This is a genomic window from Rhizobium sp. 25PS6 (assembly GCF_032464655.1).
In the GTDB taxonomy this organism is placed as follows: domain Bacteria; phylum Pseudomonadota; class Alphaproteobacteria; order Rhizobiales; family Rhizobiaceae; genus Rhizobium; species Rhizobium laguerreae.
The window spans coordinates 1-57,671 of the sequence record NZ_JAWDIV010000007.1; the positions used below are offsets into that span (position 1 = coordinate 1).

Below are 57,671 nucleotides of genomic sequence, written 5' to 3' on the forward strand. Positions count from 1 at the left end.
CGAGGCCGACGGATTGAACATCACATCGACCCAGTAATTCGTCTCAGCGAAGGTGGCCGTAGGGTACAGGCTGGTGCTGCCGTATCTGTATACGCCATTACCGCTCGCTGGTGCCGTCAGCGGACCGCTGGTTACGTTCGAGACGAAATAGTTGGTGGTTGTCGAGTAACGACCGGCATTGGTGTGGTACGACGCCGTATAGGTCTGTCCGGGCGTCAACGCCACAGGACTGGAAAAATTTGCGGCCTGCCAGCCGCTGGCGGTCTCGTTCGAAAAGGTGAGGGTTGCGATCCGCGTGCCGGTGCTCGACCAGAGTGAACCGGTATGCGTACCGGTGTCCTGGCTGCCCTTGTAGAAACGAATACCGCTGACAGTCCCTGCCACAGAGGTTTGGAAGCGGACTCCGAGTTCGACGGCTGACGCATCGTTTGTATTGACGACGGCCGGAGTCGCCGCGCCGAAGAGGGACGTGTAGCTCGGCCCACTGACGGTGACCGTACGTCCGGCCGAGGGTGTTTCGAGATTGATGTTATCGTCTACGGCGCGGGACCGGATCGTGTAGCTTCCGACGACCTGCGGCGACCAGCTATAGGTCCAGTTCTCATCGCCTGTCGCTGGATGCCAGCTTGCCCCGTTGTCGGTGGAAACCTCGACGCCGGCGATGACTCCGCCGCCCGTGTCTGCAGCAGTGCCCGTAATCGTCACGGTGGATCCGACGGTCGCCGTCGCGGGCACCGAAATGACGGAGGTCGGGGCAACCTGGTCCGACGAAGCAGTCGCGGCGACGAGTCCGGATTGCAGCGTCCCGGGCTGAATGCCCATATCGGCAAGCAAGTTGATCATTGCCTGCTGCACGCGCGGGTCCGTCGGAGTCGCCGTGAGGTCGTGATTGTCGCTCAGACCCCATGTCCAGTAGACGGTACCGGCGCCGAACACCAGTGCACCGCTCGGCGCACGATAGAGCGTCAGATTATGGGTCGCGGTCCCGTTGCCGGTCGTATTTCCGTAATCGAGCAAGTAGGTGCTGACCGGAAGCGTCGTCGACGACAGCTTGACAAGGCCAGCCGGATCGAAGCCGTTATCGACCGCTTCGTCCCATTCGTAACCAAGATAGTTCTTGGTGAGCGTTGCCGTCTGGCCAGGCTGAAGATTGGCAACGCTCGTATTGCGCCAGAAGCGCAGGTTGGCATCGTCATATCCGATTTTGATCGCCTGGAGATTGCTCCCGACATCATCGACCTGGAACAGCTGCCCGGTCAATGAGTTTTCCGGATTGCCGCCGCCGACAGCGGGTGGACTGAGGCGCGGATCACGGAATGTGCCCGTCCATTCGTTGGAAGGGTCGATGCTGGCGCTCGGCGACCAGGTCTCCTTGTAGGAGATCAGCGTGCGATAAGGCGTGCCGTCGGCGCTATAGGCATTGCCCCAGCGGGTGCGCCAATAAACCTCGTTACCGCTCCAGAACATCAGGTTGACGCCGGCATCGCGCGCGGCTTCGACATTGGTCCGCTGCTGTCCAGACCAGTATTCATCATGCCCGGCATCAATATAGGTCTTGTGATTGAGCAACAGGCTGCCATAACGGTCGACGTCGACACCTGACAGGTAGGAGACGTCATAGCCGTTCTGTTCCAGCCAGTAGATACCCGCATATTCGGCGCCGAACAGGTAATCCTGCGGGCCGGCAACGGTTCCCACGCCCCCGCGGGTCGCAATCGGCCGGTTATAGCTGACCGCATAAGCGCGACCCGCACCCTGCCCCGTCGCCGGACCGTTGCCGCCATAGAAGTTTGCGCCGCCCCAGCCGTTGTAAGCTTGCCAGGTCTGGTCTGCAGTCTGGAAGACGATGTCGCTGCGGCTGTCGTCGTCGCGCACGATGAACGGGATATGATTTTGGCCGGAGGTGCCATCTTGGCGCACGAGCTTAGCGATATAGACGCCCGAGACGGAGTCCTCCGGTACGGTCCACGAGGCTGACACGGCCCAGTTGCCGGCATCCACCGTGCCGGTCGAGGCGTTGCGCAACGGATTTGGCTGATTCTGCAATCCGGTATGCTGAATGGTGTCGACCTTGCGAGCCCCCATGCCGCCATAATAGCCGAGCCGGTATATGTCGATCCGGTAGTTGGTGGAATTGGTATTGATCTTGAAGCTGATCGTCTTGCCATTGTCGACGCTGATATCTGTCGCAAATCCCTCGATGTTGGAGCTACCGGCACCGTCGATGCCCCACTCGCTCTCCGGGTTACCCTGCTTCTGGTTTTCCAACACGATCAGGTTGCTGGCCGCAGCCGCGGCCGCCAGATTTTGCGTCGTCAACGACCGCTGCGTTGTAGGTGGCGTCGTCACCGAGCCGGAAAGGATGCCGATGCCCTTGGATGTGGCGGTGCCCGTTCCGGTCTCTCCGCCGCCTGGCAATGATCCGTTCAAGATCGTCGAATCCGTCCACGTTGCGGTTCCGCGCCAGCCCGAGAGAGGGGACAGAGTCCGATCGAGAAGCGGGTCGCTGGTCGAGGCGCCGATCGCCCGCTTGATCGTCGATACAAAGTCCGGCCCCTCGGTCAGCCTGGTCCCCGGCAATTGGCCGTCCTGTTGAAGCATGGCGCCGCCATGGGCCCAATCGAGAATCCGCGTGGGGGAGGTAAAGTAGCCGCATCCGCACACACCAAAGGGCATGCCAAACGCCAGTGAATCCGCGCCCGTCTGATGCGCAGTCGCCTGCGCTGACGGGCTCGATTCGAGAATGACGACATTGCCGGAGTGAGCACGCTCGCCCGTCACCGCAGGAGAACCTTGTCCCGAAACTCTCGGTGCAGGGCTTTGCGGCAAATACGGAGCCAAAGGATCGTCGCCTATGAGGCTCATTCCAGCGTAGGTGCGATAAAGGGACGATTGAGCCCCGAATGCAACTCCGTGCGCGTCCCGCTCGAAACCTGCAAAACCAGGCGTGTGGGCGAACAACCGAGACGCGGCAGTGTCCCCGCTTCGACCCCCTGTCTGGCGATTTGCTGCGAAAGCGTTAGGCAGGGCAGGCAAGAGCGGCGCTGGGTGGTTGCTATCGGCCCGACCATCTGTGTCGCCGATCAGGCCCGCTCTCTGTCCAATATCATGCTCATTGAGCGCCGCGTTGCTGTAGGGATTGTCGACAAGCGTACCATCATGCTTGTTTCCATCCGCCGTTTGCACGGTTGTCGCAAGTTGAGCACTATCCTCGCGCTTATCGGCAGGCTTGCGAGGCCTTTCCTTTCCGCCGACGGTCAACCATCGGGGAACCAAGGAATCCAGCAGGAGTGAGCGTGATGTCCACCGGCGAGCGTTGCGATACATGGCAGGCCCTCTCTCGCGAGATTATCGGGATCGAATCTACGGGGATCGTTTGCTACGAAGCTCTGAATGATAGCCCAAAAATAAGCGAGTAGGTCCTACGCCTTTTGCTCTACAGGCGGCATCCTTTGGGCAAGCGGCCGTGTTGGCATGGACCACGTGATGGGAAAGACACGCAAGTTGTTCGTTTGGAGGCCTTTTCTTTGCGCCGACCGTTAAGGCGACGCCGCCGGTCAATATCATCATCGCAAAATAAACGATCCAAACACGACGGCTCTGCCGCGAGGGATCGCTGGCCTTCGCGGCTCAAGCGCGTCGCGCTTTAGAACTTTGTTTTTACGCATGTCGTTAGCGCAAAATCGCTGCACACTTTTGCTCGACATGCTCTGGCGCGCCTCTTCCTGCGCGCATGACGTCCTGGTTTCCCGGGGCCGATGCCTCTGTGCCGCGCCGAAGGTATATGTTCCTACTCGGTTTAGGCTAAGCCCCCTCCCCCGCCTCATCAATAGTGATAAGGCGAAGCAAACAACCGCCACCTTCCTCAAGGCTTCGTCAGATTGCACACTGGCATTGCGGCTTCGGACCTGGCGCCCGATGCTCGCGTAGCGCCTAAGGCATTGACCCGGTGTCCGTTTAAGGACGCTTTTGCAGGCTGGACATGTAAATGAAGCTATCGTATCGCGTTCTTAACGTGTTCTTTCGGGCGACGCTTGTCATCAGTACACTCGTCTTTCTTGCCGGAGCTGTGCCGCCGGCTCTCGCCGATGACACTGCTTTTGCTCCGCAGACGAAAATCCGTCTGACGATTGTCCAATGGATGCAGTCGAAAGGCCAATATGAAAGATGGGATGCGCTTGGCGGTGAATATACCGTCTCGGATGAAGGCGCTGTCTTTTTGCCCTTTCTTGGATCCGTTTCCGTCGGCAATCGCGATAACACCAGCCTCACGAACGAGATTGCCAAGCGTTTGCAAGAAAAAATCGGATTGGTTCAGCCACCCGCGGTCACCATCGAAATTCTCGAATACCCGCCAATCTATGTCGTCGGAGACGTAACCACGCCTGGGCAGTACAAATTCCGCTCAGGACTTACCGTCCTGCAATCCCTGGCAATGAGCGGCGGCCCGTTCCGCGCCACAAGTCTGCAGCAATCGCAGACGATCAAACTCGCGGGCGAGCTGCGGGAAATCGACCACTCCCTGCTGCGCAGCACTGCCAAATTAGCACGGCTCCAAGCAGAGATGACCGGGGCAAAGGAGATAATTTTCGATCAGAGGCTCGGCGTCAATCAGCAATACGCCGCGGGAATATACAACGAGGAACGGGTCATTTTTCAGGCTCGCGCAAATGCGCTGGACAGGCAGTCGAAGGCGCTCACGGAATTGCGTGATCTTTTGAATAGTGAAGTCGGCATGCTGGGCGAGAAGGTGCAGGGCTCGGAGGACAATATCAAATCGATCGAGGACCAGCTGACCAGCGTCAAAACACTGGTTTCGAAAGGCCTCACCGTTTCGTCGCGTCAATTGGATCTGGAACGGTTGCTCACCACCTACCGCTCCGATCGGCTCGACCTTGTCACCGCCATCATGCGGGGCCGTCAGGCGATCAGTGAGACAACGCGAAATCTTGAGGGGCTTTATGATACGCGGCGAAGCGAAGTCGCTTCCGAATTGCAGTCGGAACAGGCAAGTCTCGACCAGCTCAAATTGAAGCGCGAGATGACGCAAAAACTGCTTCTCGATGACCTCGCGGCAGGGGGAAGCTCGAATATTACCGACGAGGCGCTCCCGCTGACGTTTACGGTGAGCCGGCGAAGCGAAGGCCAAATCAGGCAGTTCCAGGCCTCCGAGACAACGGCACTGATCCCGGGTGATGTTGTGAGGGTCGTTCGACCCCCCATAGTGGATCGCGTGTCTCAGGCCGCGCCCGCCGACCTGCCGCGTGAAACTGAAACACGCGCCAGTCAGGCAAGCCAGTGACCCGCGAAAAGCATGTATTGCAAACGATCTCGCAGCGGACGATTGACCAGCGCCAAGGCGCTCCGACTACCTGCGCGAGAGAAATTGCTCTTGATACAAGCTGCCATAAACCCGACCGGGTCTTGAATTCGCTTCCTGCCTCAACAGCAATGCCTGTGCCGCGTATCTCCGAAGCGGCGTTGGGCAACATGTCGGCGACATTGCGCCGGAGATCCCGCCCCACAGCATAGCGGCCAAGGACAATTGATGACTTTGCGCATGATCCCAGCCAGTGGGCAGACTTATACCCAGATCCTCAAGTCGACGATGCTGATGGGCGGTTCCTCGCTCGTGAACGTCGCTCTAAGCGTCATTCGTAACAAGGCGCTGGCCGTTCTGCTTGGGCCAGAAGGCGTGGGGCTCATGGGCCTCTACCAGTCAATCGTCGATATCGCGCAAACGGCCGCTGGTCTGGGACTGGGCGGCAGCGGGGTGCGCCAGGTCGCCGAGGCCGCCGGTACCGGCGACGAAGCGAGGATCGCACAGTCGGCCAAAGCGCTGAGACGCATATCGATGATACTCGGCCTGCTTGGCGCGCTCCTTCTTGCGGCGCTGGCATTTCCGGTCTCGGATTTCACCTTCGGCGACTACCAGCACGCCGGTGGCATCGCGCTGCTCTCGCTCGCCGTATTCTTCCGGATAGTGTCGTCCGGGCAGACGGCGTTGATCCAGGGCTTACGTGGCATCGCAAATCTTGCCCGCATCAATGTGCTCGTTGGTTTTTTCGGCACGGTGATCACGGTCCCACTGATTTACCTGTTCGGCGCGCAGGCGATCGCACCCTCGGTCGTAGCGATTGCGGCTGTCACAACACTCTCCACCTGGTGGTACAGCAGACGGATAGGCGCACACTCGCCGCGAATGTCGGCTCGCCAATTTGGTCAAGAGTGGGCACCTCTGCTGAGATTCGGCGCCGTGTTCATGGCGAGCGGACTTCTGACCTTCGGCGCGGCCTATGCCATCCGCATCATCGTATTGAAGGACGGGGGCGTGATGGCCGCAGGATTGTATCAGGCGGCCTGGGGGTTGGGCGGTCTCTATGCCGGCTTCATTTTGCAGGCGATGGGAACGGACTTCTATCCGCGCCTGACCACGACTGCGGACAATCACGCCGAATGCAACCGCCTGGTCAATGAACAGATGGAAATCAGCATCCTTCTTGCCGGCCCCGGTCTGCTCGCCACGTTGACGCTGGCGCCGCTCATGATGAGCCTGTTCTATTCTTCGGAGTTTCATGGGGCGGTGGATCTCTTGCGCTGGATCTGCCTTGGCATGATGCTCAGGATCATCGCCTGGCCGATGGGTTTCATCATCTTGGCGAAGCGTGCCCAAGCCATTTTCTTCTGGACGGAGGTGGCGGCCACGCTCGTGCATGTGGGCCTGGCATGGCACTTCGTATCGAAGTTCGGTACGCCAGGAGCCGGCATGGCGTTTTTCGGCCTCTACGTCTGGCATAGCATCCTCATTTACGTGATCGTGCGGCGGCTTACCAGCTTCCGCGGGTCCGCAGCCAACCGCAGGCACGTGCTGCTTTTCCTGCCTGCATCGGTGTTGGTATTTTCGGCATTTTGGGTCTTGCCGTTATGGCCGGCGATCGGGATCGGCGCCTTGGCCGTAGCTCTGACGGGGATCTACTCGCTGCGCATGCTGATCCAGCTTCTTCCGCCCGAGATGATGCCCGCAGTGATCAGAGGATGGATCGCGAAATTTGCCTAATAAAAAATGCGCATCGAGGCGATGCGCATTAGGCCCTGCGGCACAACGAGAATTGCATCACGCAGTCAGGAAATCATACAAGCGCGATGTCCCGATCGTGCTGTACGGCGGCGGGTATGCTGGCCGCCTCAGCCAACGAGCTTCGAAGTGCTTCGACAACCCTGACGATGTCGAGATCCGTCATCTGAGCATAAAGCGGCAGGATTATCGTTTGCCGCTGCGCTGCCACGCTTCGCTTCAGACTTGCGGCAGCACGATGGGAACTTTGGCCCGAATAGGCCCCCTCCAGATGGATGTTCATCACACCGCGCCGGGTGGATATCCCCTGATCGAGCATCGCTTGCATGACCGCTCTTTGGTCGACAGCATCAGGCAATCTCACACAAAAGCTCTGCCAGTTGCTGCGAGCCCAGTCGGGCTCGATTGGCAGCGTTAGCCCAGGGATCGTGGACAGGCGCTCTATATACTTCTCGGCAAGCCGCCGGCGCTGCGCAATCAGCTCCGGCAGCCGCCGCAGTTGCACCCGTCCGACCGCCGCCTGAAGGTCAGTCATGCGGTAGTTGTAGCCTAGTTCATCATAGTCTTCAAAGATCACCTGCCTCGAGCCGTGACGGACGGCGTCGGTGACGCTCATGCCATGTTGGCGCCAGAGGCGAAATTTTCGGTCATACTCGGGATTGGCCGTAGTCAACATGCCACCATCACCGGTCGTGACGACCTTACGGGGGTGGAAGGAAAAGCAGGCAATGTCGCCATGCGACCTGCCAATTTTTTCCCAATTTCCATCCCAAAGGATTTCGCTTCCCGTTGCGCACGCTGCATCCTCGATGACCGGTATCGAGAGGCGCTTCCCGATCTCAACGACAGGGCGAAGATCGCAAGGCATGCCAAGCTGATGAACGCACAGGATTGCCTTGGTCCGGGACGTGATTGCCCTTTCAATCAGGCTAGGGTCGATGTTGTAACCGTCCGCCTCGATGTCGATAAAGACAGGCACGCCATCGCAGTATCTGATGGCGTTCGCGGTTGCGATGAACGAGTGACTGACCGTAATGACTTCATCACCGGCACCGATACCTACCGCCATCAAGGCTAGATGCAGTGCGGTCGTGCAGTTTGAAACGGCGCAGGCATGTGCTGCGCCGACAAAGGCAGCGAATTCACTCTCGAAAGCGGCAACTTCCGGCCCCTGCGTCACCCATCCTGATAGAATAACGCGACGGACAGCCTCCGCCTCCTCCTCTCCGAGAACGGGCTTGGCAACTGGAACTACAGGTAGCGACGGGCTCATGCAGCTTGGCCTCCTGCCGCATCGGTCTTCATCTTCCACCAGGCGACAAGGTCGCGAAGCCCTTGTTCCATCGATATTTCCGCTTTGAAGCCCAGGAGTTTCTCGGCCTTGCTGATATCGGCAAGACGACGGGTTACGCCGTTTACCGTGCGGGCTTCTTTGTGCTGCGGTTCGAGTGAGACCCCCATGATGCTGCTCAGCATCTGCGCGAGTTCCAGGAGGCTTATTTCTCTGCCGCTCGCGACGTTGAACACTTCATCCGTGACATCGCTCTTCGCAGCGAGCAGGTTTGCCCGGGCGATGTCACGTGCATCGACGAAGTCCATCGTCTGGCTGCCGTCTCCATAGATGAGGGGTGGCATTCCGGTCGCCAGACGCTCCATCCAGCGGATCAGCACTTCGGTATAGGCGCCGTAAACGTCCATTCGCGGCCCGTATACGTTGAAATAGCGCAGCGCCACATAGCGCAGACCGTACATCTCCGCAAAGCTGCGAAGCAGCCCCTCGTTAAACGTCTTGGCCGCGCCGTAGATCGTCCTGTTATTATAGGGATGATGCGCTTCGGTGGTCGGAAAGCTTTCGGCCAAACCCAGCACAGAGGCAGAAGAGGCAGCGACGACTTTCGACACGCCCGCCTTTACGGCAGCTTCGAGAACATTGAACGTGCCTTCGGCCAGCACATCGAAGGCAAGCCGTGGGTCTTCCGCGCATTGCGTGATGCGGATGGCCGCCTGGTGAAAGACGATGTCCACGCCCTCGAAGGTTCTCGCCAACAAGGCTCTGTCACGGATATCTCCCTCAATGATGTTGACCGACCCGCCACCTATTGCCGTGCTGAGATTGTCCCGGCGTCCGCGCACGAAGTTATCGAGGATGATAATCTCCCGCGGCTTCTCCAATGCGACGAGATCGGCGATATGCGACCCGATCAGGCCGGCTCCGCCGGTAATGAGTACCCGTTGATTTCTCACGATCTTCCTCCATGCGATAAATCCAGCACAGGATCGGCTTCCGTGCGCCAGCGTATGAACTTCGCCGGCACGCCCGCCACGACTGAAAACGGTTCGACATCGGAGACAACGACTGCACCCGCTCCGACGATCGCCCCTTTTCCGATGCTCACGCCGGGAAGAATCGTTGCGTTCGTTCCAATATCGGCCCATGCGCCGATGCGGACCGGCTTGATTTCGAGATCGGTGCGAATGATCGGCACATCCACCGGCTGTGCTGTGTGGGTCGAGCCAAGCACCTTGGCGCCAGGGCCCCAGCCGACACAATCCTCGATAACCAGGTCGCGTGCGTCGAAATAAGCCATCGGGCCGATCCAGACATTGTCGCCGATCACGCAAGTGCCGTCGAAGCGGCCCTGGATATAGGCCTGAGCGCCGATGAACACGCCATTGCCGATTTCAAACGTTTCCGGATGTTTGAAACCGGCGCCGCCCGCAACCTGCAGTCCCGTGCCGCAGCTCCGCGCGATCGCTTGCCAAATGGCTTTCCGCATCAGAGTGTCGACGACCCCGTCGCCTGTGGCGAAACGACCATAGAGGTCTATCAGGCCAGCGCGCCCGTATGATTGTCTGAGTTCTTCGACCAACCCAGTTTGGTAGCCAGGATCTGCCGGCCTTTCATGGCGACCATGGACCGCCTGCACCAGTCGAGCCTCGCCGGCGCGGTTAACTGACATAGGCGTACTCCAGCGCGGCGACCACCAGGTCAACGTGTCGTACAGGCATCTCTGGATAGATCGGCAGCGAGAGGACCTCCCGTGCCGCGGCTTCCGAGAGTGGGAAATCCCCGGCCTGGTAACCAAGGTCGGCATGGGCTTTCTGCAGATGAACAGGGATGGGATAATGGAGCCCGGACGGAATGCCTTCCGCGCTGAGCAGCCGTTGAAGCCCATCGCGATCACGGCTTCTTATGGCATAGACATGATAGACGTGACGCCGGTCGGATGCTTCGACAGGGGTCGTCAAAACCGTCGACCCGGCAAGCAGCGAAGAGTAGCGGCGCGCATGCGTGCGACGCGCCTCGGTCCAGGCTTCAAGGTGCCGGAGCTTGACACGCAGGATCGCGCCTTGAATGGCGTCCATGCGATAGTTAAAGCCCTTCAGCAGATGGTGATAGCGCTGCTCCTGACCCCAGTCTCGCAGCATGCGCATCGTCTTGGCCTGATCATCGTCATTGGTAACGACCATACCCCCCTCGCCGCAGGCGCCGAGGTTTTTGCCCGGATAGAAGCTGAAGCAGCCGGATAGGCCGATACTGCCGGCGCGGTGGCCTTTGTATTGCGCGCCATGGGCCTGGCAGGCGTCTTCGATGACGGGTATCCCGTGGCGCTCGGCAATTGCCTTGATCGCGTCCATATCGGCCATTTGACCGTAGAGATGGACGGGAACAATGGCCTTGGTCCGGGGAGTAATCTTTGCCTCGACTTCCGCCGGATCCATCGTGAGTGTCACGGGCTCAACATCGACGAACACGGGTCGTGCGCCCGTGTAGCAGATCGCCGACACGGTTGCGACGAACGTGAATGGCACGGTAATGACCTCATCGCCGGGACCAACGCCCGCCGCAAGCAGGGCAAGATGCAAGGCACTCGTTCCGGTGTTGACGGCTATCGCATGCTTGACGTTGCAATAGTCTGCGAATTCCTGCTCGAAATGCGCGACCTCGTCGCCCAATACGTACTGCCCCGAGGCGAGGACGCCGAGCACGGCGGCGTCGATCTCACCCTTGATTGATTGATATTGTGCCTTAATGTCCAGGAACGGGATCATGCGATGCGCCTTGCCTCTTCGAGCTCGATGATGCGACCGCGCTGGGCCAACGACCGGCTTGCTGCCTCCAGAATCCGAACGACGCGCAGGCCGGCATGGCCGTCCGTAATGGGCCGCGAATTCTGCTCGATGCATTCGACGAACTGATCCAGTTCGCGTTTCAGTGCTTCGGTCATATCGAGCTTGGGCGCCCACATGTCGCCGCTGCGGTAGCCGACCATCATCTGATGCACCTTCTCGCCGTAAGCCTGAGAATTGGGGTTCAACGTGATGCCCTTGTCATAGATCTTGATTTTTTCGCTGGGCTCCAGATCGTCGTAAACGATCATCTTGTTGCTGCCACCGATCAGCGTGCGGCGCACCTTGACCGGCGCCAGCCAATTGACGTGGATGTGTGCGATGAGCTTGCTTTCGAAGAAGAGCGTCAGGTAGGCGATGTTTTCCGGCTCGCCGAGTACATGGCTCATGCCTGTCGCTGAAACAGCCACCGGCCTTTCCTGCACAACATGGTCCAGGATGGAGAGATCATGCACCGCGAGGTCCCAGATGACGCTGACATCATGCTGAAAGAGCCCCAGATTGACCCGAACCGAGTCATAATAATACATGTCCCCCAAGCCGTTCTCGACCAGTTCACGCATCTTGCGGACGGCGCCGGTATGGACGAAGGTGTGATCCACCGCCAGCACGAGGCGTCGACGTGTGGCCTCTTCGACCATCCGCGAAGCTTCCTCCGTCGTCGATGCCATCGGCTTTTCGACGAAGACATGCTTTCCGGCCATCATAGCCTGCATTGCAAGCTTGAAATGGGTGAAGACCGGGGTCGCGATAGCGATGGCATCCACTCTTGGATCACGCAGCACTTCCTCGAAATCATCGGTGATCGTCACGGCGGGGTAGCGGCTTTTGACAGCCGCCAACCGGTCAACATTGAGATCACAGACAGAAACGAGGTGCGCTCCGGCTGCCTCCGAGATGTTGCGAACCAGGTTCGGCCCCCAATATCCATACCCAACAACAGCGATGCCGATCATCACATTCCCTCCAACGCGTGCATGTCGACTGGCCCGTCATTGACACGGCCGATAACCCTGGCTGGAACGCCCGCGACGATGGCGCCATCCGGCACATCCTTTGTTACAACCGCTCCCGCTCCGACCTGGGCAGCCTCTCCGATCGTCACGCCGGGCAGAATTGTGGCGTTGCTGCCGATCGATGCGAGGCGCTTGACAAGCGTGGGGATGAGAATCCAGTCGGCCTCCGTCTGCAGGCTGCCATCCCGATTGACGGCGCGCGGGTAGGTGTCGTTCGTAAACATGACCCCGTGGCCTATGAACACGCCATCTTCCAGGGTCACGCCCTCACAGAGGAAGGAATGGCTGGAGATCTTACAGTCTTCTCCGACGATGACGTTCTTCTGAATCTCGACGAAGGTGCCGATGCGGGTTCCTGCTCCGATCGTGCAGCCGTAGAGATTCACAAGATCTCGATGGTGGATGACGCTGCCTTCACCCAGCTTGACGTTTGATGCAATCATCCCTGCAAACTCCCTACTCCTAACAGGCCCGATTTTCAGTCAAACAAATAATCGTTCGATTGCGTCCAAGGCTTCACACCAACAGGAGAAATACTTCTCTCCATTCCAAAGAGAATTGTTTTCTTCATCTGAGTAAAGAAACAAAACGTTTAAGCTTATCCGCCGAAAGGCGTATCTACTTAAGACGACTTACGCCCTGGTTTATGCCCCTGACCATCATTGGTGGTGGGGTTACCCCCCGCACTCGTCGGCTGCTTACGTCGGAGACAGCGATGGTTTCCATGCATTTAGGGGTTCATCGCCAAACGGCGACGCAACAACAGAGACTATCCCGCAAGCTCTCTAGTAAGACCTAGGTCTATACTCAGGCTTATCTTCAACATCTTATCCATTTATGGAATCTGTGTAGTACTTAGCCTATATTAGCTACTGTAACGCTCGGCGAATTGTGGTATTCGATTCCTACTTTAGAGTTTCCTAAACCCCCGTATTGAGAGGGGTTGGTACTCGGGTCTTAGTTGAGCGTAACGTGTTAGGGGAGGGTAAGCTGTGAATTCAGCACTTATACCGAATTTGGACCTCAGGCAGGAGAACGTAGCTCTTCCCCTCAGGATAGATAATCCGAACACATCTGCCGCGCCGGGAAGACACACGCATTCGCTTGTCATTCTCGATAATCGTGAGCTCGATCGTCAATGCCTGGCGCAATGCATGGCTGCCCAAAAAGCGGATTTGCAGATTTTGGCCTTTGGATCAATTGAGGAGTGGAAGCAGAAGCGCGACGAATATCCCCCGCTTTCGGCAATCCTTTTGAACGTCGGCGGCAAAAAGATCGATGAACCGGCCGTTTCGGAGCAAATCCGGAAGCTTTCGTCGGAATTCGCATCGACGCCACTCATCGTATTGGCCGATAGCGACGATTTCGGTCAAATCGTTAGGGCACTTGAGTACGGAGCCAAAGGGTTCATACCCGCCTCAGTCAGCGTCAGTGTCTGTATGGAGCTGATCGCGCTGTCGGTGGCAGGAGGAATTTTTGTGCCTGCAAGCGCTCTGTTCGCCATGCGTCACTTGCTGGACTCGAGCAATTCGACCGCACGCCCGCTAGCCGGCATATTCACGGATCGTCAAGTCGAAGTCGTGGAGGCGCTCCGACGCGGAAAGGCAAACAAAATTATCGCTTATGAGCTCAACCTGCGAGAAAGCACTGTAAAGGTGCATGTTCGCAATATTATGAAAAAGGTCAAAGCGACGAACAGAACGGAAGTCGTGTTCAAGCTCAACGATCTTTTTCTTTCGGGCGGCTCTGCGACAAACAGCCTGTGCTGATGCGTCGGCCGATCAGATCTTGCATCGCATCACGAGCGCATTCTCGCTCTAAACATGCTCGGTGGCTGCGCGACAAATACGCCACCGAGTCCCCGATTGCATCTTCAGCCTCACCGGAGAAGTTTGTCATGCACGCCTCTCCAGGTGAGGCTGTCTGCATGTGCGTTCACAGCTAATTGCCGGTGCCCATTGGAAGCCTGGAAAGCGCCGTTCGGATCCTGCGCAACGGGCCTCTCCGCGAATGGGGGACCAGACGCCGCGCAAGATGCCAGAAGTATCGGAACTCAGGCAGCGGCGGTACATTCGGCCTCAGGCCATTCAGGCGCAGTCTGACCATCAGGCCATCGGCGCCTGAATATAGTCGCAGACGCCAACCAGCATCACGTTTGAAGTGTAGAAATGTTACTTTCTCGCCGGCGCCGCTTCGGCCGACGGGAGCGTGACGAAGAACATTTGCAAGATCTGGCTGCTGACACCGCTCAAGAATATCGGAGAACCATGCAAGCCAATCGGAATCGCTCCGATCGGAAAGCTGATGAATGCTTTTTCGATCGCTGCCATACCGTCCCGAGACGACCCCATCGCCTGAGCGACCGAGTTGCGCGATGACGAGGCGCGCGCGCCTGAATTCGTCGTGGGATAGAGATGGATAGAAATCTTGCAGCCTCCGCGCCCGCTCAAACTGGCCTCTGCAGATCAAAGCGAGAAGGAAGTACGCCCACTCGACCGGATCCGGGTTGAGTGCCCCATATTCGGTCATGGTCACCTTGACTAGGTCCACCAGAAGGTCATAGGCGCGCTCGGCGTCGCCCTCCTGCAACGCGCAAATGGCAAGGCGGAATTTAGCTTCGGGGAGGTACGATACATAATCCAGGCAGCGTGCGTAGCAGTGCTTCGCCTCCTCCACCCTGCCCTGCTCGAGAAGCAGGTCGCCCTGCTTCAGTAAAGCGCGATCGCTCGCTTCCCCCACGATATGGATGCTCTCTTGCTTGGAGATCCGCGGGACCTTTGTAAGATCGCCGAACGGGCCGGACTGGATGATCTTTTCGCCGAACTGCAGGCCCTTGTTCAGCATGAACCACTGATATATTTGCGGCCTGTGGATCAGTGTATGACGCGCATGGATCAAACTGTAACCTGCTGTCGTGATACGCCGTATTTCGTCGGGATGGGCAAAAAGGTAATCCAGTCGCTCGACGACGTTGCGCCCGTCAACAAAGACACAGTTCTCCATGTCGACAAAGCCGGCTGCCTCCACGGCTGCCGTGCGTTCCGTCACGAGACAGGCCTTTGCCCCGGGAATCTCAAAATGCTTGCGCACGACCTCGCCGCCCATAGTGCCGCATGTGGGGACGATGAGGCTCGCGTTGAGCGCGCGCGCATAAGCCTCTCCAGACAGGAGCTGGGAAGCTAGCTTGCTCTCATAGGCGTGTTGCGGCGAGACCAGGCAGGGGTAACGGTCGCGGATTATCGGAAAGACCGTCTGTCGCCAGGGATAAAGGCCGTAGGCCTGACCTGTGAGCATGGCCGGGATGACCTTTTGCTGGCCATAGTCGTGGTAGACTTCGGGATCGATGAAATTTGGCCAGACGAACAGATTCTCCTTCACCGCCGGCATATATTCCGGAGCCATCGTTGCGATCGCGAAATACGCCTCGATTCCCCACTGCTCCATATCGGAAAGGAAGCCCGCGCGTCGATCGCACCATGCGTCAGCGTTATGAAGGCCAAGCTTGGGAACGGCGATATGGGCATTGGTGTTGGTGATTTTTATCCGACGCGAGCCATGCGACCGATAACCGCTTTCAAACAGCGTCAGATCCGGCTCGTACCTGTCGCATATCTCCGCATAATCGCAGTCGCGGTTAATGACGACGACATCGAAATGTGTTGCGAGGCATTTGACCTGCTGCTGCATGTGCAGCAGCAGGTAACCGGCCGCGTTCGCATTGGGCTGATGGTCCCATTGAAAAAAAACGAGCCGCGGCTTTCGATCATCAACGGTGCTATTCATGTCCCTATCGAATGGCTTCAGGAGCAGTGAGTTCGACGTTGGCAGACGCCAGATGCGGATAAGCCTCTTGCGAGGACTTGACGCTAAGCCTGTTCTTCACGCCGCCGGAAAGCTTCCACTCGAAATAGGCGATCGTTCTCTCAAGCCCCTCACGAAGGTTCACCTTCGGCTGCCAGCCCAGTTGTTGCGTTGCGCGGCTGATATCGGGCTTGCGCTGTGTCGGATCGTCAACTGGCAGATCCTTGAAGACGATGCCGGACTTCGATCCGGTCATTTCGATCACCATTTCTGCCAATTCACGGACCTGGAATTCTCCGGGGTTGCCGAGATTGATGGGGCCTGTGACCCCAGCGGGCGCCGCCATCAGACGGATAAAGCCATCGATCAGGTCGTCCACATAGCAGAACGATCGTGTTTGCCTGCCGTTGCCAAAGATGGTGATCGGCTCGTTTCGAAGCGCCTGAACGATGAAATTGGAGACGACACGGCCGTCATTGGTCTGCATGCGCGGACCATAGGTATTGAAAATCCGCGCCACCCGAATTTCCACGCCATATTGGCGATGATAATCGAAGAACAGCGTCTCTGCGCACCGCTTGCCTTCGTCATAACATGCCCGCGGGCCTATGGGACTGACGCTGCCTCGATACTCCTCGGGTTGAGGGTGGACTGCCGGATCGCCATAAACTTCGCTTGTGGATGCCTGGAAGATCTTCGCCTTGGTGCGTTTTGCCAAGCCGAGCATATTGATGGCCCCGTGCACATTGGTCTTCACGGTCTGCACGGGGTCGTGCTGATAGTGGACCGGAGATGCCGGGCAGGCGAGGTTGTAGATCTCGTCGACCTCCACATAAAGCGGGAAGGTAATGTCATGGCGGAGCACCTCAAAGCGAGGATCGTCAAGAAGATGCAGCACATTGTCGCGCGAACCGGTGTAGTAATTGTCCACGCAGAGGACGTCATTGCCCTCTCGCAAAAGCCTTTCGCACAGGAATGATCCCAGAAACCCGGTGCCGCCGGTTACCATAATTCGCTTTTGTCCGTGCATTGGTATGCTCCGTTGTTGATGGTTGCCTCGCGGAAGCGAGGATGGTCAGTAGGCTCCCCCGCGCTTGAACACCGCGGGGATTGTGCTGAGAAGAATTTGGCAGTCGAGCCACAGGGACCGGTTGTCGATGTAGAACTCGTCAAGTTGCTGCTGCAGTTCGATGTCCGCATTGCTTCGTTCGGATATCTGCCAGAGGCCCGTCAGCCCCGGTGTTACCGAACGCCGCTTGTCACGAAATTCGCTATCCATCGCTGAGAGGTGATATTCTGGAAACGGACGCGGTCCGACGATGGCCATCTGCCCCGCAATGATGTTTGCCAATTGCGGCAGCTCGTCGATGCTCGAAGAGCGCAGCATATGTCCTATAACCGGAAGGACGCGCGGATCGTCCTTGAGCTTGAAGTGGCTCAACCACTCGGCGCGCATGTTAGGGTCATCTCGGAAGACTGCTTCGAGGCGCTGCTCTGCATCCTGATACATCGTCCTCAATTTGAGGACGTGCACCGGCTTGCCGGACCGCCCCTCCCTGGTGTGCCAGAAGAAGACGGGGCCTGGATCAATGGCATAGATTGCAGCCGCTGCAAACGCGATGAATGGGGCGACGACAATCGATGCAGGGATGGCGATTGCGAGATCGAGGATCCGGCGAACCAAGTCCGAGTTGATTGAACTCCCACTGTTGATAAGGCGAATACCGATCTCTCCGCCGACATCCGCAGGTCGCAATCCGCTTACCTTGAGGCTCGGCGTATCGGACAGCAAAATAACTTCGGCGAACTTCCGACGCATCGCCGCCAAATCGGATGCAAGCGCGCCTGTGGCGCCCGCAATCACGGCAATGGATGGCCCGCCATCGGGCAATGCCTCCAAACTATCGAGGGAGATGGCCTCCGGCCTGATGCCATACTGCCAGTGGCTCTTGAAATGCGCCACGAGAGCGGGAGTAAGGTCGCCTCCCCCCATGACAACCGCGCGCTCCCCCCAGATTCCAAGTTCCCAGCACAGGCTCCGTGCAAGCCAATGCCCAAATGGCTGAACAATCAGCCCGAGAGCGAGGAACCCAGTGACGGCAAGCAGCAGTCGTTCCCCCTCCGGCAGGATAATTGCTCCAAACGCCGCCAGGACAGCCACCTTGACGCCAGCGACAGTGCGCCGCCGCAGATGTTCATGGTCATGCAACCGATACCCAGGATAGAGGCCGGCCGATGTGTAAAGAATAATCGCGGCGAATGCTGCGATCGTGAACGTACGCTCCGCCAGCGTGCCCTCCAAACCACTGGGGAAAAAGGACAGGACAACAAAGTAGGCAACCAAATAGCTTGCAATGTCGCCGGCGACCAGGAAGGACGAGGTTGCAAGCCGAGGAAGCCGACTCCGTAGTGCGACGGGCATATACAGCCCTGCCCGGTCAAAGGGATCGGCGGTCTTAGCTGCTATGGGCGGCACGGAACCTGCCGCAATCGCCCGCGACGTCATGTCATTTGAGGTGGCTGCCTTCGGCGGCCTCGGTGTCATTGCTGGCGACGCAAATAAGGACATGATGGCTTTACACCTTTGCAGCTGCTTCTTTTGGCGCGCTTGGTCCAAAAACCGCGTCTTCGATCGGAAACTTTCGAAGCCCCAGTCTCTGGAATGCCGTCAGTGAGATGAACGTCGGCACGACGACCGCATAGCGCCGCCACAGCCGTCGCGGCTCGCATAAAAGACGAAACGCCCATTCGAAGCCGCTTCTTTGAATGATCCTTGGAGCCTGCCGCTTGAGGCCGGCGTGGAAATCGAATGCGGCTCCGACACCGATGAGCATCGATGCTTCCAGACGATCGCGCATGCGCGCCATCCAGAGTTCCTGCTTTGGACTGCTCAGCCCGACCCAGATGATATCGGCGCCCGATCGATTGAGCTGGTCAGCAATCTCCGTTTCCTCCCGCGTCGACAGTTTGCGAAAAGGTGGCGCATAGGAGCCGACGATCCGAGCTTGCGGAAATTTTGCGAGAAGGCGCGCCTGCAGCTGTTCGAGCGTTTCGGCCGTTGCGCCATAAAGGAAGTGGCGCAAGCCCTTGGAGCTGCCGGCATCGAAAACGGATAACATCAGGTCAGGTCCATAGACCCTGTCGCTTTCCGCATGACCGGCACGCTTCAATGCCCATACCAACGGCATGCCGTCGGGTGTTACGAGGAAAGCCCGGTTATGTATCGACCGGAGCTCGGGATCATCTTGACACCGGACCACGCCGTGCGCGTCGCGAACGCACACATATTCCTTCCTGCCGTCTTCGATCGCTTTTTGAATAAATCCGGTGGCACTCTTGAGATTAACTGCCGAAATTCGAACACCAAGGACATTAATACATTCCAAAGAACTCGTTTGGTTGAGAACTGAATCTTGGCTTCTGTCTGCTGATTGCTTTCTCATGACCTACGCTTTCGCGATCTAAACTGTCATCAGAATATGCTGCCAAGACGATTGCCTCCATACTTGCGTCTCTAACTATTGGACGTAGAAGAGACTTCATGTTTCTACGTCTTACGCCGAGATAGGTTACATATTCGAAGTAAGGCGATGTACCCCAGCTGCTTGCCAGGCTGCTCTTTTTGATGAGCGCTGTCCCGAAAGAACGGTTTGACCTCGGCAAAGCCGAACGCGGCTCGCCATCGCGCCAAAGCGCAACCGAAAGTGCAGCGCGCCCGCGACGCAGACCTCTACAAGGAGCGCAAGCGCATCGAGCGCTTCTTCAGCAAGCTCAAACAGTTTCGACGCGCCGCAACCCGATACGACAAACTGCTCGTGAACGTCATGGGATTGGCCAAGCTCGCCGCCATCACCGTTGCCATCCGAGTTAAACAGTTGTCCCCTGTCCGTTTACTGCGACCGCGGCAACTCATAGTCTGCGGCAGAACCGTCGATATGCTTCTTTACAACGCGGCGAGAAAAACCAGGGACCCTGCGGGGCGGCACGCTTATGAGATGAATATGGTGCATGCATCTTGCACACCGGATCGATCCAAGCCGGGTCAGCCGACGGAGCAAGCTGGATTTCATAAAGAGGACTTCCCCGCCACCGTTCCGAGGTCTCGCACCAGCGGCCGAACTTGGTCGCCCACTCAGACACGGCCTGGAACGAGACATCGATATCACGCTCGGCAAGCAGATTGTCGACATCAGCGGAAACGGAAAGTGTAGTCACACCGCATGCCAGACGATCTCGGCGGGAAAGCGGTGACGCTTGAAATGCTGGGCAATGGGTTGGCCGAATCGATACGGTCGACCTCCCCATTACCATCTCGATCAGCATCAATCGTAAGGCGATGCTGCCCAAAATTGCCGAATTCAGAAAAAAATGTCGATTCCGCATTTGGCGGGAGCAATCCCGCCACGCCCATCAGATTTTTCTAAAGTTTTCAATGGATGCATATCGCTCTGGTTGCAGAAAGAATAACTCCCGGCACGCGAGATATTAATACTGCCACATTTTGAGCGACTCCAAATTCACCAAATATTTCAAAACGTAACTTTGGATCGATTCGGATATTGTGGCAGCAATAAGGCTATGCTTCTCAAGCACTTACTGTTGCGTTGCTGTTGCGCCCTCAAAAATGTCACCCTATAACCTGCCGCCGTAACGCTGGATTAACCACAAATATTAACGGGCGGGGGTTGAGGAACAAGACCATGACAACATATTACGTAGCGACAACTGGCAGCAGCGGCGGTAACGGCAGTACCTCCTCTCCCTTCCGCACGATCAGCGAGGCGATGTCGGCGAACCTTAGACCCGGCGACGAGGTCGTGGTGAAGGCGGGGACCTACAACGAAGCTATTAACATCGACACGGACGGCTCGGCGGCAGCCGACATCACGCTGCGCTCGGAAGTGCCCGGCGGGGCGCTGATCCGGCCGCCCGCGGGCTCGTGGAACGCGATCAGTGTCAACGCCAACTACGTGACAATCGACGGCTTTGACATCGGCGGCGCCAAAGGCGACGGCATCGAAGCGAACAATGCCCACCACGTCCAGATCCTCAACAACAAGGTCCACGGCAGCGGCGAGTCGGGCATCCAGTTCAACCAGTCGGACTTCATTCGCATCGAAGGCAACGAGACCTACAACAACGCGTCGACGGGCTGGTTCTCGGGCATCTCGATCTACCAGAACCGGAACATCACCGGCGATACCTCGACCGACGGCTACCGGACGATCGTGCGGGACAACATCTCGCACGATAACGTCACCAAGTCGGGTGAGCACACCGACGGCAACGGCATCATCATCGACGATTTCCAGAGCACGCAGACGAGCGGTCATCCGAACTACACGTTCAAGACCCTGGTCGACAATAACCTCGTCTACGAGAACGGCGGCAAAGGCATCCAGGTTACCTGGAGCGACTCCGTCACGGTGAAAAACAACACCGCATACCACAACAATCAGGACCCGGCGAACAGCGGCACCTGGCGCGGTGAGCTCAGCAACTCGGCGTCGAGCAACAACATCTGGGCCAACAACATCGCCGTAGCGGACCCATCGGTGAACAAGAACAACACTGCGATCGATAACACGTCGACCGACAGCTACACCAACAACAACGTCGTCTGGGCCAACAACATCACCTACAACGGCACGGCCGGCCAGGCATCGGTCAAGACCGACGGCGGCAACGCGATGCCGAGCGCGGCGAACGGCAACAAGCTCGGCGTCGACCCCAAATTTTCGGGGGCAGCGAGCGACAACTTCCACCTCGGCTCCGGCTCGGCGGCAATCGACAGCGGAACCGCCAAGTACGGCGTCGGGTCGGTCGATCTGGACGGCCACGCTCGCGTCGTTGGAACTGTCGACATGGGTGCCTACGAATCGGGCTCCAGCTCGACACCGGGAACGCCAACCACGCCAACACAACCGGGTACGCCAACCGCGCCGACGCAACCAGAAACGCCAACCGCGCCGACGCAACCAGAAACGCCAACCACGCCAACGCAACCGGAAACGCCGACCACACCGACCACGCCGACGAAGGTATTCACCGGCACCAACGGCAATGACATCCTGCCACATACCGGTCAGTCCAACGGCGGCAACGAAACCTTCAAGGGTCTCGGCGGTAGTGACGTGTTGAAGGGCGGCGCCGGCGCGGATGTGCTCGACGGCGGTTATGGCACCGACACGGCCAGCTATGCGGGCTCCGGTGCGGTCAGCGTCAATTTGGCGACCAAGGCCGCAGCGGGCGGGCAGGCCACCGGTGACAAGATCGCCAGCATCGAAAACTTGACTGGCTCCAGCTACAGCGACGTGCTGACCGGCGGCAATGGCGGCAGCAACGTTCTCAATGGCGGGGCTGGGGCGGACAAGCTGGATGGCGGCGCCGGCGGGGACGTCATCATCGGTGGCGCCGGAAAAGACATCATGACCGGTGGCGTCAGCACCGGTGGCGTCAGCGCGGATACGTTTGTCTTCAAAGCACCGACGGAAGCCGGGTCTGGCTCGAACCGCGACGTCATCACCGACTTCCTACATGGCGTCGATAAGATCGACATCGCGGCGATAGATGCGAATGGTTCTGGGCTGGGCAATGGAACCTTCCATTTCCAGGCGCAGGAGAATGCCTTGTTCGACCATAAGGCTGGCGCGCTCGCCTGGCACTATGACGACCAGGCTGGATCCGCGAACGACGCTACCGTTATCCAGGGCGACCTGAACGGCGACGGCGTTCATGATTTCGAGGTTCAGCTGAAGGGCCTCGTCCACGTGGGCGCAGGCGATTTTCTCCTGTAACTATTACTTGTTGCGGCGGTCGTCCGATCGCCGCAACAATCGTCCTGGGCGAGTTTCCTCATCTCGATCCAGCGGTAATAGCGCCGCTTCACCGAGCGATAGTCGCCAAGCCGCTCGGGCAGATCTCGCCGGTGCGGAACATCGCTCGTCGCGTCGCCCTTTTGTTACTCGGGCGGCGCGACTACGCTTTCGGTGTCCGCCCCAACCTTCTGAAGATCCTGTAAACTGCCAAATTCTCCCGAAGGCATGATCTCCGGATGTATTCGGAAGCTCTTGTCGTTCAAATTGCCGGTGTAGCGGTTATGCGCGAACTGCACGTATCCAGGCCCATGGTCAGGAGCGTAGACATAGGCTGCAAGCCCGTTGCTACTGTCGATCGACACGATATTGCTCTCGATACGATTGGGACGTGCCCATGGCGGACGCCAACCCCTGCCCGTACCGTCATCAACGCGAAAAGCCGCGCCCGATCCATGCGTGATGACGTTTCCCGTCACCAAGTTGCTCCAGCCGCCGTTGATGCCGATCGCCGATATATTGTCCGAGAGCGTATTTCCTTCGATGCGCACACCACTGGCCTTGCCATCCGTGTAGATCGCCCAACTGATAGGCGTCGGCCATTCATTGATATTTTCATATCCGAAAGGCCAAAACGTCCCATCGGCCCTGTTCATAAGTTGACCTGTCCCGGTGACCAGATTGTAGCGGATGCTGCTGTTCAGGAGGTCTGCCTGCTCGCCCATCAGCTTGATGGCACCGCCATCTGCCGTCTGCTGATTGGCATTACGGATCTCGTTATGTTCGATGACTGCGTCGTGGACTGCGTCTTGTGCCCCCCACAATGAGCCGCCGGCGATACCGAACTGCGCAGTATTTTCGACCAGGTTATGAGCGATCCTGATACTGTCGGCCGCCTGGAACCATATGCCCGCGGTTTCAAAGTAGACCCTTCCAATGTCATGAATATGGTTCGAGAGGATTTTGGCACCGTCGGATTTGCCGAAGCTGCCATAGGTCGTGCCAACGTAAATCCCGTTGCCAGCCACATCTCCAATCACGTTGCCGGCAATCAAGACACCTTTGCTCTCGGAAACATGGATGCCGACGCCGACATTGTCGATGGAGTTGCCGAGCAGCCGAACACCATCCGAGTGATCGAGCCGTATGGCCCCAAAGCTTCTGGTGTCTGTACCGAACTTGCCGCTGCCACGCGGATCTCCATCCCGAAACTGGAGCCCCGATACAACCATCCCGTCGGCTCCGTCCAACCTGAAGAAGGTCGGCAGGATGCCCGCCACAGCCGTAGAACTTGTTGGTAGCCCATCGGTCGGGATATAATCGAGTTGACCCTTGGTGCGGTCATACCACCACTCCCCAGGCGCATCGAGCAGCGCTGCCGCCCCGGTCAAAAAATAGCGGCTGCCTTCTGCGGTGAAGAAATAGCCGGTGCCTTGGGTATTTATCGCCCGGTTCGCGGTGTCGACTGAAACCACTGGGAGGGTATCACTGCCCCACTGGCTGCCGGGGTGAAAACCACCAACGATGTGGGCGACAAGGCCTGCTGCATTTTTTGAGATCGGAAGATCGCCGGCATGGAAGCAAAAACGCGTGTTACCATGCCATAAGTCGTCGTCCTGCGTGCACTTAGCCGCGAAAAGCCACCCTTTGCGCGGATCTCCATCGAGTGGAGCGTTGGGAAAGCGAGCCTGCGTCTGGCGCGCGCCGCCGACGAAAAGATCGCCCAGATCCCGGCCCGCAGGCAACTTCAGTGACGCCTTCCAGCGACCATCGTCCTGCGCCGTCCAATTGCGAACGATCGGGCCGCCGTGCAGAACCGGCGCCTCGTTGCATCTCGCCGCGATGATCAGGCCCGCATCGCGAGCATCGAAGACTATCGGTTCAGCGAGATAGTAATCCCCATTGCCCATTGCGATCGTATTCTGGCCGCCCTTCTGGCGCGCAGCATCCCGCGCTCTTTCAATACTGGCAAAAGGACCGTCTGTACGCCGAGAATTTGCTTTAGGAAGGTGCCCGCTCCAGGTGTCTTTGCCATCGGGAGAGACATAGAATACTGCCCGGGGCGCGGATGTTCCGGTCATTATGTTGCTCAGTGAAGTCCCCTTCAGCTTGTCCGAAAAGGTCGCCGGCGAAGCTTCCGCGCAGGTTGCCTCCCTGACCGCCGTCTGCAGCCTGTCGGGCGCATCTGCGTCCGGGCGCACCGGAGCCAGCTTGCTCGGCTGCGGAAAGAGCATCGCAAGCAAAATGCTCAAGATCGGTGCGAAGCGCAGCCTCATGAGATTTGCAGCTCCGCCGTTTTGCTGCGGGCCGGTGCTCGCAATTGCCGGCCGGGGGCCGTCGAAGCAACAACAGGCTTGTATAGAGAGAACATGATGATGGCCGTTGTGAACAGAATGAAAATCGCGTCATTCTGGATCAGGAAGATTGTCTCGGTCAGGTTCATCACCAAAATCACAACCGTGAAGACGTTCAACCAGAGCCAGCCATAACGCGGGTCCCCGCATTGGAGGGCCGCGCCTTGGCGGAGTGCCTGCAAAAGCATCAGAGCGAACAAAGTCATTCCGCTTGCTCCGAAGCTCAGCAGCGTATCGCGGAATCCATTATGGGCGTGGGGAGCCATCCATTGGATCTTTGACCAGATAATCCAGGCTTCGGGATTCGCCTCTGTCCAAAACGCTTGGTAGCCGAAGCCGAGCAGCAGATGATCGGCGATCTGACCATCGACCAGCTCCCACAAGGGCACTCGGCCCGTCAGAGTGGCATCCTTGCCAAGCGCCTCAAGGAATGGGACCAAGAACTCGTGAAGCAAAAGGAGGATCCCGACGAAGATTTGAACGAAAAACAGGATGAAGACAATGCGACCGACGCCACGGATTCGCTGCAACATGGAGTAGAAGCCGATCAGGCAATATGCCGATACCGTCGCAATTGTCGCGGTCATCGATCCGGAAAGGAAGAGACAAGCCCCGCCCGCCATCAGCAAGATCAAAGCTGCTCGCCGCAAGCCTGGATTGCCGTCCATTACGATGGCGGTCGACACCAGTATCATCATGCCGGCGTACCAACCAAGGCTGTTCTTGTGGATGAATATGCCGCGCACCGCGCTGTCCGTGGGCATGCGAGCGAGCCCCGGTGACACTAGAAGAAGCAACAGGCTAAGGACGATACATGTTCCGAAGGTGGCAAATGCGATGAGAAGCAACTGCCTCGGTGTAAAGCGTATGGCCAACACATAAGCCAGAAGTACGGTGAAGAGCAGGCCGATGGCACGCCTGAAAGTCGTCGACGGGCCAACCGACCAGAAGACAGACACGAAGGGCATGGCGACCATCAGGGGGACAAACCAATTTCGCTTCAGCGCTATGATGAATTGCGGAGAATTTCGTGCCAGCATCAGCAATGTAAACCCGTATACCGGTAAACAAAGCAGACGCAGTATAGACCTGGCATGATCGCTCAGGCCTCCGTCGGCATCCGCCAGCATGAGCGGGAAAAGCGCGCCTGTCTGAAGAAAAAGGCATAGGCCGGCGCCCCAGCACTCTATTGCCCGCCAACTGACAGTCGGCCCATTCGCTATTCTAAGCGTATACGCTCTCATTACCCGTCCCGATTTGCTTGGACAGATGAGAGGCTGTTGATCGCGGCAATTTGGAAAGACATGGGTCCCCTTTCATAGCTGCGCTGCTTACCAAGGAACAATCATCCTGCCATATCCCCGGTCAACCAACGCAAACGAAGGCGGGGCTAAGCCTAACGTCCATACCCACCACCCAAGGGCGTTGTTTGGATTAAGCTTGCAGTCTACCCCTCCCCCAAAAGTTGGTGCTGGGGCCTACAACATTGCCCATAAGAGGAGATGTCACCCGTGACCAATCACCGGTAGCTTGACGATGAAAGCATACCGCGAAGCACGTCGCGCCGAGCCGCAGTTCCGGTGAAGTGAGGCAATAATTCTGGCGCAGCCGGCTGTTGGCAGGTGACGCTTAGAAGGGTTGGGATTGCAATGGTTCTGCGTCATGGTCCTGGTTTTGTACGTTTAATAAAGGGAGCGTCACGCGTTGCGGCGTTGTCGGCGGTGACCCTACCGGCTCAAGGCGAAATCCTGATCGAGCAGAACTCCTTCCATCAATTCGCGCTGCCAAACGCGCGAGCGTTCGCAACTCTGGCGCACCGACGTGTCGCCCAGCGACGCGCTTGAGGGGTGTCATGGAGCGGCCTACAATCAGCGTCCTTATCAATAACTACAACTATGGTCGCTTCGTTGCCCGGGCAATTGACAGCGCCTTGAGCCAACAGGCGTCCAATGTCGAGATAATCGTCGTCGACGACGGTTCGAGCGACCAGTCGCGCGCTATTCTCGACGGCTATGACAAGCGGGTGAAGGTGCTCTTCCAGGAGAACCAGGGACAGGCCGCCGCCATAAATGCTGCTGTGAAGTTAAGCAGTGGCGACATCCTCTGTTTTCTCGATGCCGATGACTGGTGGGCGCCAGGCAAGCTGGCGGCAACAGCCGCTGCTTTCCACTCCAATCCTCAGGCATCGCTTGTTTATCACCGACTTCAGCCAACGCAGACCGATGGCTCACCAGCCTTCAAGCCAATCCCTCGGACCCTGTGTTCAGGAAATTTGCCGCCACGGCTCGCCAGATCGGCTGGTTGGTGGCCCTTCCCGATGACATCAGCCGTCGCTGTAAGACGTAGCGCATGGGATGCTGCAGGGGATATTCCCGAGCAGTTCCGCATGTCTGCCGATGCCTGGCTCACAGGCATCTATCCATTTCTGGGGAGCGTTGTCGCCTTGTCGGATCCACTCGGGTTCTATCGGATTCACAACAATAATTGGTATCGGCCAGTCGATGACGCCGCCATGCTGCGAAAGCGGATGGCCCATTGGCAGGCTACCGTTGAAGCGACGAACCGATTTCTTTCCGCGCACGATCTGGCGGGAAGGCTGCGTCTGACTGATCACTATCCGTACCGAGTCGCCTCAGCCAAGCTGCAGGGCGCCGATACACGCACCCGGTTCAGCCTTGCTGTGGAAGGGCTCTTTTTCGCCGGAGAACCAAACTTGCTGAGGCGGACGCGTGATGCATTGCGCACAGCCTACGACTTGCCTCGACTTGGTCAGGATGTCAGCGTGTCGGAGTCAGCGGGATGAAGGCGCTGCTGCTGGTTTCCGAACTGGAAGACTACACCATCTCCTTCGCTAGCGGCGTTGCGCGACATGCGCACGTCGTCCTAGCGGTTCCGCGCCGGCGCTACGCACACCTTGCTTCATGGATCGATCCGGCTGTCGATCTCCACCTCATGGACTGGCCAAGGCACCGCTCGCTCTCCAATCCCTGGTTCCTGCACCAACTCACACGTCTTATCCGGCAGGAGCGGCCGAACGTCATTCACCTTCTGAGCAACTCGACGCTCTGGTTGAACTTTGCCGCGCCGTTCTGGCGCCCGATCCCGATCGTGACCACCGTCCATGACGTGGAAGTGCATCCCGGCGATTCCGACACCCGCACGCTGCCCGCCTGGGCGCCCCAATTGATGGTGCGGCAATCGGGTCATGTCGTCGTCCATGGCGAAGGGCTGAAACGAATGGTTCTCGAGCGATATTCAAAATCGCCTGATTGTGTCCATGTCCTGTCGCATCCCGCCATTCATCGCTACGCGGAACTCGCTCGGCGGCACCAGATGGCGCGGCGCGGCGCAGATGGAACTTTGCGCGTTCTGCTGTTCGGACGGATTTTTGCTTACAAGGGATTGGAGCATCTGATCCGTGCCGAGGCGATGCTCAAGGACCTGCTCCCCAATCTACGCATCACGGTCGCTGGCCGCGGCGATGATCCGTGGATCTTCCAGCCCCTTATGGGGGACGCCGGCCGCTATGATATCCGCAACCGCTTTATCGAGGATATGGAGGTCGCCCAGCTCTTTCTGGATGCCGACATCGTTGTCCTTCCCTATACGGAAGCCTCTCAAAGCGGCGTCCTCAATCTTGCCGCGGCATTTGGCAAACCGGTTATCGTGACTGATGTCGGCGAATTGCGAGCCACCGTTCTGCCAAACGGACTGGGAATGGTGGTTCCACCGGGAGATGTGGAACAGCTCGCGAGAGCCATCTGGACATTGGCGGAAAATAACGAGCTCAGAAGCAGTTTCGGGACCAGCGCGCTTGCATGGGCTACAGGTCCGAATTCGCCTCAACAGGTCGGAGCACAGGCTGCGGCCGTTTATCGTAAGGTGGTCGGGGCATGCTAATGAACGCGCTCACGGATGGGAATCGGGTAGCGATGCGGAACGCAGCAGCAACCGTCCGCCACTACGTCCCGGGTGGTTGCGAAAACGGTGGCGGAATTGGCAGGCTCGTCGGCTATATATCGAACACGGCGAAGGAGGCCGGCGAAACACACCTCGTCACCGATACCAGAGGGCCTCGGTGGTCCTCAGTTGCGTCGCCTGTGCGCCTGCTCGGCGCCGTCTTGATGATGGCAAAGGACCGGATAATTGCTCCGGCACGCATTCACCATATTCATGTGGCGGGTCGCGGCAGCACCGCAAGAAAACTGATCCTGACCGAGGCTGCCCGTCTCCTCGGATGCTCTCACATATTGCACCTGCACGACTACGACTACGCGACCGACTTTGCCGCACGCTCGCCACGTCAACAAATGCTTGTACGCCGGATGTTCCAACATGCCGACCAGGTCGTGGCACTGGGCCAGCGCGACCGCATGACGCTCACGACGCTTCTCGGCGTGGAAGAGCGCCGCGTAGTCGTCATCGGCAATTGTGTTCCCGACCCCGGGCCGCGCAATGTTCATGTCGGCGAGATGCCGTTGATCATATTTCTCGGCCGGCTGAGTGAACGCAAAGGCGTTCAGGAGCTTCTGCTTGCCTTAAGTCATCCGATCATGAAAGAGCTCCGGTGGCGAGCCGTGCTGGCAGGCGACGGACCTGTGGAAGACTACCGGCGCCAGGCTGCCGCCATGGGACTTTCAGATCTGGTGAAAATGCCGGGCTGGCTTGGCGCCGACGAGGCGCAAGCCTTGTGTACACGGGCAGATATCCTGGTCTTACCTTCGCATGCCGAGGGCTTGGCAATGGCTGTGGTCGAAGGGCTTGCCCATGGGCTCGCCGTCGTCACCACGCGCGTCGGCGCGCATGGCGAAGTCATCTCCGACGGTGAAACCGGCGTCTTCGTACCTGTCGGAGACAAGGATGCCCTGGCTGCGGCGCTGGCTAAGCTCGTCACCGACCCGGAAGTCCGCAACTATCTGTCGGCCAAGGCCCGCGCTCATTATCTCAACAATTTCAGTATGAAGGCTTACATGCGATCGCTGGACAAACTCTACCACGCGATCTCCGCGCAACCTCAAACGACGGCGGGTGAACGATGACTATTTCGACTGTGCCGCCAGACCGCAACACCTCGCTCTCGTCGATGCGCTACGATCCCCGGCTTCAGGTAGAGACTCGTTCGGATGACCTTGATCTGACTTCGGGCCTGCGCCTTATCCGGCGACGGGTGGTCATGATAATGGCCATCGTCATGCTCCTTATGGCGGTTGCCGCAACCGTGATTTCGGGATTGAAGCCGACTTATCATGCCGAGTCCCGGCTGATCATCCACACGCCTCTGGCGACAAAGCTCGGCACCGACGAGTCCAGCCGCAACGATCCGCTGGACGCCACATCCGAGACCGAACGGCTTCTTTCCAGAAGCATCGCAGAGCGGGTAATCCGCGACCTGCGGCTCAATGAATGGCCGGAATTCAATCCGGCGCTGCAAGAAATCTCGCCTATCGACAAGATCCGATCAATGCTACGCGGCTGGATCGACAGCGAAAAACCGTCCTTGCCGATACGGGACAGCATCGAGCCGATAATCCCAAAGTACTACAAGGCCCTCCGCGTTTGGCGCGATGGCCAGGGTGACGTAATTCAGATCGGTTTCGATGCGAGCGACCCCGAACTGGCCGCCTCGGTCCCGAACCGGCTCATCAGCATCTACCTCGAAGAGCGGAAGGACAGTCTGCGCGGTCGAGTGGACGCAGCAGAAGAATGGCTTCTGCTGCGCATCGACGAACAGATGGGGCGCGCCAAGGCAGCACGCGATGCCGCCGACGTGTACCAGAAAACTACCGACGTTGCCTCAAATGACGACGATCAGGTTGAACAGATCAAGTCGATAATGGAGCTGGGCGAGCGGCGGACAAAAATCGAACAAAGCCGCGCTGAAGCGAGAGCAACGATAACCGCACTCGAAGCGGCCGACGACCCCTCGCTCGTCCTGCAGAATATGGTCATTCCCGACAGCATTGGTGCAATGCAACGCGAGCTTCGTGCGCAGGAGCAAGATCTCGAGCGCCTTCTTGAGACATATGGCAACACCGCCGACGCCGTGGTCGACACGCGCGCCAAGATCCTTAAATCCCGCACCGATCTCAGCCTTGCGACCGACCGATATCTCCAATCGATACGCGCCAAGCTTGCGGCGCTCGATCATGAGGACGACGCAATCCGGTCGGCATTGGCGGCCGCTCATGAGAAACGCACTCGCTCTGCCCTGGCGCAAACCGAGTTGGCCCGACTCCAGCACATGGCTGACAAAGAGCAGACGGCGCTGGATAAGCTCGAGGAGCAGCGCCGTGGCCTGGCTGCGCAAGCGATGCTGCCGGGCGCGGAACTGGAAGTTTTGTCACCGGCCGCGGTGCCGCTGGCGCCGCAGGGACGCGGGCGGCTTTTCTATTTGATCGGCGCCCTTTTGGCTTCGATATCGATCGCGGTGACGGCCGCTTTCGTGGTCGAGATGTTGGACAATTCAGTCCGCAGCTTCGACCAGATGGCCGGAATGTCGCGCATCGTACCCGCCGGATTCATCCCGCACCTGAAACGGAAAGACCGGAGAGATCCGTCGATGCTCTTCGGGAGCATCCAAGACGGGATGTTTGACGAAGCAATTCGCTCCGTCATGACTTCGCTCAAACAATCTAACGGCGGAAAACTGCCAAGCACGATTGTTGTGACGTCGGCTCACAGCGGAGAGGGCAAGTCGCTTGTCGCCAGATCCCTGGCAATCGATCTCGCCGCCAACGGAATTCCGGTGCTGCTTGTCGATGGCGACCTCAGACTCGGAAATCTCGACTCGTTTTTCAAATCAGAGCTAAAGCAGGGGTTGAACGAATTCCTGTGTGGACAGGCCGGAATACGGGACATCATCCATCACCATCCAAGCGGCATCGACTTCATCCCGGCTGGCAATGCCAGTCTCCATCGGCGCGTTCGTTTGACTGATGCGGCTGACATCGTCGCGATGGCCGCCTCACAGGGCCAAATCGTCATCTTCGACAGCGCACCTGTGCTCGCCTCGGCTGATACGATGCATCTGACAGCGTTAGCAGAACGAACGCTAGTGGTCGTAAAATGGGGAAAGACGAGCCGTCGGGCCGTAGAGTTTTGCCTACATCAGCTGAAGACCGCGCGCAACGCAGAGATTGCCGTTGCCATAAATAACGTCAATCCGAACAAACACGCCATGTACAACTTCAGCGATTCAGAACTGTTTGCGAGCTCACTGAGGAAGTACCACGAGTTCACATGAGTTCGAACAGCGTGTCCACCTGATTCCGTCGAAATAAATTACGGAGACCGCAGTGAAAAACGAAAATAAAGTCGCGCTGATTACGGGTATAACGGGTCAGGACGGTGCGTATTTGGCCGAATTGCTCCTGGAGAAGGGCTATATTGTTCACGGCCTCAAGCGACGCTCATCGTCTTTCAACACCAGTCGCATCGAGCATCTATACGAGGATCCCCATGTCGAAAATCCTCGCTTTATTCTGCATTACGGGGACATGACCGATTCAACGAACCTCATCCGCGTCGTTCAGGAAACGCAGCCGGACGAGATCTATAATCTCGCCGCACAGAGCCACGTCCAAGTCTCTTTCGAGACGCCGGAATATACGGCTAACGCCGATGGAACCGGCACCCTTCGGCTACTTGAAGCAATTCGCCTCCTGGGTCTGACCAAGAAGACCCGCTTCTATCAAGCGTCCACCTCAGAGCTCTACGGCAAAGTTCAGGAAGTCCCACAGAGCGAAACGACGCCTTTCTACCCTCGATCCCCCTACGCGGCTGCCAAGCTCTACGCCTATTGGATTGTGGTCAATTATCGCGAGGCATATGGCATGCACGCCTCGAACGGCATTTTGTTCAATCATGAAAGCCCGATCCGCGGCGAAACATTCGTGACGCGCAAAATCACCCGGGCGGCGGCTGCGATCCATCTTGGGCTGCAGGAAAGGCTTTATCTCGGCAATTTGGACGCCAAGCGCGACTGGGGACATGCACGAGAATATGTCCGTGGCATGTGGCTGATGCTGCAACAGGACGAACCGGAGGACTATGTCCTTGCGACCGGCGAAACGCACTCGGTTCGTTCCTTCGTTGACAAAGCCTTTGCCCAGGTGGGCATGCCGATTGATTGGCGTGGGAACGGGGTTGAGGAAAAGGGATACGATAAGACATCCGGTCGGTGTGTGGTGGAGATCGATCCGGCTTATTTCCGTCCGACTGAAGTTGATCTTCTGATCGGCGATCCGACGAAGGCGCACACGAAGCTTGGCTGGAAACATGAGACCAGTCTTGATCAGCTGGTTGCAGAGATGGTTCGCGAGGATCTGAAAGTCATGGCACGAAATGTTCCGTCGGTCGGCGCAACCAAAGGTTTTGCCTATGCCTGAGGTGATCTACAGCCTAGCCGGAAAGAGGGTCTATGTCGCGGGCCACCGCGGCATGGTGGGCTCTGCAATCGTCCGACGTCTCGCTTCCGAGGGCTGCGAGATTTTGACGGCCACCCGCGCCGAGGTCGATCTCAGACGGCAGGAGCAGGTGGAGGCGTGGATGAGTAAGCATCGTCCCGACGCTGTCTTCCTGGCTGCTGCGAGGGTCGGCGGTATTCTCGCGAACGCTACCTATCCGGCCGACTTCCTTTACGACAACTTGATTCTCCAAGCGAATGTCATCCACGCCGCCCATAGAGCTCACGTCGAAAAACTGATGTTTCTGGGCTCGTCCTGCATCTATCCGAAATTCGCCGATCAGCCGATCGTTGAGGACTCACTTCTGACCGGATCGCTTGAGCCCACGAATGAATGGTATGCGATCGCCAAAATAGCCGGATTAAAGCTCTGCCAAGCCTATCGCAAACAGCACGGTAGAGATTTCATCTCGGCCATGCCTACCAATCTTTACGGTCCAGGCGACAATTTTGACCTCGGGTCAAGCCATGTCATGCCGGCGCTCATACGCAAGACGCATGAGGCCAAGGTCAACCAGCAGCAAGAGATATGCATCTGGGGTACTGGCACGCCGCGGCGCGAATTCCTGCATGTTGACGATTGCGCCGACGCCTGCCTCCATCTCATGAAGACCTATTCCGCCGAAGGTCATGTGAACGTAGGTTGTGGCGAAGACATTACCATCCTCGAATTGGCATACCTCGTCTCCAAGATCGTTGGTTTCGAAGGCAAGATCACGCGCGACCTCACCAAGCCAGATGGCACGCCACGTAAACTCCTGAGCGTCGACAAGCTTCGCACTCTCGGCTGGTCTCCTAAGATAAGTCTGAAGGAGGGCATCGCAGATGCCTACCGCTCCTTCCTTGAAGGCCATCATCTCGAACGCAGCGACAGAGCTACGTCCGGCGACTTGATCGGTCAAAGCGACATCAGTTTCGAGAAAGCGAAGAGTTCGGCACCGCATGCGCCCACGCTCTCGACCGTTGCGCATCATCCCTCGCCATAGGAAATTTGCACGAGGGATAACAGGGTTTTGTCTCGGGGGACGCATATGCTGGGATGGCGCAAATAATGCAGCCTGTAGAAATCAGGATTGCAGCGCTCATTTTCCTGATAGTCGTGTGGGTGATGATTATCGGTGCGGCAATGGATTTTTTCGCGGTCGAAATGCCGATATCGCTTGTCGCGCTATTAGGCAGATAGTCCACGTCGGATGGCTCCACCGGGCCTTACCTTCGGCTGACTGTCGGACGACAATCGCTGCAGTAAAGTCGACAGGCGAAGAGACGAGCCGGACGGAACCCGCCTCAGTTGATTGGCGGTTCCGCATCGATGTGACCGGGCGGCAAACTTGGCTGACCGAGCCCGAAGAACGCGCGCGCGGTCAAGCATGCGTCATCCCCTGGGACGCAGGCGCGGCAGACGTCAGGCCGAAGATCGTACACTTGACAGGATGTCTCTGAACCGACGCGACCGACCAATGCGGAGCAGCGCGCACCGTCGCAACGCATTCCTTGCTGGTTCGCGGCTACGAAATGCGCCGGCAGCAAATCGAGAGCAGCGTCTGTTTCGGTGGAAAATCTGGGCCAGGTCGGCGAGAAGGAGCAGCAGGCTCCGCAGCCTTGGCAATCGAAATCGATCAATGATGTCATGGCCCGCTCCTACCACACAGCCCGCCAAGAGCAAAGCCTTCGCACGATTTACCGCCGCCGTTGAAGATAGGGCGGCTGGCGTTCTGCTGCAAGCCAGACGCCGCACTCGTCGACTTTCCTGACGAGGCCGGGAATGCGGCGCGGCATTTCCAACGGGAGGCGCGACCTGTCAGGTGGCCTCGAGGATCATGTTGAGGGGCGTCTGGGCTGCACGCCGGATATGAGTGAAACCGCCTGAGCGGATCACCTCGGCCAATCGCCGCTCTCCCGCCTGCGCGCCGAGTGCGAGCCCTGTCTCCTGCGCAAGCGAGGTCGGAACGCAGATCATCGTCGAGGCTGAGTAATAGAGCCGTCCAACCGGATTGATGTTCTCCTCCAGCGTATCTCCGGCCATTGGTTCGACCACCATCCAGACGCCACCCTTTTTTAACGCCTTCCGGATATGAGCCGCAGCGGCTTTCGGGTCGCCCATGTCGTGCAGGCAGTCGAAGCAGGTGATCAGATCGAAATCCCGACCGTCGAAATCCTGCGCACGGCCGACCTCGAAGTTCAGGTTCGTCAAACCGTGTGCCTGGGCGTGCGCAGTCGCAGCGGCAATCGAGCCCGGATGGAAGTCGTAGCCCACAAAGCGGGAATTGGGAAACGCCTGCGCCATCAGGATCGTCGATAACCCGTGCCCACACCCAACGTCCGCCACCTTCGCACCCATCTTCAACCTGTCGGTGACACCGTCGAGCGCCGGCAGCCAGTCCTGCACAAGGGCATTGACATAACCTGGGCGGAATAGCCGCGCGACGGCGCAGAACATGCAGCCGGCCTGATCGCCCCAGGCAACGCCTCGGCCGGTTTTGAAGGCGGACTGCACCTTCGGCTGGTTCTCGACCATCGCAGCAGCGGTATCGAACGCGCCGATCAGATTGACCGGGCTGTCCGGCTCGGCAAACACGAAGGCCTGCTCGGGTGTCAGCGAGAACAGTCCTCGCTCATGGTGCACATAACCCGAGGCGGCCTGTGCCGCCAGCCACTCGCGGACATAGCGAGGTGCGCATCCCGAGGCATCGGCAAGTTCGTCGGCCTTCACCGGCCCGATCTCCTTCAGTGTCCTGTACAGCCCGAGAGCATCTCCGATCCGGACCAGCGGCACGCTGACCGCTCCGCCGAGGTCGCCAAGGACGCGGCCCACGAGTTCATTGAGCGTTGTTTCGTTGATTTCCGTCATGTGAATTCCTCCCGGTGCTCGGATGGCGTCCTGCCATCCGCGATGCCAAGGATGAAGCTTGCCGTCTCGGCGAGCATGAGGCGGTTGTCCCGCGTCTGCGAAGAAATCCACTCCTTGGAGGGACACATGTCCCGTCGGCATCGGAGGAGGTGTCTATCCACCTGCAGAGCGGGACTATCGGGAGAGCGCGACGACGATCGCTTGCGAGCGGCTATGCACGCCGAGTTTGCTGAATATCACCGACAGCTGGTTTCGCACGGTCTTTGCACTCTTGCCAAGCCGTTCGGCGATCGCGCGGTTATCTAGCCCCTCCGCGACAAGGTCGAGAAGGGCGGCCTCGGCGGGTGTCAGACCGGCCTCACTGACCGCGCGCGGCCGCACCGACCGATCCTGCCCGAGAAAGGCAGCAAGTTCCGTTTGAAATACATTCCAAGCGGGCTCGTCCGGCAAGAGCACATGGTTCTTGCTCTCAAGCGGCACGAAGCTCGCGCCCGGAATCGCGGCGGCGAGCTTGCAACCCTGGTCAAACGGCACGCGCATGTCACCGCGGCAGTGTGCGATCAACGTCGGGACGCGCAACATCGCCGCAAGGTCGAGCACGTCGATCCCCTGCATCTGCCAAAGCAGTTGTGCGGCGACGTCGGCCGTTGCCGTTTGCCGCTCGAGATCGCCCCACCAGCGATGCTGTTCAGGCGTGCCGTCGGGGATAAAGAGATTGGTGAAGAACCGGCAAAACGCCGGATTATCGCGTCCCCAGCCGATGCGAACGAAATTGACAAGGGTCTCGGCTTCCAGCCGCTCCGCCTCGGTCTGAGCTCTGGCGCGGGCACCCTGACCGTAGGCGTTCAGAAGCACCAGATGCGATACTCGCTCGGGATACTTGAGGGCATATGCGATAGCGAGCGCGCCGCCCTGCGAAAGACCGAGGAGCACGAAGCGCGGCTCCTCGATCGACGCTGCCACGGCAGCAAGGTCTGCGTGCCACGCTTCGACCGAAAGATCAAAGACATGCCGGTCCGACAGACCGCAGCCGCGCGGATCGTAGCGCACAAACCGGTTGTGGGCGGATAGCGCCTGGAGCCATGGCCGCCACACCGGGCTTTCGAGATCGTAATCGACATGGCTCAGCCAGTGCGCCGCCCGCAGGATCACCTGACCCTGCCCGCAAGACGCCATGGCGATACGGGTGCCGTCCTCGGCGGTAGCGAACCGTATGGTCTGACTGAGTTTCATCGGTCGAGAATATCGCAGCCGAAGATCGCATAACAGACCTATCTCCTACGGGATGATTCTCCTGGAAGACAGTGCAGCCTGGGAGGCTCGCTACGAAGCCTTTCGATCCGTTTCGCCCGCTTCGGGCCATATACTCGACCAGCGACCCGAACCCTCCCGCTAGCGCTTGAGCCAAAGCGAAGTCGCCGCGACCTCTGTTGACTGTCACTGAGCTCACGGTCTAATGGCAAGAGCGAGGAGGCCATCGTAAAGCGCGGTGGCAAGCGGGTCGGCGTCCGGTGCCTCCTGGTGGAGGCGGAAGGTCGTCGCAACCAGCTTACCACGGCCGAGCCGCTTTTCGATGATGAAGGCAGCGGGTTTGTGAACCCAGCCGATGACGACGCCGGCGTGCACGCGACCTTGGAATTCCCAGGGACGGAGGCCGGCCATCACCTGGTGCGGCGCGACGCCGGTGAAGGACAAGTCGAACAGCGGACCGCCCGGCACATGGGCGAAGACACCATCCCGGCGCAACCAGGAAAAGTTGCCGACCCAATCCCCGCGCCAGATCGATTTGTGACGATTGAAGAGATTGTAGCCGGGAAAAGTGAAGTATGGTCCGGAAACCATGCCGCTGGCGCCCGGATCAATTTCGATCGACATCGGGCCATCGCGCGGCGGCGCGTCATCACGCAGACGGCCGGGGTCCTTGTCGACGATCTGCAGCACCCGCTGGCCGGAATGGATTGCCTCGACGCGATCGGCATCGATGTCCTTAGTGACGAAGACATCCGCCTCGTGCAGCGACACGCTGACATGGCCAAGGGCTGACAACCTCTCGGAAATCCCGTCGTCGTGCGAAGCAAAGCGAATGGGGGGCACATCGCGCTTAACGTAGACCGCGAGTGTCTCGGAATTCTGAGACAGCGCGCTTCCATCAGGCGCCACGACCTGGAACCGTGCCTTTTGGATCTCGGGCACCGGCACCGCAGCTGCTGTCGCGGCGATCGGCGCAGTATGAACCTGCATCGGCGCAATAGCCGGCAGCGGTATCTCGCCTTTTTCAGCGCCAAATTCCCAGACGAGGCGGCTGCCTTCGGGCAGTGCTGTTCCGCCGCTCGACACCTTGATGTCGAAACTGGCCGTCTGCCCCTCATAGACGGCGTGGCGGGCAGCACCCGGCGCGATGACGATGTCGGAATTGACGGCCGGTAGCGCTTTGGCGAAGACGCGCGGATTGCGTGCCATGTCCATCAGCCCGTTGCCTTCCCAATGGACATCGGTGAGTTCGGTGATGACATAACCTCCGATCGGCGCGTGCGTTCGGATAACCTCGATCTCGTATTTCAGGTTCATGTATTGATACCACTGCACCTGCTCGATGAACTGGCCGAGATCGCCAAACACTTTCTCAAGAGCGAGTTCGCGGAAACGGGCTTCGATGCCCTGCGGCAGTGCCGTGCCATCCGCCCAGGTGGCACCATAGGCCATCCACCAGGGGTCGCGGCCGTTCTTTTCGCGCAGACGGGCGGGATCGGGCAGACCCCAGACGCCGAACTCGGAGAGAACAAGCGGTTCCTTCCTCGTGCGCACGGCTTCCTTTTCGGTTGAGAAGGTCCAGTCGGCATTGCCTGCGAATTCGCGGCAGAGCGTGTCCCATTCCTCGCGTCGATCCACCGCCGTTCGGTAGAAGTGGAAGTCGTTGATGTCGGTCTTGACGTGAACGTTCGGGAAGCAGGCGGAATTGTCGACAACGAGCCGTAGCGGGTCTTCGACACGCAGCCAGTCGACCATGTCGGAAATCCATTGCCGCTGTTCGGCCGCTTCGCGCAGCCGCGTGCCCCAATCTTCATTGATCAGGGTCCAGATTACGATGGAGGGGTGATTGCCGTCACGGGCGAGAATACCTTCCATGGTCGTGCGCAGGCGCTCGGCGGAGGCCGGGGTGAAGGTCTCGATATTTGGAATTTCGCTCCAGATCAGCATGCCCAGCCGGTCGGCGACCTCGTAATAGCGCGGGTCCGGCACTTTGATGTGGCAGCGCAGACAATTCAGTCCCATTGTCTTGGCCTTGCGCAACTGGTCTTCGAGCAGGTCGAGCGAAGGCGGCGCGCCGAAACCATCGGGATAGTAATCCTGATCGAGCGCGGCGCGCAGATAAAGCGGCTTGCCGTTCAGATGCAGGAAGCCGTCCTTGGCTTCGAAGCGGCGAAAGCCGAAACTTTCCTCCCGGCTGTCGATCTCGACGCCGTCGGCGCTGAGGATCGTTGTGATCGTATAGAGGTTCGGGCTGTCGGGCGACCATGGCGCGACGGCGTCGAGCTGGATCGAATGTTCGAGGGTATTTCCCGCGGCCGGAATGTTTCCGGTAAAGACGGGCATGCCCTGCGGGCCGATGATCTCGATTTTCAGCGAGCCTGCAACCATGCTCGCAAAGCGGGCTTTAAGATCGAGCCTGGCTTCCGGCCAAATCGGGTCGAGGCGAAGCGATGAGATGTGAGCGGGATCGCGGGCCTCGATGAGGACGGACTGCCAGATCCCGCCTTGCGGGCCATACCAGCTCTGCTTGCCATGCGGGATCTCCGCAAAATCGGCGCCACCCTCGTTGCGATGGGCATCCGGCAGGCAGGCCAGGACCTCGACGGTGTTCTCCGCCTTCAACAGAGCGGGTGGAATCACGAATTCGAAAGGAAGATAACCGCCTTCATGGCGGCCGATCTCAGTGCCGTTGATGAAGACGGTGGCCAGATCGCCGACAGCACCGAAGCGGATGGCGATTTGCCGAGCCGACCATTCTGCGGGGAGCGTGAAGATCTTGCGATAGGTTGCCGATCCGAAGCTAACCGCGAGATCCTCGAAACACGCCTGCCAGTGCGCCGGCACCTTTGCATGGCGCCATGCACGATCGGTCTCGTGGCGGAACTCCCAGGTCCCATCAAGGGAAAGTGTTTGGCGGAGCGGCGTGTTCGCTGGGGCGAGCGACTGGGAATAGGCGTTCATCAGTTGTCCTTGGAAGATCGGCTTTTTCGATTGGGGTTCCGGGATACGCACGGCGTGGCGCGTATCCCGGCGGGAGACCACCCCCATGAGGGATTGGAGAAACTAGCGATTGCGACGCAGGACGCGCTCGACGCCGGCCTGCATCGCTTCAACCGTTGCCTGCGGATCGGTGCCTGTCAGCCACATCGCGTTCAAGTCGGTGATCATCGCATTGTAGACCGCACGTTGGTTCTGGATCTGCGGCAGTGACGTGGCATTTTTGGCAGTGTCGGCAAACTCGGCGCGATGCGGCAGGGCCTTGAACTCTTCGGAATTCAGAACCGACTGCCGGGTCGACAAATGGCCGGTGCGCGACCATTGGAAGTTGTTGTCGTTCAGGAACTTGAGGAAGGCGAGAGCGGCTTTCGTCTTGTCTTCGCTGCGATCGCCATCCTGCGGGATGACCCACATATGGCTGTCGGCCCAGACGGACGGCTTGGCGTAGAGTTGCGGCACATTGGCGACGCGATAGTCCTTGAGGGCAACTTTGCCGCTCTTGGCCTGGGTATCGTAGTTGTCGACGCCCCAGGTGCCGTTGATCAGAATCCCGGTTTCGCCGCTGAGGAACGCCTGTTCGGAGCCGGGATAATCCAGCGCCGGGTTGGCAAGACCTTCCGAGAAAATCGATGAGATCAGCTTGGCTGCGTTCAGCCCTTCCGCTGTATTGATGCTGGCCGTCTTGCCGTCGTCGGCGAGGACATCGACGCCCTGCTGCCAGAGAAGCGTGTCGAACAGGCGCACCATCATGCCTTCCGAACTCTGGGCTTCCGAACCGATATAGTACTTGCCGGTCGCTTCCTTGAACTTCCTGCCTTGCTCGAGCAGTTCCTCGGGCGACTTCGGCAGGATCGGCGAGCCGTCTGCGTTCACAAGGCCCGCCTTCTTCATCAGGTCCATGTTGACGTGGAAGAGCAGCGCATGAAGGTCGTATGGGAGAGCATAAATTTCATTCTTGGCGGTAGCGTTCTTCAGCGCCGCCGGTACGAAGTCGCTTGTCTGGATGCCGAGATCGGCAATAGGCTTGGTCAGCGGCGTCAGGAGATCCCGGTCGGAAAAATTCGGCATTATCGAGGCGTGCATGACGGCGACGTCAGGGATGTTGCCGGTGGAATAAGTCGCGGTCAGCAGGTCGTAATAGGCGCCCCATTCGGCCGTCTGGGTGACGACCTTGGCGCCGATGGTGTTTTCTGCGTTGAACTTGTTGGTGAGCGCGGTGATGATGCCACATTCGCCATTGGCCTTGGTCACGTCTGTCATCTCGCCGTATTCGCCTTGGCAATCGCCGAAGAAGCGGAAGAACGAGATGTCGACTGCTTGGGCTGCTCCTCCCCAGAGCGCGGTCATCAGTGTCGTGGCGAGCGCCAGACGTTGCAGCATTTTCGTCTTGTGCATCATATCCTCCTTGCGATGCCGTTGCGAAAAACCCGTCCCGGCATGGCCGGTCGGGCCGGTGCCTATTTGCCGGCGCTCATGGCAACACCTGCCACGATGAAGCGCTGGAAGATCAGAAACAGAAGAACGATGGGCAGGCTGGCAAAGACCGCCGATCCCATCACAGCGCCGATGCCCTCCGAGAAAGCGAAGTTGGTCTGGATCGAGGCAAGGCCGACCGTGACCGTGTACATGTCGGCCTTGGTCGCCGAGACGAGCGGCCAGAGAAAGTCGTTCCAGGCGAAGATGAAGGTGAACAGACCGAGCGTGGTCAGTGCAGGCACGGAGAGCGGCAGCATAATCTTCAGAAAGATCGTCAGCCGTGAGGCGTGATCAATGGCGGCCGCTTCCTCCAGTTCTTTCGGAACGCTGCGGAAGAATTGCATCATCAAAAACACACCGATCGGCACGGCGACGCGCGGCATGACCAGCGCGAAGTGGGTATTATGCAGTCCCCAGCCCGAGACCATCGTGTGCAGCGGAATGAACACTGCCTGCTCGGGCACCATCAGGCCGGCAATCACGAGCATGAACAGCGTCTTCTTGAAGGGGAACTCCAGGCGCGCGAATGCGTAGCCGGCCATAGACGAGACGACCAGAACCATAATCGTCATCGTTACCGAGACGATGAGACTGTGCATCAGCCAGCGCGGCACGGTATCGAGCTTCAGGAGGCCGATATAATTATCGAGCGTGAATGGGACCGGCAGGAAGCCTGCCGTGGAACGCATTAGCTCGGCATTCGGCTTCAGCGACATGGCGACGACCCAGACGACGGGCAGAAGCCAGAGGATCGCAAAGGCGATGGTTGCGGCGAGGATGAGACCGTCCGTGGCGCGGCGCAGGCCGCTTGTACGTGCGCTTGCCATCATTCGTCCCCCCTGCGGCCGAGCCAGAGCTGCAGCATTGTGAAGCCAAGCATCAGGATGAAGAGCCCGAAGGACATGGCCGTGGCGTAACCGACCTGCCAGTCGCGGAAGCTCGTCTCGTAGATGTACTGAACCAGCGTACGCGTCCGATTGGCAGGCCCGCCCTGTGTCATCAGGTGGGCCTGACCGAAAATCTGGAACTGACCGACGATCTGCAGGACCAGAACCAGGAGCACGGTGTGACGGATCGACGGCAGGGTGATGTTTTTCAGGACGCTGAACCGACCGGCATGATCGAGTTCGGCCGCTTCGTAAAGTTCCGGCGGTATCTGGCTTAATGCCGCCAGAAACAGCGCCATGGGGAGGCCGACACCCCACCAAAGCGTCGTCAACGCAATCGACGGCATGGCGAGCGTCGGGTGCCCGAGGAAATTGATGGGCTTGACGCCGATGAGATTGAAGAGCGGCACCAGCAGGCCGTTGTCCGCAGACAGCACCATCGACCAGATCAGCGTCACGACCGATACCGAAAACACGCTCGACATGAAGAACACGGACCGCAGCACACCCTTGAGCCGCCCCTGCCCGAACACGGCAAGAGCCAGCACCAGGGCCAGTGCTGTCATGGTCGGCACGGTCATGGCGACGAAGGCCAGCGTATTGCCCACGGTCTTCCAGAAGATCGTGTCGAACCACATGTCCTCATAGTTGAGGAGGCCGATATATTTCCGGTAGCTGCCGGCAAGCTCCCAGTCGTGGAGACTGATCCACAAGCCCTTGAAGAACGGGTAGACCAGGAACGTGGCGTAGATCACCGCGAAAGGCGCGAGGAAGATGTAAGCGGCGAGTGCATCGCGCCTGCGCGCGGCGGTCAGGCTGCTGGCGCTCATGCTCCATCCACCTCAGAATGCAGGGTGATCGAGACCTTGTTTGCATCGAAGACGTGGCGCGTGCCGGGGCCGATCGCGAACCGGGCGACCGAGCCGATCGAAGGCGCCGCGCCGCCGCGCAGTTCGGAGACGATGGCGGTGCCATCAGCAAGTGTCGCATAGACAAGTTGCAACGAGCCGAGCTGCTCAACGACATCAACGATTCCGCTGAGCGCTCCTTCATCGGCCGGCGACAGGATTTCCGGCCTCAGGCCGATCGTCACCGTGTCGCCTTTGGCGGGACTGGCACGAACCTTGGCAGTAAGGCGGGCATCTCCCGCACAGGCGAGTTCGACCGTTTCGCCGTCGACGGCTGTGACTGTTGCCGGGAGCAGATTGATGCGCGGCGCACCGAGGAAACCAGCCACGAAGGCATTGGCAGGGCGCTCGTAAAGCTCGATCGGCGCGCCGACCTGTTCGATCTGCCCGTCCCTGAGGACCACGATACGGTCTGCCATGGTCATGGCTTCCGTCTGATCGTGAGTCACGTAGATCATGGTTGCGGCGAGGCGGTGGTGGAGCTTGGCGATCTCGGTGCGCATCGAGACGCGAAGAGCGGCATCGAGATTGGAGAGCGGCTCGTCAAATAGAAAGACATCCGGTTCGCGCATGATGGCGCGGCCGATCGCAACACGCTGACGCTGGCCGCCGGAAAGCGCCTTCGGCTTGCGGTCGAGATAAGGCTCAAGCTGGAGGATGGCGGCGGCCTTATCGATGCGTGAGGCGATTTCGGCCCTCGGCGTACCAATATTGCGCAGGCCGAAGGCCATGTTCTCACGAGCTGTCATGTGGGGGTACAAGGCGTAGTTCTGGAAGACCATCGCCACTCCGCGATCGCGGGCAGCCATGTCATTGACCCGGTTGCCGCCGAGCAGGACCTCGCCGCCGGTGATGGTTTCGAAACCAGCGATCATCCGCAGAAGCGTCGATTTCCCGCAGCCGGAAGGTCCGACGAAAACCAGGAACTCGCCGTCGTTGATCGAAAGCGAAATGTCACGGATGACATTCACCGCGCCATAGCTTTTGGACACCCCAGCGAGCTTTACTCCTGCCATGCACTCCTCCCAGAGTGATTAGTTATAAATCACTGGTTATAACTAAAATTATTATCAAGCAAGCCCTCACCGCTTTTGCGTTCGTAAAACTTCGTGCTAAGCGAATAGTCAGTCTTGCAAGGGGTTCGCGTGATCAAAAAGCCGACGATGTCCGACATCGCTGCCGCCTGCGGCGTCTCGCAGGCGACCGTGTCGCTTGTGCTCAACAATGCTCCGGGAACGCGCATATCGCCGGCAACGCGTGAGGCTGTTCTAAGTGCGGCGGCGAGGATGGGTTACAGGACGCAGGCTCGGCGCATCGACCGGCGTCCGCTGATTGCCATGCTCATCAACGAGGTGACAAGTTCGCCTCATGTCGCCGGCTTGATCGACGGAGCCGCAGAGGCGGCAAACGAGCTGGGCTATCTGCTCTCGGTGATGCCGACGGACGCCGACGAGGAGGCAGAGCAGGCAGCTCTCGGCCATCTCGCGACGCTGCCAGCTGCGGGCGTCATCTATGCGCGGCTGATCACGCAGCAAGTGACGCTTGCTCCGCAGCTCGCGCAATGGCCGACCGTACTTTTGAACTGTTATACGGTCGACAAGCCTCTGCCGAGCGTGGTGCCCGGAGACCTGTCGGCTGTCATGAAGGCAACGCTGTCGCTGATCGATGCCGGGCATACGCGCATTGCTTATATCGGTGGCGAGGACGCGATCGAAGCTTCTCGCGAGCGCATCAAGGGTTATCGCCGAGCGTTGACAATGCGCGACATTCCTGTCGACAACCATCTTATCATCAAGGGGCGTTGGACGATTCAGGGAGGCTATGCAGCCTTCAAGCGCCTGCAAGCGCTCGATGACCGGCCGACGGCGATTTGCTGTTTCTGCGACCGCATCGCCATGGGTGTCTATGAAGCCGCAAAGGAAGCCGGCCTGTCTATCCCGCGCGACCTTTCGGTCATCGGTTTCGACAATGAATCCTATTCCGGCGATATGCTGCCGCCACTCACGACGATGCAACTGCCCCATGCCGACATGGCGCGCTATGCCGTCGAGAAACTTGCCGAGATGATCGCCGCGCCGCGGATGCGGCATGACAATCACAAGGTCAAGCTGGAGTGCGAAATGATCGTGCGCCAGTCGGTCGCGCCAATAGACCCCGTATAGGCCGGATGCCAGGGTGGATTCCCCGGTTGTTCACAAGCGCTTCCTCGGATGACCGGCTCAAGGGCGAAACTCTGTCGCGGTGCCGGTGCAATTAGTTGTCTGCGCGCGCCCGGGCTGGCGCCGACAGCTGGAGAAGGGCTGACTGCTCAGCTGCGACAGTTTAAGCACTAGCTCGCAGCAAATACGTCCAGCTCGTGTGGAACGCTCTGGGCGGCTGGCGCTCGCTTGTCGCAATGCTATCTATGAGATAACGCCCCGCTTCCTCCAACGATCCCCATTCCGGGCCGATCGTGGTGAGGCGCGGCTCGCAATAAAATCCTTCCTCCGCATTACCACATCCCACGACGGCGATCTCCCGCGGCACCGAGATACCCAGGCGGGAAAATTCCTCGATCACCGTCACGGCAGTATAGTCCGACTCGACAAAAACCGCTGTTGGGCGTGGCTCGAGCGCCACGATCCTGCGCGCGCAGTCGGCGGCTAACGATCTTTCGCTGGCCCCCACCATCGTGTCGATGACGACATCACCCTTGAGCCGCCTCCGGCGGTCCATGATGGCCTGAAGACGGTGATTGGGACTAAGGCCGGTATTTTGAACATAGGCAAATATTCGGTGCCCTTTCGAAATAAGATCCTCGAATGCTGTTTCGAGTGCCGCCACGAGGCCGTTGTTCAGCACGCTAAATCGCATTGATCGGGCCGTCGGGTGTATGATGAGACAATCTTTGCCCATGCCGGCGAAAACTGCGTCGACCTGTTCTTCGCTCAGATATTCAACGTCAGCGACTACACCATCGGCCAAGCCGGCTTCCACTTCCGCAAGGACTTTCTGCAGCTCAGCGATGTTCGATGCCGTTGACACGATTGGCAGCAAACCACGTTCTACGGCAGCCTGGCCCAGATCCTGCACCATCTTATCGGCGTAAGGGATGCCAAGTTTCGGCAGAATGATGCACAGGCGCTCGCTCTTCTGGCGGCGCAAATGACGCGCAGTCTTGTTTGGCACATATCCAAGCGCCTCAACCGCTGCTCGGATACGCTCCCGGGCCTCGGGGCCGACACGCTTCAGATGTTCGGCCCTGTCACTGAAGTAAAAGGAAACGGCAGCTGTAGAAACGCTTGCATGGCGCGCGACGTCAGCGACCGTCACGTTCCTCTCGTTGGACACCGGCTGCAACGGCCGCGCCTGTTTCCCGTGTTCATTCATATCGGCGTTATCGTCGGTAGAGGTTCACCTGCGTCGGCGATCCGGCGTAGGAGTTCTGTTCGCAGGCTCTCGCGAACGTCCTCGAATTCGCCGTGCCTGCAAAGATTATCCAGCTCATACGGATCCTTTTCGAGGTCGTAAAGATGGGTCTCGACATAAGCGGAACCGTTCATGTCGTCCCAGCCACTTAGTTCCGGTCCACCCACCTCATATTTCCAGCGCCTGGTCCTCAAGGCTCGTCCGACATGGCTCTCGCTTATTTGCACGAAAATACTCTCGTTCTCCAACGGCGAATTTCGGAATATCGACCGTCCTTGCATCTCGTCCGGCACCGGCAGCCCGGCGGCCGCGAGCAAGGTTGGGGGCAGATCGATAAGACTTGCCAACCCGTCGTAGGGGCCGCGGTTCATAAATCCGGGCCCATGAAAAAACGTCGGAACCCTGATCGATGCCTCGTGGCATGACCGTTTGTATTCCTTGTTTCTCGTCTTGAAATGGCAGCCGTGGTCCGAGGTAAATAGGATCACAGTGTTGTCGAGCTGCGTGAGACTGATCAACGTATCGACGAGCCGCCCCAGCGCTTCGTCAAGCCGCTGTACCATTCCCATGTAGCCGGGATAATGCTCTGAGGACGATCCGCCAAGCATGGCCAGATCCGGAGGCAATTCCATTTTCTCTCGGATACGCTCCTCGTAGCCAACCGGAGCTGGATAATCGTCAAACTCGTTTTGGTGGTGTGGCTCGATGAACGAGAGAAACAGGAAGTACGGCTTGTCCCGCGGCTGGGCGACATAGCGGATTGCGGCGTCTGTCAAAGCATCGACCCGATAGCCCGGCAGCTTCACCGCCTCGCCTGCCGCATTAAACATGGTGGTGTCGTAGGCATAGGACGTGAATTCCAGGATGTTGGACGCCAACCAGTGTTGATACCCACCCCGCTGCTCCGGCGGCACCGGTTCCCTGGAGGCAAGATGCCACTTGCCGATATAACTCGTCTCATAGCCGCCCTTGGCGAAATGGTGGGCCAGCGTCTTCTGTTGCGGAGGAAGCGGGATGTCGTTTCGAAAGCAGCCGGTCGTCGTCGGATAGAGCCCGGTCTGAAGCGCGGACCGAGCCGGACCGCAAACCGGCTGGCAGGTAAAGGAATTGGGAACAAACATGCCTGCTTGGGCCAAGCGGTCGAAATTCGGCGTAAGCCTGAGTGGATGACCGTGAAGTCCAACGGTGTCCCAGCGCTGCTGGTCCGTGAAGAATACGATGACATTCGGAGAAGAGTTCATGGTGGTCCTCGTTCGACTATTTCATCCCGGACATCATCACCGACTGGACGAAATAACGCTGCATAAACACGAACAGCAGAAGGCTCGGGACGAAGAGAATGACCCCGCCCGTTGCAGTCAGATTCCACTGTGTAAAGAATTCGGAATTGAACAGAGTGAGCCCTGTGGTGATTGGCCGCATTTCGACCGAGCTGACGACGACCAGCGGCCAGAGAAACTCGTTGAACTGAAAGACGAATGTGAGAAGCCCGAGCGTGGCCATTGGGGGCCCAAGCTGCGGAAGGACGATTGCACGATAGATCCGCCACTCCGACGCTCCATCCACCCTTGCCGCATCGAGAAGCTCCGAAGGGACTGGCCGGATGAACTGGCGCATCATGAAGATGCCATAGGCGCTCATCGCAAACGGCATGATCAGCCCCTGATAGGTGTTGAGCCAGCCGAGCTCGGCCGTGAGAATATAAAGCGGGATCATTCTGATGAAGAAGGGCAGCATCAGGGTCGATAGCAAGGCGACAAACATGAAGCGCCGGCCCGGGAATTCAAGCTTGGCAAACACGTATCCGATCAGGGGATCGAACAGGAGGTGGAGTATGGTTATGCCTCCGGCGATCACGAAGCTATTGACGATGAAGCGGGCAAAGGGAGCTTTGTCCCAAATGGTGATGTAGTTCGAGAATTGCAGTTCCGAGGGAATGATGACGGGCACGCCACTGAACAGATCGGCATCGCTCTGCAGTGACAACGACACCATGTAGAAGAAAGGAAAAAGCGCCAGGATCACGAAGAATGCGAGCACAAGATAGGTGATCAGAGACGCCGCGACCGGGCGCTGGTTTGCCACACCTGCCATCAGTAAGAGATCTCCCGGTTCAGAAAGCGGAACTGCAAGGCAGTGACGATCAGGATGACGATCAACATCAGAAATGACAGCGCCGATGCATAACCGATGTTGAGTTCGACAAAAGCCGTTTCGTAGACATGCAGGGCATACAATCTTGTCGCTTCAGCAGGGCCGCCTCCCGTCAAGAGATATGGGGCCGAAAGGTCCTGGAGGTGGGCGATCATGCTGATGACGGCGAGAAAGAGCGTCGTAGGCGTCAACAGCGGAACGGTAATCCGGAAAAACTTCTGCCTGGCCGATGCCCCATCGACGTCAGCCGCCTCGTAAAGATCCTTGGGAATCGATTGGATCGCCGCAATGTAGATCAGCATTGCATATCCGATATCCTTCCATACCGTGACTGCGATGATGGTTGGCAAGGCGGTCGACGGTGTGCTCAGCCAGTTCTGCATCGGCAGCCCCAGGGAGGCCAACACTGCATTCAACATGCCGGTGTATGGGTCGAGAATGCTTTTCCACATCAGCGCAACGATGACGAAGGAAATGATGTAGGGGAAAAAGATGATCGCCCGGATCGTCGTTGCAGCCTTGACGGGCCCGACGAGGATGGCGGCCAGGCAAAGCGCAGGCAGCAGAGTCCCGATCGTTCCGCAGATTGCGAAGACAGCGGTCCGGATGAAGGCATCGCGAACTCTCTCATCCGTCAGCGCCTGCATATAGTTGTCAAATCCGGCAAATTCGGAATCACCGATCAGCGGCTGCCCGCGAAAGAAGCTGGCCCAAAGTTCGACGGCAATCGGGTAGAAGAAGTAGACGGTGAAATAGAGGATCGCCGGCGACAGTACGATGTAGGCAAACGTTGCCTGACGGCCTTGGTGGCTGTTCAAGAACTTCATGCCGGCGATCTCCGGTTCTAGTTTTCGTCACTTTTTCTGAAGCTCTGCGTTTGCCTTCGCAGCGTAGTCCGACAGCACTGCCTGGGCGGGTTTGTTGTTATAGAGAATGTCCTGAACAGCGGCTTTGAAAAGGTCCTGAACAGTCGCATTCTTGCCCGTCAGGGAGAGTTCTGCCGACGAGTCCACTGCGTATGGAAGGCACTGACTGAATTTCCCAAGCACCGGATCAGATTTGACCTTTGGATCGGCAGCCCAGGATTTGCGCGGCATCGTCATGCCATTTGGTATCGAGGCAGCGAGTTCGGCGTCGAGCGAGACGAAGCGCTTCAACAGATCCCACGCTTCCGCCGGATGCTTGGCATCCTTCGGAATGAAGAGGCTGACGCCTCCGGACATCGTTGCCTGATCCTTCTCTGTCAGCGAAGGCGCAACATCCCAATGCAGTTTCGGATTGCCTGTTTTGATGGGTCCGACATCCCATGGTCCTGTCAGGATCATGGCTGCCCGTCCAGCCGTGAATAGTTTTTGCGGGCCCTCGTAATCGGCGCCGGCGACAGGAAGGGTTGCGGCCTTATCCTTGTGGATCAGATCCGCGACGAACTGGAGCGCTTGCGCGGCTTCAGGGCTGTCGAACGTCACTTTATTGGAGGCTTTGTCGTAAAACTTGCCGCCATTTTGATAGATCCACGGCGTGAAATAGGCGGCCACCTGGTTGGGAGCAAAGCCAAATCTTCCGGTTTTCGTTACGGCGATGGCAGCGTTGCGGAACTCTTCCCAATTGGCAGGTGGCTTTTCAAAACCTGCCGCTTTCAGCAGATCGACGTTATAAACCAGCGTCGCGCATGTCAGGTGTAATTGGACGCCGTAGTACTTTCCGTCGATGGTATTTCTCGCCACCGAAAAGTCCTGCCAGTCATCAGGATAACCCATCCCCTTTCCGTCTTTAGCGACGAAGTCGTTGAGGGTGGTTATCTTTCCTTGCAACGCGAATTCCGGCACCCAGCCACCAGGTTCGGCAACAAGATCCGGCGCATTGCCAACAGACAGGTCGGCCACCAGCTTCGTGCGCAGATCCGGCCATTGAAAACGGCCCCACTCCACGGTCCAGCCGGGATGATCCGTTTCGAACTGTTTGATGACGTCGGCATAAGCTTGGTAAGCGTGGCCGGCGTTCCAATAGATTTTTAGGGTTTCGGCCTTTGCTGGTGCGCAAAGCGCGAGGCCAAGCGCGGTAACGGCTATGCGATTGACGAGTTTCATCTGTCTCCTCCTAGCGCAATGCTGGCCGTAAGTCGCAGGACGCCCCTCCTCAAGAACGTCCTGCAGCCAGTCAGTTAATGGATTAACTTAACATGTCCGAACTGTCAATCTGCCGATGCGTTGATGTCGAAAGCAATGCGAAAGCCTATGTGGCCCGTTGTGGAGTCCCCTGTGCTGCCCATTCGAGCGGCGATGCGATACCGATGGCAATAAGACGCGTGACAAAGGTAAGAGCCGCCTTTCAGAACTCTTTTGCCTTCCTCTTTGGATGCCGAATTGGTTGAAGTTGCCGCCCTTCGCAGAGAACGGACGCGGAATGGATCGGCGGTCCATTCCCAACAGTTTCCGGCCATGTTGTAGAGGCCATATCCGTTGGGCTCGAAGGAGAGTACCGGCGCCAGGCCGGCATATCCGTCCACCGCGGTATCAAAGTCGGGAAAACGTCCTTGCCATATGTTGCAGGGGGTGAACGTCTCGGTCGGCTGTTTATCGCCCCATGGGTAAACAGGCTGGTCGAGGCCACCGCGTGCGGCGTGTTCCCACTCAGCTTCGCTCGGCAATCGTCCGCCCGCCCAGTGACAATAGTCCGACGCATCCTGCCAGGAGATGTGCACGACAGGAAAGTTCCCGAGCTTTTCAAGCGACGAACCAGGACCGCTTGGGTGGGCCCAATTTGCGCCCTCGACCTTCCGCCACCATTCGGCGCCGACTACTCCCGATGTCGGAACATCTCCATCGAGGAATTTATAGAAAACGTAGGACCAGCCAAGTCGCTCCGCCTCGGTCACATATCCGGTTGCCTCGACAAACCGCCCGAATTCTTCGTTGGTGACTGCGCCGACAGAGAGTTCGAACGCGTTTATTCGAACCGACCTGACCGGTCCCTCACCGTCTTGAGGCAACAAAGGCTGGCTTGTTCCGACCGAAACGCGACCACCTTCAATTCGGGCAGTTTGCAACACCGGACGGGATGAAGCAGAGTGGATCGAGGCCCGCGGCCCGTGCGGAACTTCCTGTCCGCCCGTAGATGGAAAACCACAACAACTCGCCATCAGCCCGCCTCCTACAGCTTGCAGATCTAAGCTTACATAAGGGGCTGACGGAATCATAATCCAGCGGCCCTCGAGCTACCGCGCCGCCTGACTTGGCGTTGGGATATCTTAAATGCCGATACGCAGCTTGCGCGCCAGAGCCTGAAGCTCCTTGAACCCTTCATAGCGCTTGTCATGAATATCAGGGATCGGCCCTTCTGATGGCAGGAATGTCGTTTCGACCGCCGAGAGTGTCGTCATCGCTTCGCGCACATCCGCAAACAGCCCGCCGGCGACCGCGCCCAGGATGGCGGCCCCCAGGAGTACCGGTTCCTCTGCCTTTGTCGCGATGACCGGCTTGCCGCTCGCATCGGCGAGCAGCTGGCGAACGAAATCGTGCTGGCCGGCGCCACCGCTGATGACGATGTTTTCGATGGTAACGCCCGCATCGGCCTGCGTCTCGATGATCTGCCTGAGGCCGTAGCCGATACCGCAAAGCCCCGCGACGTAAAGAGAGACCAGGCTGCCTATATCATCCTCCATCCCGAGACCGGCGATGATTGCGCGGGCATGCGGATCGGCAAAGGGCGCGCGGTTGCCGAGGAACTCGGGAACGACGTGCAATCCGGCCGCAAGCGTGACGGCGTCGGAAGAACGGCCCGCCTTTCGGGCGGCCATATCTGCAAGCAGAACCGGCAGCGAAACGCCGGCCCTCTTAGAAAGCTCCCTCGCTTCCGCGGCAGCCGGATGGAAGGAGAGCAGCTGGTCGATCGCCGCGCCGGCGGCACTCTGACCACCCTCGTTCAGCCATAGTCCCGGCACCATGGCCGAATAATAAGGCCCCCAGACGCCGGGCACGAACGACGGTTCAGCTGTCGATGTCATCGTGCAGGAGGAAGTGCCGAAAACATAGGCCAGATTGGCTTGTGGACCGGCACCCGTGCCAACGGTTCCGATTCCGCCCGCATGGGCGTCGATCAGTCCGGCAGCGACAGGCGTTTCCGACTTCAGGCCGAGCTCGCCGGCTGCAGCCGTGGTCAGTCCTCGACCGAGTGCCGAACCGGGCTCGACGATAGCCTGACCGATGCGGGCAAACTCTTCGTCGGCAAGCGTGCCGAGGCCGATCTGATGAAAATAATCGCCATCCCAGCGCTTTTCATGGGCGAGATAGGTCCACTTGCAGGTGACCGTGCAGGTCGAACGCGACAGATCGCCGGTCGCCCGCCAGGTCAGGAAATCTGCAAGGTCGAAGAATTGCCACGCAGCGTCGAAAACTTCAGGACGATTTTCCTTCAGCCAGAGAAGCTTGGGCGTTTCCATCTCAGGCGAGATACGGCCGCCGATGTAACGCAGGACGTCATGACCGAGTGCATTGATACGCTCCGCCTGCGGGACGGCGCGGTGGTCCATCCATACGATGATGTCCCGGTTCGGATCTTCCGAAGGCCCGACGGGAAGCGGTTTGCCGCCTTCGCCAAGGACGACGAGCGAACAGGTGGCAGCGAACCCGAGCCCCTTGACGGACGCCGGATCGACCCCGGCCGAGGAAACCGCCTCGCGCACTGCCGCGCAAACCGCCGCCCAGATCTCGGTGCTCGATTGCTCAACCATGGAACCCGCTTCGTGAAACAAGGTGATATTCCGCTTGGCGGACGCCAGCATCCGGCCGGTCAGGTCGAACAGGCCGGCGCGGGCGCTGCCGGTGCCGACGTCGACGCCGATGACATATTTGGCATCTGCTTCTGGCGTGCGAGATGTGTCGCTCATGGTCTCTCCTTTGAAATCGGCAAGGATCAGGCTAGCTGCAGTCTGGGCTGGTGTTTACAGATCCACGCTATTTGGCAGAATCACCAGATCGCGGACGGTCACATTACGCGGTCGCGACAGCATGAAAAGGACGGCGTCGGCCACTTCTTGCGGCTGCATCAGGCTGTATTGGCCAGCGCCTCTTCCATTTTCGCCTTCGGCCAGTCGTCTAGCAAGCCGCTCCGTTCCGCAGCCTGCGCATCTCAGGAACTCTCCGGTCGCCCATTTGTTTTATATTCTGCACCGCCCAGAAGTTTGCCCCCAGTGCAATCGGCGACAGTGGAGCTGATCCATGGATATGACGCGCATCCGAGATCGCATGGTGGAGCACCACGTGACGCGTCGTGGCATTCGCGATCAAAGCGTCATCGGAGCGATGCGCATGGTACCGCGCGAAAAATTCGTTCCTCCAGGCTCCGAGGAATTCGCCTATGAGGATGCACCGCTGTCGATCGGCGAGGGCCAGACAATTTCGCAGCCGTTCATCGTGGCGCTGATGCTCGAAAAGGCCAATCTGAATGTCGGTGACAAAGTGCTCGAGGTCGGAACCGGCTCCGGCTATGCTTCGGCCCTCATCAGCCGGATAGCAAGACATGTCTACTCCATCGAGCGTCATGAAAAGCTGGCGTTTCAGGCCAGGGAACGGTTCGAGAAGCTGGGATACCGCAACATTGACGTTCGCGTCGGCGATGGCAGCAAGGGCTGGGCGAAAGCCGCTCCGTTCGATGCCATTATCGTTTCTGCGGGCGCACCCGAGGTGCCAACCGCCTTGAAAGAACAGCTGCACCTCGGAGGGCGGCTCATCATCCCGGTCGGCGGCGGTGAAGGGCAGCGCCTGAAACGGTTCACGCGCACCGGCGCCGCCGCATTCGAGGAAGAAGATCTAGGCGGGGTACTCTTCGTTCCCTTGATCGGCGAAGACGCCTGGACAGCTTCACATCCGATGTACACGGCGACGACCCCCTCATTGCCGGGAATTATTGCGCCCAAGCCAAGTTCTCCGCCAAACGCACAGGGAGGGAGCATGGAAAAGATACACAAGTTGCCCGCGTTGCCGGAAGGCGTGCTCGATCATAGCGAATTTCAGCAAAGGTTCTGGGCTGTTCAACGTATTTCCTGGATCGTGTTCATGCTTCTTTTGGTGACCTGCTTGCTGGGATTGCTGGGAAGAGGTGGTCCGTTTTCGCGGCAAACACTGCTGTTGCCCGATGGCTCCGTGGATTTTCCCGTCATCTCCCGATGGAATGCCCCCGAGGACATGACCGTGACCTTCACGCCATCATCCGAAGACAGGGTCCTCACGATCGATGCCGCCTTTCTTCAAAGCTTTTCAGTTCAAGGGGTCGATCCGCCCCAAAAAGCGACCTTCGCGCGCGACGGCCGGATAGGTTATGTCTTCCCGGCCGACGCGTCTGGGCCGACGCAGATCGTCTTCCGTCTGCAAACGCAACTCCCCGGCCCTCGTCGCGCCCTCATCGGCATGGGCGGCGAGACGCGCACCCAATCGACTTTCATCTTTCCATGAGGGCGGTACGGTGGATGCGGTATTACGCGGACTGGCAATTTATTTCACGCTACTCGTGATCATCCGTCTGTCGGGAAGACGGACATTGGCCCAGATGACACCGTTCGATCTGGTCATCGTGCTGGTGATCGCCGAAACCACCCAGCAGGCGATGCTGGGCGATGACTTCTCGATCACCAACGCCGTCATCTTGATCCTCACGCTGTTTACGACCGATATCGGCCTGTCCTACGTGAAGAGGTGGTGGCCTCGCGCAGCTCATATCATCGATGGTGTTCCAACCATTCTGGTGACGGATGGCGTCTACGACGAAGGTGCGCTCAAAGGTGCCCGGCTGCAGAAGGAAGATGTCATGCAAGCGGCTCGAAGCCAGGAAGGCATCGAGAGCGTGACGGAGATAAAATTTGCCATCCTCGAAGTGAGCGGCAACATCAGCATCATCAAGAAGCAGAAATCCGGCTGACAATCGATCTCTGGCATCAAAAGATCAAATGTGATCTTGTCACATTACTGAGGCGGCTCTGACTGGGGAATGATCCAATGCCCGTATATGAAACGACGCGGCCGACGACGCATTGCCCTTCTCACCCCGGGGCATTGCTTGAGGACATCATCCCTGCAACGGGAAAACCAAGGTGGAAATCGCCAATCTGCTCGGAATCTCGCGCCAGCAACTCTACGATATTCTGAACGAGAAGAAGCCGGTTTCGCCCAACGTCGCTGCCCGACTTGGGAAATTGTTCGGTGATGGCCCCGCAATATGGCTGCGCATGCAGGCTGCCTATGATGCTTGGCACGCCGAACGGGAGGTGGACGTCTCCAGCATCCCGACGATCAGGGCGGCATGATCAAAAGCGCGCTTATCGGCATTGCCGAGGCAGCCGCGAAAATATCGTGGTGATCTTTCTGCTTTTTCGAGCGGGATGCGCTTCAGAAGGATAGGTCGAGCACCCTGCCCTCGAACAGACGGTCCCGGGAGCCTTCGAGATGCGCCTTCATCAGTCTCTGCGCATCGTCAGGTCGCCCGTCGGCGATCGCCTTGTAGATGGCGTTATGCTCCTCATAGACCTGTTCCAACCCCTGGCGGGGGCCGAGCAAAGAGAGGCCGTGGAGATGCATGCCGACGGCAATATGGGCCTTCAGCGCATCGATCGAGGCCGTGTAATAATGATTGTTGGCAGCCTCCGTCACCGCGCGGTGGAAGAGAAAATCAGCGTCGGTGCGGTGAAGTTGATGGCTGGTCGCCTCGCGCAGATCCGCAAGCGCGCTGGCGATCTTCTGAATCGCCTGCTCATTGCGGCGTTTGGCGGCAAAATAGGCCGCCGCTGGCTCGATCGTCAGGCGGAACTCGTAGCAGCGCTGGATATCGGCGATCGTCTTGACCGGTGAATAGGCAAGCTGCGTCGTCGGCGATCCATGCGCGCTGACGAAGGTGCCGGCGCCCTGCCGGGCATAGACCATGCCCTGATCGCGCAGGCGCGCCAGCGCATCGCGGACGATCGGCCGCGACACACCCAGCATCGAGGCAAGCTCATGCTCGCCGGGAAGGCGTGAATCCGGCGGATAGTTTCCGCCGCGGATACGCTCGAGCAACTGGTCGAAGACGCGATCGACCAGCTTGACGGCCTTGCCGC

General features: G+C 58.7%; 42 protein-coding genes and 4 pseudogenes (1 of these 46 running past the window's edge). 15 read left to right on the plus strand and 31 right to left on the minus strand.

The window, feature by feature from the left end; translation table 11 throughout:
* Positions 1 to 3,327, minus strand: a 3,327-nt coding sequence (locus RWK44_RS11730) for a N,N-dimethylformamidase beta subunit family domain-containing protein (protein WP_410056135.1), incomplete at its 3' end; no start/stop codon positions are given.
* 661 nt (positions 3,328 to 3,988) lie between these two features.
* Between RWK44_RS11730 and RWK44_RS11740 the strand changes: the two genes are divergently transcribed.
* Positions 3,989 to 5,302, plus strand: a complete 1,314-nt coding sequence (locus tag RWK44_RS11740; RefSeq protein ID WP_131665645.1) for a polysaccharide biosynthesis/export family protein — start codon at positions 3,989 to 3,991, stop codon at positions 5,300 to 5,302.
* Between the two features lie 246 nt (positions 5,303 to 5,548).
* Complete coding sequence (locus tag RWK44_RS11745; RefSeq protein WP_316028829.1) at positions 5,549 to 7,057, plus strand: O-antigen translocase; 1,509 nt, start codon at positions 5,549 to 5,551, stop codon at positions 7,055 to 7,057.
* A 73-nt stretch (positions 7,058 to 7,130) separates the two neighbouring features.
* Here the strand turns inward: RWK44_RS11745 and RWK44_RS11750 are convergent, their stop codons facing one another.
* The 6 genes from RWK44_RS11750 to RWK44_RS11775 are packed head-to-tail and all read right to left on the minus strand — an operon-like array spanning position 7,131 to position 12,665.
* Complete coding sequence (locus RWK44_RS11750) at positions 7,131 to 8,348, minus strand: DegT/DnrJ/EryC1/StrS family aminotransferase (protein WP_168282929.1); 1,218 nt, start codon at positions 8,346 to 8,348, stop codon at positions 7,131 to 7,133.
* Positions 8,345 to 9,319, minus strand: a complete 975-nt coding sequence (locus RWK44_RS11755) for an NAD-dependent epimerase/dehydratase family protein (RefSeq protein WP_131641732.1) — start codon at positions 9,317 to 9,319, stop codon at positions 8,345 to 8,347. The genes RWK44_RS11750 and RWK44_RS11755 overlap by 4 nt, the downstream gene beginning before the upstream one ends.
* Positions 9,316 to 10,035: an acyltransferase gene (locus tag RWK44_RS11760; protein ID WP_077979674.1), complete on the minus strand. Its 720-nt coding sequence runs from the start codon at positions 10,033 to 10,035 to the stop codon at positions 9,316 to 9,318. The genes RWK44_RS11755 and RWK44_RS11760 overlap by 4 nt, the downstream gene beginning before the upstream one ends.
* Entirely contained in the window at positions 10,025 to 11,128 is a 1,104-nt protein-coding gene (locus RWK44_RS11765; RefSeq protein WP_077979675.1) for a DegT/DnrJ/EryC1/StrS family aminotransferase, read from the minus strand. Before RWK44_RS11765 ends, RWK44_RS11760 begins: the two co-directional genes overlap by 11 nt.
* Positions 11,125 to 12,162 carry a Gfo/Idh/MocA family protein gene (locus tag RWK44_RS11770; RefSeq protein ID WP_168282924.1) on the minus strand — a complete coding sequence of 346 codons (1,038 nt, stop codon included), beginning with the start codon at positions 12,160 to 12,162 and terminating at the stop codon, positions 11,125 to 11,127. Before RWK44_RS11770 ends, RWK44_RS11765 begins: the two co-directional genes overlap by 4 nt.
* Entirely contained in the window at positions 12,162 to 12,665 is a 504-nt protein-coding gene (locus RWK44_RS11775) for an acyltransferase (RefSeq protein WP_025398417.1), read from the minus strand. The genes RWK44_RS11770 and RWK44_RS11775 overlap by 1 nt, the downstream gene beginning before the upstream one ends.
* A 549-nt stretch (positions 12,666 to 13,214) precedes the next feature.
* Between RWK44_RS11775 and RWK44_RS11780 the strand changes: the two genes are divergently transcribed.
* Positions 13,215 to 13,991 (plus strand): response regulator transcription factor, encoded by a 777-nt coding sequence (locus RWK44_RS11780; RefSeq protein ID WP_132614741.1) that lies wholly within the window; start codon positions 13,215 to 13,217, stop codon positions 13,989 to 13,991.
* Positions 13,992 to 14,163: 172 nt separating this feature from the next.
* Here RWK44_RS11780 and RWK44_RS11785 read toward each other — a convergent pair whose 3' ends face one another.
* The 4 genes from RWK44_RS11785 to RWK44_RS11800 are packed head-to-tail and all read right to left on the minus strand — an operon-like array spanning position 14,164 to position 19,466.
* Positions 14,164 to 16,005, minus strand: a complete 1,842-nt coding sequence (locus tag RWK44_RS11785; RefSeq protein WP_316028830.1) for a glycosyltransferase family protein — start codon at positions 16,003 to 16,005, stop codon at positions 14,164 to 14,166.
* A 4-nt stretch (positions 16,006 to 16,009) separates the two neighbouring features.
* Positions 16,010 to 17,053 (minus strand): UDP-glucuronic acid decarboxylase family protein, encoded by a 1,044-nt coding sequence (locus RWK44_RS11790; RefSeq protein ID WP_168282922.1) that lies wholly within the window; start codon positions 17,051 to 17,053, stop codon positions 16,010 to 16,012.
* Between the two features lie 45 nt (positions 17,054 to 17,098).
* Entirely contained in the window at positions 17,099 to 18,592 is a 1,494-nt protein-coding gene (locus RWK44_RS11795; RefSeq protein WP_168282920.1) for a sugar transferase, read from the minus strand.
* Between the two features lie 7 nt (positions 18,593 to 18,599).
* On the minus strand, positions 18,600 to 19,466 hold the full coding sequence (locus RWK44_RS11800) for a WecB/TagA/CpsF family glycosyltransferase (protein WP_027667004.1): 867 nt from the start codon (positions 19,464 to 19,466) through the stop codon (positions 18,600 to 18,602).
* 226 nt (positions 19,467 to 19,692) lie between these two features.
* Here RWK44_RS11800 and RWK44_RS35050 point away from each other — a divergent pair.
* Positions 19,693 to 19,889 (plus strand): annotated as a pseudogene (locus RWK44_RS35050) (transposase); the annotation flags it as partial.
* A 247-nt stretch (positions 19,890 to 20,136) separates the two neighbouring features.
* On the opposite strand, the pseudogene RWK44_RS11810 reads toward RWK44_RS35050, so the two are convergent.
* Positions 20,137 to 20,294: pseudogene (locus RWK44_RS11810) on the minus strand (IS6 family transposase); the annotation flags it as partial.
* Positions 20,295 to 20,723: 429 nt separating this feature from the next.
* On the opposite strand from RWK44_RS11810, the gene RWK44_RS11815 reads away from it, so the two are divergent.
* Positions 20,724 to 22,820, plus strand: coding sequence for a choice-of-anchor Q domain-containing protein (locus RWK44_RS11815; RefSeq protein ID WP_168282918.1), 2,097 nt, complete (start codon positions 20,724 to 20,726; stop codon positions 22,818 to 22,820).
* Between the two features lie 164 nt (positions 22,821 to 22,984).
* Here RWK44_RS11815 and RWK44_RS11820 read toward each other — a convergent pair whose 3' ends face one another.
* Both RWK44_RS11820 and RWK44_RS11825 read right to left on the minus strand, forming a co-directional pair.
* Positions 22,985 to 25,114 carry a right-handed parallel beta-helix repeat-containing protein gene (locus RWK44_RS11820; RefSeq protein WP_131665634.1) on the minus strand — a complete coding sequence of 710 codons (2,130 nt, stop codon included), beginning with the start codon at positions 25,112 to 25,114 and terminating at the stop codon, positions 22,985 to 22,987.
* The gene (locus tag RWK44_RS11825; protein WP_077979681.1) at positions 25,111 to 26,436 is read right to left on the minus strand and encodes an O-antigen ligase family protein; all 1,326 of its coding nucleotides are present in this window, start codon (positions 26,434 to 26,436) and stop codon (positions 25,111 to 25,113) included. The genes RWK44_RS11820 and RWK44_RS11825 overlap by 4 nt, the downstream gene beginning before the upstream one ends.
* A gap of 608 nt (positions 26,437 to 27,044) precedes the next feature.
* Here RWK44_RS11825 and RWK44_RS11830 point away from each other — a divergent pair.
* From RWK44_RS11830 to fcl, 6 genes are read left to right on the plus strand one after another with little or no spacing between them, the layout of a single operon-like run.
* Positions 27,045 to 27,995, plus strand: coding sequence for a glycosyltransferase family 2 protein (locus tag RWK44_RS11830; RefSeq protein WP_131665633.1), 951 nt, complete (start codon positions 27,045 to 27,047; stop codon positions 27,993 to 27,995).
* Positions 27,992 to 29,092 (plus strand): glycosyltransferase family 4 protein, encoded by a 1,101-nt coding sequence (locus RWK44_RS11835; protein ID WP_131665632.1) that lies wholly within the window; start codon positions 27,992 to 27,994, stop codon positions 29,090 to 29,092. The genes RWK44_RS11830 and RWK44_RS11835 overlap by 4 nt, the downstream gene beginning before the upstream one ends.
* Complete coding sequence (locus RWK44_RS11840) at positions 29,086 to 30,231, plus strand: glycosyltransferase family 4 protein (protein ID WP_222061889.1); 1,146 nt, start codon at positions 29,086 to 29,088, stop codon at positions 30,229 to 30,231. The genes RWK44_RS11835 and RWK44_RS11840 overlap by 7 nt, the downstream gene beginning before the upstream one ends.
* Positions 30,228 to 32,435: a GumC family protein gene (locus tag RWK44_RS11845; RefSeq protein ID WP_316028831.1), complete on the plus strand. Its 2,208-nt coding sequence runs from the start codon at positions 30,228 to 30,230 to the stop codon at positions 32,433 to 32,435. The genes RWK44_RS11840 and RWK44_RS11845 overlap by 4 nt, the downstream gene beginning before the upstream one ends.
* Positions 32,436 to 32,487: 52 nt before the next feature.
* A complete protein-coding gene (gene gmd / locus RWK44_RS11850; RefSeq protein ID WP_131641740.1) occupies positions 32,488 to 33,579 on the plus strand; it encodes a GDP-mannose 4,6-dehydratase in 1,092 nt (363 codons plus the stop codon).
* Entirely contained in the window at positions 33,572 to 34,642 is a 1,071-nt protein-coding gene (gene fcl, locus RWK44_RS11855; protein ID WP_168282915.1) for a GDP-L-fucose synthase, read from the plus strand. Before gmd ends, fcl begins: the two co-directional genes overlap by 8 nt.
* Positions 34,643 to 34,943: 301 nt before the next feature.
* Here the strand turns inward: fcl and RWK44_RS11860 are convergent, their stop codons facing one another.
* From RWK44_RS11860 to RWK44_RS11895, 8 genes are all read right to left on the minus strand, one after another.
* Entirely contained in the window at positions 34,944 to 35,288 is a 345-nt protein-coding gene (locus RWK44_RS11860; protein WP_077979688.1) for a YkgJ family cysteine cluster protein, read from the minus strand.
* A 169-nt stretch (positions 35,289 to 35,457) separates the two neighbouring features.
* Positions 35,458 to 36,507: a class I SAM-dependent methyltransferase gene (locus RWK44_RS11865; protein WP_316028832.1), complete on the minus strand. Its 1,050-nt coding sequence runs from the start codon at positions 36,505 to 36,507 to the stop codon at positions 35,458 to 35,460.
* Between the two features lie 174 nt (positions 36,508 to 36,681).
* A complete protein-coding gene (locus tag RWK44_RS11870; protein ID WP_131641743.1) occupies positions 36,682 to 37,740 on the minus strand; it encodes an alpha/beta fold hydrolase in 1,059 nt (352 codons plus the stop codon).
* Between the two features lie 213 nt (positions 37,741 to 37,953).
* The gene (locus RWK44_RS11875; RefSeq protein ID WP_131641744.1) at positions 37,954 to 40,719 is read right to left on the minus strand and encodes a glycoside hydrolase family 2 protein; all 2,766 of its coding nucleotides are present in this window, start codon (positions 40,717 to 40,719) and stop codon (positions 37,954 to 37,956) included.
* 102 nt (positions 40,720 to 40,821) lie between these two features.
* Positions 40,822 to 42,150: an extracellular solute-binding protein gene (locus tag RWK44_RS11880; protein WP_131641745.1), complete on the minus strand. Its 1,329-nt coding sequence runs from the start codon at positions 42,148 to 42,150 to the stop codon at positions 40,822 to 40,824.
* Between the two features lie 62 nt (positions 42,151 to 42,212).
* A complete protein-coding gene (locus tag RWK44_RS11885) occupies positions 42,213 to 43,061 on the minus strand; it encodes a carbohydrate ABC transporter permease (protein ID WP_131641746.1) in 849 nt (282 codons plus the stop codon).
* Entirely contained in the window at positions 43,058 to 43,948 is an 891-nt protein-coding gene (locus tag RWK44_RS11890) for a carbohydrate ABC transporter permease (RefSeq protein WP_077979693.1), read from the minus strand. The genes RWK44_RS11885 and RWK44_RS11890 overlap by 4 nt, the downstream gene beginning before the upstream one ends.
* Complete coding sequence (locus RWK44_RS11895) at positions 43,945 to 45,042, minus strand: ABC transporter ATP-binding protein (protein ID WP_131641747.1); 1,098 nt, start codon at positions 45,040 to 45,042, stop codon at positions 43,945 to 43,947. The genes RWK44_RS11890 and RWK44_RS11895 overlap by 4 nt, the downstream gene beginning before the upstream one ends.
* 147 nt (positions 45,043 to 45,189) lie before the next feature.
* Between RWK44_RS11895 and RWK44_RS11900 the strand changes: the two genes are divergently transcribed.
* Positions 45,190 to 46,188, plus strand: a complete 999-nt coding sequence (locus RWK44_RS11900) for a LacI family DNA-binding transcriptional regulator (protein ID WP_261334363.1) — start codon at positions 45,190 to 45,192, stop codon at positions 46,186 to 46,188.
* 160 nt (positions 46,189 to 46,348) lie between these two features.
* Here RWK44_RS11900 and RWK44_RS11905 read toward each other — a convergent pair whose 3' ends face one another.
* From RWK44_RS11905 to RWK44_RS11940, 8 genes and pseudogenes are all read right to left on the minus strand, one after another.
* Positions 46,349 to 47,395, minus strand: coding sequence for a LacI family DNA-binding transcriptional regulator (locus RWK44_RS11905; RefSeq protein ID WP_316028833.1), 1,047 nt, complete (start codon positions 47,393 to 47,395; stop codon positions 46,349 to 46,351).
* Positions 47,392 to 48,675, minus strand: a complete 1,284-nt coding sequence (locus RWK44_RS11910) for a sulfatase-like hydrolase/transferase (protein WP_077979697.1) — start codon at positions 48,673 to 48,675, stop codon at positions 47,392 to 47,394. The genes RWK44_RS11905 and RWK44_RS11910 overlap by 4 nt, the downstream gene beginning before the upstream one ends.
* 16 nt (positions 48,676 to 48,691) lie before the next feature.
* Positions 48,692 to 49,528, minus strand: a complete 837-nt coding sequence (locus RWK44_RS11915) for a carbohydrate ABC transporter permease (protein WP_077979698.1) — start codon at positions 49,526 to 49,528, stop codon at positions 48,692 to 48,694.
* Positions 49,528 to 50,415, minus strand: a complete 888-nt coding sequence (locus RWK44_RS11920) for a carbohydrate ABC transporter permease (protein ID WP_077979699.1) — start codon at positions 50,413 to 50,415, stop codon at positions 49,528 to 49,530. The genes RWK44_RS11915 and RWK44_RS11920 overlap by 1 nt, the downstream gene beginning before the upstream one ends.
* Positions 50,416 to 50,442: 27 nt before the next feature.
* Positions 50,443 to 51,675: an ABC transporter substrate-binding protein gene (locus tag RWK44_RS11925; protein WP_077979700.1), complete on the minus strand. Its 1,233-nt coding sequence runs from the start codon at positions 51,673 to 51,675 to the stop codon at positions 50,443 to 50,445.
* Between the two features lie 104 nt (positions 51,676 to 51,779).
* On the minus strand, positions 51,780 to 52,727 hold the full coding sequence (locus RWK44_RS11930) for a formylglycine-generating enzyme family protein (protein ID WP_077979701.1): 948 nt from the start codon (positions 52,725 to 52,727) through the stop codon (positions 51,780 to 51,782).
* 108 nt (positions 52,728 to 52,835) lie between these two features.
* Positions 52,836 to 54,473, minus strand: a complete 1,638-nt coding sequence (locus RWK44_RS11935; protein WP_316028834.1) for an FGGY-family carbohydrate kinase — start codon at positions 54,471 to 54,473, stop codon at positions 52,836 to 52,838.
* A 54-nt stretch (positions 54,474 to 54,527) separates the two neighbouring features.
* Positions 54,528 to 54,694, minus strand: a pseudogene (locus RWK44_RS11940) (glucose dehydrogenase); the annotation flags it as partial.
* A gap of 110 nt (positions 54,695 to 54,804) precedes the next feature.
* On the opposite strand from RWK44_RS11940, the gene RWK44_RS11945 reads away from it, so the two are divergent.
* From RWK44_RS11945 to RWK44_RS11955, 3 genes and pseudogenes are all read left to right on the plus strand, one after another.
* On the plus strand, positions 54,805 to 56,037 hold the full coding sequence (locus RWK44_RS11945; protein ID WP_316028835.1) for a protein-L-isoaspartate(D-aspartate) O-methyltransferase: 1,233 nt from the start codon (positions 54,805 to 54,807) through the stop codon (positions 56,035 to 56,037).
* Positions 56,038 to 56,047: 10 nt separating this feature from the next.
* Complete coding sequence (locus RWK44_RS11950) at positions 56,048 to 56,500, plus strand: DUF421 domain-containing protein (RefSeq protein ID WP_077979704.1); 453 nt, start codon at positions 56,048 to 56,050, stop codon at positions 56,498 to 56,500.
* Positions 56,501 to 56,577: 77 nt separating this feature from the next.
* Positions 56,578 to 56,885 (plus strand): annotated as a pseudogene (locus RWK44_RS11955) (HigA family addiction module antitoxin).
* A gap of 82 nt (positions 56,886 to 56,967) precedes the next feature.
* Here RWK44_RS11955 and RWK44_RS11960 read toward each other — a convergent pair.
* Positions 56,968 to 57,671, minus strand: the 3' portion of a protein-coding gene (locus RWK44_RS11960) for a FadR/GntR family transcriptional regulator (RefSeq protein WP_003549481.1). 61 nt of this gene lie beyond the right edge of the window; only the last 704 of its 765 coding nucleotides appear in the window; its start codon lies off the right edge, out of view — the gene reads right to left on this strand; it ends in the stop codon at positions 56,968 to 56,970.

Excerpts from the sequence above, each read along its gene's own strand:
- RWK44_RS11740 (WP_131665645.1), top strand. The coding sequence starts at position 3,989 with ATGAAGCTATCGTATCGCGTTCTTAACGTGTTCTTTCGGGCGACGCTT.
- RWK44_RS11745 (WP_316028829.1), top strand. The coding sequence starts at position 5,549 with ATGACTTTGCGCATGATCCCAGCCAGTGGGCAGACTTATACCCAGATC.
- RWK44_RS11750 (WP_168282929.1), bottom strand. The coding sequence starts at position 8,348 with ATGAGCCCGTCGCTACCTGTAGTTCCAGTTGCCAAGCCCGTTCTCGGA.
- RWK44_RS11760 (WP_077979674.1), bottom strand. The coding sequence starts at position 10,035 with ATGTCAGTTAACCGCGCCGGCGAGGCTCGACTGGTGCAGGCGGTCCAT.
- RWK44_RS11765 (WP_077979675.1), bottom strand. The coding sequence starts at position 11,128 with ATGATCCCGTTCCTGGACATTAAGGCACAATATCAATCAATCAAGGGT.
- RWK44_RS11770 (WP_168282924.1), bottom strand. The coding sequence starts at position 12,162 with ATGATCGGCATCGCTGTTGTTGGGTATGGATATTGGGGGCCGAACCTG.
- RWK44_RS11775 (WP_025398417.1), bottom strand. The coding sequence starts at position 12,665 with ATGATTGCATCAAACGTCAAGCTGGGTGAAGGCAGCGTCATCCACCAT.
- RWK44_RS11785 (WP_316028830.1), bottom strand. The coding sequence starts at position 16,005 with ATGAATAGCACCGTTGATGATCGAAAGCCGCGGCTCGTTTTTTTTCAA.
- RWK44_RS11790 (WP_168282922.1), bottom strand. The coding sequence starts at position 17,053 with ATGCACGGACAAAAGCGAATTATGGTAACCGGCGGCACCGGGTTTCTG.
- RWK44_RS11795 (WP_168282920.1), bottom strand. The coding sequence starts at position 18,592 with ATGTCCTTATTTGCGTCGCCAGCAATGACACCGAGGCCGCCGAAGGCA.
- RWK44_RS11800 (WP_027667004.1), bottom strand. The coding sequence starts at position 19,466 with ATGAGAAAGCAATCAGCAGACAGAAGCCAAGATTCAGTTCTCAACCAA.
- RWK44_RS11815 (WP_168282918.1), top strand. The coding sequence starts at position 20,724 with ATGACAACATATTACGTAGCGACAACTGGCAGCAGCGGCGGTAACGGC.
- RWK44_RS11820 (WP_131665634.1), bottom strand. The coding sequence starts at position 25,114 with ATGAGGCTGCGCTTCGCACCGATCTTGAGCATTTTGCTTGCGATGCTC.
- RWK44_RS11825 (WP_077979681.1), bottom strand. The coding sequence starts at position 26,436 with ATGAGAGCGTATACGCTTAGAATAGCGAATGGGCCGACTGTCAGTTGG.
- RWK44_RS11830 (WP_131665633.1), top strand. The coding sequence starts at position 27,045 with ATGGAGCGGCCTACAATCAGCGTCCTTATCAATAACTACAACTATGGT.
- RWK44_RS11835 (WP_131665632.1), top strand. The coding sequence starts at position 27,992 with ATGAAGGCGCTGCTGCTGGTTTCCGAACTGGAAGACTACACCATCTCC.
- RWK44_RS11840 (WP_222061889.1), top strand. The coding sequence starts at position 29,086 with ATGCTAATGAACGCGCTCACGGATGGGAATCGGGTAGCGATGCGGAAC.
- RWK44_RS11845 (WP_316028831.1), top strand. The coding sequence starts at position 30,228 with ATGACTATTTCGACTGTGCCGCCAGACCGCAACACCTCGCTCTCGTCG.
- fcl (WP_168282915.1), top strand. The coding sequence starts at position 33,572 with ATGCCTGAGGTGATCTACAGCCTAGCCGGAAAGAGGGTCTATGTCGCG.
- RWK44_RS11860 (WP_077979688.1), bottom strand. The coding sequence starts at position 35,288 with ATGACATCATTGATCGATTTCGATTGCCAAGGCTGCGGAGCCTGCTGC.
- RWK44_RS11865 (WP_316028832.1), bottom strand. The coding sequence starts at position 36,507 with ATGACGGAAATCAACGAAACAACGCTCAATGAACTCGTGGGCCGCGTC.
- RWK44_RS11870 (WP_131641743.1), bottom strand. The coding sequence starts at position 37,740 with ATGAAACTCAGTCAGACCATACGGTTCGCTACCGCCGAGGACGGCACC.
- RWK44_RS11875 (WP_131641744.1), bottom strand. The coding sequence starts at position 40,719 with ATGAACGCCTATTCCCAGTCGCTCGCCCCAGCGAACACGCCGCTCCGC.
- RWK44_RS11880 (WP_131641745.1), bottom strand. The coding sequence starts at position 42,150 with ATGCACAAGACGAAAATGCTGCAACGTCTGGCGCTCGCCACGACACTG.
- RWK44_RS11885 (WP_131641746.1), bottom strand. The coding sequence starts at position 43,061 with ATGATGGCAAGCGCACGTACAAGCGGCCTGCGCCGCGCCACGGACGGT.
- RWK44_RS11890 (WP_077979693.1), bottom strand. The coding sequence starts at position 43,948 with ATGAGCGCCAGCAGCCTGACCGCCGCGCGCAGGCGCGATGCACTCGCC.
- RWK44_RS11895 (WP_131641747.1), bottom strand. The coding sequence starts at position 45,042 with ATGGCAGGAGTAAAGCTCGCTGGGGTGTCCAAAAGCTATGGCGCGGTG.
- RWK44_RS11900 (WP_261334363.1), top strand. The coding sequence starts at position 45,190 with ATGTCCGACATCGCTGCCGCCTGCGGCGTCTCGCAGGCGACCGTGTCG.
- RWK44_RS11905 (WP_316028833.1), bottom strand. The coding sequence starts at position 47,395 with ATGAATGAACACGGGAAACAGGCGCGGCCGTTGCAGCCGGTGTCCAAC.
- RWK44_RS11910 (WP_077979697.1), bottom strand. The coding sequence starts at position 48,675 with ATGAACTCTTCTCCGAATGTCATCGTATTCTTCACGGACCAGCAGCGC.
- RWK44_RS11915 (WP_077979698.1), bottom strand. The coding sequence starts at position 49,528 with ATGGCAGGTGTGGCAAACCAGCGCCCGGTCGCGGCGTCTCTGATCACC.
- RWK44_RS11920 (WP_077979699.1), bottom strand. The coding sequence starts at position 50,415 with ATGAAGTTCTTGAACAGCCACCAAGGCCGTCAGGCAACGTTTGCCTAC.
- RWK44_RS11925 (WP_077979700.1), bottom strand. The coding sequence starts at position 51,675 with ATGAAACTCGTCAATCGCATAGCCGTTACCGCGCTTGGCCTCGCGCTT.
- RWK44_RS11930 (WP_077979701.1), bottom strand. The coding sequence starts at position 52,727 with ATGGCGAGTTGTTGTGGTTTTCCATCTACGGGCGGACAGGAAGTTCCG.
- RWK44_RS11935 (WP_316028834.1), bottom strand. The coding sequence starts at position 54,473 with ATGAGCGACACATCTCGCACGCCAGAAGCAGATGCCAAATATGTCATC.
- RWK44_RS11945 (WP_316028835.1), top strand. The coding sequence starts at position 54,805 with ATGGATATGACGCGCATCCGAGATCGCATGGTGGAGCACCACGTGACG.